This window comes from Desulfitobacterium sp. PCE1 (assembly GCF_000384015.1).
In the GTDB taxonomy this organism is placed as follows: domain Bacteria; phylum Bacillota; class Desulfitobacteriia; order Desulfitobacteriales; family Desulfitobacteriaceae; genus Desulfitobacterium; species Desulfitobacterium dehalogenans.
Genome location: NZ_KB913023.1, coordinates 2,204,339 through 2,262,009, shown reverse-complemented (window position 1 = coordinate 2,262,009; position 57,671 = coordinate 2,204,339). Strand labels below are relative to the sequence as shown.

Genomic DNA, 57,671 nt, shown 5'->3' with positions numbered 1-57,671 from the left:
GTTCTAATTGATCCTTAATGGGATTCATATCCGTAGTTCCGGATATATTGCCGCCGGGTTTATTCATGCTGTCCACCAGCTTGGCTTCCACCGGATCGGTAACGGCTGTAATCAAAATGGGGATCTCATCTGTGGCACTGGCCATAGCTTGTGCTGAAGGAGTGGCAATAGCCAGAATGAGATCGAGATCACTGGTGGCAAATTTTTGAGCGATCGAATTGAGAAGAGACTGATCGTTTTGAGCGTTTTTATTGTCTATGGTTAAGTTCTTGCCTTCTTCATAGCCATTAGCTTTAAAGGTTTCCAAAAAGCCCTCCCGAGCGGCATCTAAGGCAGGATGTTCCACAATTTGGATAATCCCAATCTTCACTTGTTTCTCTTCAGAAGAACCTTGCGCTGCCCCCTGAGGGGTTTCCTTAGTGCTTGGCGCAGTACTGCCGCATCCGGCCAGGCCCAGTGCCAAGACAAGACTTAAACTAATTCCCAACATTCTTTTTAAACTACCTTTTTTCATTTTCCTACAAACCTCCTCTTATTTAGGCAATAAAAAATACACCTCCGCAGGGGTGCACTTATGCCTCACACCTACTGTACTACTATTCTACAACTATTCTATTTTTTATTATCTTATAGTTTTATTGTATGAATGTCAATCCTCTTTTATAGAATTGTTTTCAAAAAACTGAAGTTGTTATATACACCCTAAAAGTCTCATTTTTTATTACTATATTATGGTAGATCGATCTCTTAAGAGGCATGTTTTATATAAAAATAAAAAATTGAAGGTACATACTCATTATTCCTGCAATTCCATATATTGCTATTAGGAAAACGCCAGAAAGAATGGGTTTGAATAGAATCCAGGTAAGTATGTGTTTGAATGCTTGTATAAATTGAGGAGGAAATCTTATGAACCATCCGATGAACATGCAAAATAGATATATTGCTCAGGGTCTATGTTTTCATCCTGGTCAGGTGACTATGGATATGGGAAATCCTTATCAATCCTGCTATGGTCATGAAAGTATGCATGGTATGCATAGTATGCATCATAGCCATCATGATCTTTGTTGCCCTCAGCCATGCCCCCCGCCATGTCCTCCGCCTTGCCCCCCGCCTGCACCGGAACCGGTCACCTATGTTGTGAGAAGAGGGGACAGCGTCTATAAAATAGCTCAGAAATTCGGTACAACGATGCAAGCTATTATCCTTGCCAACAATCTCAGTAATCCCGATCTGATTTTTCCCGGTCAAGTTCTCATTATTCCTTGTGTATGATCTAAATTAATGAATTTTTAAGGTGGAATAAATTTGAACCAAACAGTTTCTAAGCCCAAGAGGCTGGGAACCGTTTGGTTTTCGCTATTACTCTATATTATTTGCTTTATTCTTCGCTGGTTACTTCCAAATTCCGGACATTGGGATTTTGGACGATCTGGCAAAATGTATGATAAGAAAAAGGGCTGTTTAAACCATGAACAGCCCTTAAATAGATTAACGAACGGGTGGCTCTCCCTTGAAGGATTGGATATGGGACAGTGCTCTCTCTATTTCAGAAGCTTCACCGTCGATAACCAGTGTAACCGCCCCTTCAGAACCAGAAACACCACCGGCACCAATGCATTTGGCGGTAACGTTATAAAGGGTTTCGAGAGCTGTGATTTCAGTAACGACTGTCGCCCCAAGCATTGGGACGAGACCGACTTTAGCACCAAGAGCTGTGTCCGCAGGAGCTGAGGCCATAAATTCAACGGCTTCACGAACATCAGGAATCAACTTCTCAAGTCCAATGGGAACAACCAGTTGAACACCTCTGGCATAGAGCGGCCCTGAAGCTGCACCAATAGTACCTGCCATGGAATTAGAGACCAACACTGCCGCCAATCCTGTAGAATCCAAGGCGTTTCCGCCTTTGATGAACACATCTCCTGGTTCTAATTGAGGAAGGAATTCTTTCCAATGAACGGATTTATCAAGGGCCTTGCCTTTTGAAATAATGAAGGGATGGATGCGATTCTCTTCTTTACTTTCTCCAGTTTTTCCATCTGCAATCATGCCTAAAGTGTAACGAGTTTTTTCTTCAATCGTTTCATTGAGTAATTCTTCTACAAGAAATCCGTTGGTCGTTCCTCCGGCAAGAATGACCGTATGACTTTTAAGTGCTTTCTGAATGGTAGGCAAAGCCATTACTCCTTTAGCGATGAGCCGTTTTGACTCACTAGGGGTTAAGGTGAATTGTGCTCTCATTATGATTCCTCCAATGAATTATTTTATGGTCTTTCCAGATATTCCACTATTTACATAGTTCCAGGTATTGACTTTTGCCGTTGATCCTTCTATTATAAAAGTGTAGAAACGATTCAGTCAAGTTTCTCGCAGAGCTCCTCCAAGTCAGTTTAAGAGTTTACAGGTTACCCATTTCGAGTATCTATCCTTGTGGTGTTAAAGAACTTGAATACCCTAACCTTAATTTCTAGCTTTTTGGACGTTTCGCTTTGTGGGAATTCGAAGAACCTTTCCAGAGTAACAGACCCATGTGTCAATCCTTATTTAGTTTCCCAACACCGTTTAGGTTCAATGTCTTAGCTAATGTTATTTACCCAGGGAAATCTTCTTCGTTGGAGGAGCTTTGCGGGATTAAGATTTACTTGAAAACCTTTGATCAACTCGATCAAAGGTTTTTTGTTGCTTTCTTAGACAACCTTTTTGTGAGTTGCCAATAGTAACCATTGATGGGAAAACACAGTAACACCTTATCGCTCTTTAACATAATTTAGACCAGGAAAAACATTCCAAAGGCCTAAAAGATACTGGAGGGAAATGATATGGCATTAGGTGCAGGTTTAGACGGTTGCGGAGGACCAAGTCATCTTGCTGGAATCGCTATTGTTGTCGTAATTATTCTACTGCTCATTGCTATGGGCATCGTATTCTAAGCTTAACTAAATCAAATAATTAGAAGGAGGTAATATCATGTACGGAATGGGTTATGGTGGCATGGGTGGAGCATGTTGCCCTGGCGGCGGATTTGGCAGTTTTGTCGGCGTTGGGATCATCGCTATTGCAATTCTTATCCTAATTGCTCTTGGCGTAATCTTCTAAATAAACGAGTCTCCTGAGCGTCCCCACTGGGGACGCTCTTTGATTTTGATATTGATTATGGTAATCTAAAATAATAGAAATCGAAAAATATGGCGAATTGAGGGATAGACTTTGAAACCAAAAATTTTTATTACTCGTAAAATTCCAGAGGATATTCTCGCATTGATGGAAGAAGCTTGTGAGGTTAAGATCTGGCCTGAGGAGGATACGACCGTTCCACGATCTATTTTGGAGCAGGAAATCCGTGAGGTAGATGGATTATACTGCCTGTTAACAGAGTCTATAGATGATTCTTTGTTGGCTTTGGGTAAAAACCTTAAAATAGTCAGCAATATGGCAGTGGGGTACAATAACATAGATATCGAGGCCGCAACAGCGCGCAATATTTTAGTTACGAACACCCCAGGAGTTCTAACCGAAACAACAGCAGACTTAACATTTGCTTTACTTATGATGACCGCTCGCCGTATGGAGGAGGCTTCTCAATATCTTCGCCAAGGCAAATGGAAAACATGGTCTCCTATGCTTTTAGCCGGTCAGGATATTTTTGGTGCAACTTTAGGAATAGTTGGTATGGGAAGAATCGGGGAGGCTTTAGCCAAGAGGGCTAAGGGCTTTGATATGAAGATCATCTATTATAATCGGACACCAAAGCCGGAAGTAGAAAAGAAACTAGGGGTTCTATACAGTTCATTAGAAGAATTATTGAAGGAATCGGATTTTGTCTGTATATTAACACCCTATACTACAGAGACCCGGAATTTGATAGGAAAAAAGGAACTGGAGCTCATGAAGCCCACTTCCATACTGATCAATACATCACGAGGGGGCATAGTGAATGAGGAAGATCTCTATGAGGCTCTAGTTCATCACAAGATCTACGCTGCTGGTCTTGATGTATTTGATAAGGAACCCTTATCTACGAATCATCCCTTGCTTACCCTTACGAATTGTGTGGCACTTCCTCATATTGGCAGCGCAACAATTAAAACACGTCGGGAAATGGCACGTTTGGCTGCTCAAAATTTAATCACATTTCTGCAAGGTCAACAACCCCCTCACTGTGTGAATCCATCTGTTCTAGCAGCTAAGCAGTAGTTTATAAAAAGATTTAGATATTAAGAAATATAGCATAAGGAGTTTCTATTTAATGTTTTACTATTCACATCTAGGAGACGTTGGTCTTGAAGAACTTACACTTGCCTGGAATCGTTGCTGGCAGGGATATTATTACGAAATGCACTACACTGTACCACAAATGCAAGCGTGGTTAGAGAAGTGTCGGATCGATTTATTACATTCCGTAGCATTGAGAAGCTCCCACCAACTCATTGGCTTTTCTCTTTTAGCAGTAGAAAACCATATGGGTTGGATTGCGGGGACTTGTATCGATCCGGAGTTTAGGGGGCAACAACTTTTTCACCCCCTTTTAGAGAATCAAATAGTAAGAGCGGAGTCACTTCAATTAAAAGGAATTCAACTTGAAGTATTGAGTCATAATCATGCTGGTAAGATATATGAACGAGTTGGCTTTCAAAAAAAACGTGACCTTTATGTTTATCGCTACCATAATGGTATTCCTTTAACTTGCGCTAACTTAGACCGTGGGTGTTCTTTACGGAAAGCAAATCTATCCGATTACTTTCAAGCAAGAAATGAGGCCGGTTTTCATCCTCCTTGGCAGAGACAGGAAGAATACCTTAAGCGCTATACATCACTGAGAGCTTGGCTCAATTCAGAAGGAACTTCCGGAATACTTATGCCACAGGAAAGCCTTGTGATATTGGATGCATGGACCATGGCTTGGGAACAGGTGGAGAAACTCATAAGCTCTATTCTAAACATTACTCAAGGCGAATTTGTATTGACGAATCAACCTAAGGATTGGCTGACAGCCTATTTAAGCCGACACGGAGTAAATCCCAAGGATATACAATATGAAATGGTTTATACTATGCACCCATCAAGTATTGAAACATAAAATAAAAGTAGAATTCTTATTCGATGACATATTTAAAGAATGATCGCATACACTAAAAAAGTGAGGGTGAAGAATTAGTTAAGGAAGATCCTATTTTTACCTATTGCCATAAATTGATAAATTTGTTATAGTTGAGAAATACAATATGAAGGGGGGAGTTCAATGAGCGATAATGATAAGCTTGTAATTGAAGCGATACTAGCTTCTATTGGATTAGAATCGATTAAGATTCCTAACTCAAAGATTAGCTGTAAACAGCAGTAATCAGCTACAAGGCCAATCGAATCCATAGAAAGGATCTGGTAATTTGTCGGTCACCCAACAAACGATGTGTAACCTAGATATTTTCTGTGCACCCAGGTAATGCGAGTTCCTATTAGAATAGGTAACTCGCTTTTACTATTAATGACATTTCATGTATAATAGAGACACGATAGTGTGAATAATGGGGTGACTTTATTGAAACCACATATTTTGGGTATAGCTGGGAGTCCACGCCGTAACGGTAATACGGATCGGTTATTAAGAGAAGCTATTAAAGCACTGGCTGAAACCGGCTATTCCACCGAAATCATCAATATTCGCGATCTTCAATTCTCACCATGTCTAGGGTGCAATGCTTGTTCGAAAACAGGCCAGTGTGTTCAAAAAGATGATATTCAATATCTTCAAGAACGACTTGTGGCCGCTGACCGTATCATTGTGGCGGCACCTGTGTTTTTTATGGGGATTAACGCTCAAACTAAAGCAGTAATTGATCGTATGCAGACTTTTTGGGCTTTAAAATATGTCTTTAAACAACCCGTAATCACAGAATCAGAACGATTGCCTCGTTACGGGCTTTTTCTTTCGGCAGCAGGGACTCGATTCCCGGATGTCTTTACTTGCGCCGAGCGGGCCGTAAAGAATCTTTATCATGTTTTAGATATCAAATATTATGGAAGTTGTGCCTATAAAGGAATAGATCAGGCCGGGGATATCGATCTTCACCACTCAGCCTTCAGCGAAGTACATGCAAAAGCCTTAGCCCTTGCTCAGCTATAAAATGAGGATCGGTTGGTATTTACTAATTCACTTAAAAATGTGATTAAATTGTGAAAATTCCTCTAAAAATAATATTAGGACTATGCTATACTAGCCTTAGGTTTTATTAGCTTACCCTATCCCGTAAAAAATAGAGTATGGAAAGGATAGTTGCATATGGCAGAGCCTATCAATCCTCAAGAAACCAAAATTGCTATCGTCACAGATAGTGCTTGTGATTTGGAACCGGAGATTATTAGAGAATATGGCATTGAAGTCGTACCTTTACATATAATTTATCATGACCGTGAGTATCGAGATCGTGTAGATATCTCACCGCAAGAAGTCTATGATGCTTTGGAGCAGGAGGTTCCCAAAACATCCTTGCCGTCTCCCGCTGAGATTCAAGCGGTTTTTAATCGTTTACGTGAACAAAAGGTAACCCATATTTTGGCGTTGCATCTATCCAGTGGACTCAGTGGTACATATCAAGCTGTTTCACTTATAGCCCAGGAATTTAAAGATATGATTATTGAGGTTGTTGATACAAAGACTCTTTCCATGGGCCTAGGAATGACTGTCATTGAGGCTGCTCGGGAGAGCCGGCGTACCTTGGATTTCGAACAAGTAGTAGCTTCAGCTAAGAAGGCTGTTGAGCAAATCAAGGGCTATTATGTCCTCTCTACATTAGAATATTTGAAAAAGGGCGGAAGAATCGGATATGTTGCCGGTACAATTGGGGAATTGCTTAATCTTAAGCCGATTATTTCTATTAATGAAGAGGGCAAATATTTTACTTTTGCTAAAGTTCGCGGACGGGAGCAGTCTTTAAAACGCTTAAAACAAGTTCTCTTGGACCATTTGAAGGAGAGCATTGCCAGTGTAGCTATCGTCCATGGTGGTTCGGAAGCTGAAGCCCGTAATTTGGAAAAAATAGCTCGCGAGCACCCTAACACAAAAGAAGTATTTTTCGGTCAAGTCAGTCCTGCCTTGGGTGTTCATACAGGGCCGGGTCTCGTTGGGCTTTTGGTCTATCCTTCACTTCAAAAGTAGTGTTAAAGATGAAAGATATGTACTATTAAGAAGATAAGATATGCAAGCAATACCTGGTTGGCTCCACTCGCCATAAGCTTACAGATTACTCTGTGAGCTTCTTTGCACTATGAGAGAGTCTTTCGCCGAAAGAGAGTATCTGATTGACTGTGGTATATGTGGTTATATGGAAGGAGAAGAAATCGATGATTCAAGAGCGTTACCAATTTTGGCTGACCAGTCCCTATTTCGATAATGATACCCGCTCTGAAGTCGCAGGCATTAAGGATAAGAAAGAGATAGAGGACCGGTTTTATATGGATTTGGAATTTGGCACCGGGGGACTACGAGGTGTACTGGGTGCCGGTACCAATCGTATGAATATCTATGTCATTCGCAAAGCAACTCAAGGCTTGGCTGACTTAATCCTTGAAGAAGGAGAAGAGGGGAAGAAGCGGGGGGTAGTTATTGCCTATGATTCCCGTCGTCTTTCTGATCGTTTTGCGAAAGAGGCTGCTTTAGTGCTTGCCGGCAACGGAATTAAGGCCTATATATTTGAGGATCTGCGCCCGACTCCAGAGCTTTCTTTCACAGTTCGCCACCTTAAGGCTCAAGCAGGAATTGTGATTACTGCCAGCCACAACCCTAAGGAATATAATGGCTATAAGGTGTATTGGGAGGATGGAGGTCAGGTCCCGCCAGGCCGTGCAGACCAAATTTTGGCCTATATAAAGGGTCATCAACGTTGGGATGATATCTTCCCCCTTGGGGAGGCGGAAGCTCGGGACAAGGGACTCTTGGTGGAGATTGGTGAAGAGATTGATTCAGTTTATTTGAGCAAGGTCAAAGAATTGGCTTTATATCCGGAACTTTCCCGGACAAAGGGAAGCAATCTATCCGTTGTCTATACTCCTTTGCATGGAGCAGGGAATATGTTGGTGAGAAGAATCTTAACCGACATGGGCTATTCTGTATTTACTGTTCCCGAACAAGAGGAGCCGGATCCGGAATTTACAACGGTTCCTTATCCTAATCCTGAAATTCCCACCACTTTTGATTTGGCTAAAAAATATGGTGAAGCTGTAAATGCCCATATGTTAATCGCTACAGACCCCGATGCAGACCGTCTGGGAATGGCATTTCGAACACCTCAAGGGGATTATCAGCAGCTCACGGGGAATCAAGTAGGAACCCTTTTGAGCTATTATCTTCTCAGCCAAAAGAAGAAACTTGGTATTTTACCTGATAATGCCGTCGTCATTAAAACGATTGCCTCTACGGATCTTGCCGATCTCATGGTCAAGGATTTAGGAGTTCAAATTGAAAATGTTCTCACCGGGTTTAAATTCATTGCCGAGAAAGAGCAGGAAATGGAAGCCCAAGGAAATGGAGATTTTCAATTCGGTTTTGAAGAGAGTTATGGGTATTTAGCCGGACATTTTGTACGAGATAAGGACGCAGTGATCGCTTCTCTCTTACTTGCGGAAGCGGCTCTTTACTATCAGGAAGTAGAAGGCCGTTCATTACTGCAAGTCTTAGAGGATATCTATGAGAAGTATGGTTATTTTATTGATGATCAGATCTCCATTACCTTGGAAGGCAAAGAAGGTAGGGAGAAAATGGTGAAGATGATGGCTAAACTCCGTGAGACCGATGTAAAGTTCTTCGGGGGTATTCCCATCGAATGCATTGACGATTATGAGTTGAGGAAAGGAAGAAGGATGATTTCCCCCCTCCATAGTTATACTCTTTCTCTTCCCCAATCCAATGTCATCCGCTATTCTTTCCAGGGCGGGGGGTTTGTCATGGCCCGTCCTTCAGGAACAGAGCCTAAAATTAAATTTTACTTCAATATTAGAGAATCTGATCCGGAACAGCTCCCCAACACCTTAGAACGTGTTAAAAAGGATTTGCTTGAGCTCATCGAAGATTAGTGCACCTTGAGTTAAGACCGAAATACAGATTGCTTCGCCTGGAAATGCCTTCTCCATCAGTTTTTTTGAGTGGAGATGGCATTTTCGTTTTGCATGCCCAATTTCTTCCATAAGCCTTAAAATTAATTGTAATGTTATCAGAGATATATTACCGCTTTATATCGAAAATGTGGTAAGTGCTGATACGAGAAACTTTGTTGAGAAACACTTGTCAGAATGCGAAAGTTGCAAAGAAGAATTGAAAATACTGCAGGCCCCAATAGAATTAGCGATAGATAATGATACAAGGGCTTTTAAGAACATCAAAAAGAAGTGGAACCGTAAAAAGCTTTGGGTTTCTATCATAACTACTGTCATTGTAACCGTTTTATTTTTATCAGGTCTTTTTCTATATCACCTCGAACTTCCGGTAAACTATTCAGAAACACAGATCTGGACAGAAGAAGTGACTATGCAGGGAGGCCTTAAATCTTTTCAAGTAAATATTATGGGATACAATATTGAAATGGTTGAAGTGTCGCCTCAAGATTTCAGCGTTCAAAGCCATCCGACATTTCATTACAGGGTTTTCCGGACAACATTTCTCCGGAACATAGTTACCTCCGCCGACCGCATGGTCGCAGTGGGTGTTCCCGAATATTGGCATGAAATTGACAACTTCGAAAGCACTCTTGTCATTGAGTTTGCAGATAAGAGCCTCATCTATAGAAATGGACAGCTTATGGAGTAGCTGCGCGTTAACCCTCAGGTGCCGAGCCTGGGGGTTTTGTTTTGGGCGGGAGTTCATGGTGCTAAGCTGCGCTGGTATATCACCTTTGTGGTCGAGGGAGTATCGGCAGATGGATGAAAAAGCGGCTCGAGTCAGGTAGCTTTCTGCTTAAGCCCGAAAGACAGCCCAAGGATTTTGATTTCCGGCAGGGAACGGATTTAAGCGAGCAGGAAAGCAATCTTCGCGAAAAGACAGCAGCGGAGTCGGGTTGGAAACAGGACGTTTCCAACCGCCCATTGAGAACAAGTGCGAAAGCAGTGCTTTCGAGGAGCGATTTGGGCGGAGTCCCGACGGAGCGGAGGTTTTGAGCGATTAGATTGCTCCGCGCAGCTTATAGAGTGAACGCCGAAAGCCAAAATCCTGGAGATTGAACTTTCGGGGTTTTTTCAGGATAGAAAGAAGGTCAAAAATAATCAAACTTTTTCTGACCAATATTGACCTTTATTAGTAAAGGGATTTATAATAGAATTATAAAATTTTACCAAAGCTAGTTTAGGCATTGATCAAGGAGGGATTGCCATGTCTTTTGATACAAACCGCTTTACCCAAAAATCTCAGGAAGCCATTATTCAAGCTCAAACTATGGCGGAGCGCAATAGCAATAGTCAAGTGGAGCCTGAGCATTTGCTCTTATCTCTCCTGGAACAAGGAGAGGGTGTCGTTCCTCAAGTTTTAACAAAGCTCAATATTCCAGTGGGGGCTTTAGCTCAAAAAGTGCGCCAAGAGATTAATCGTTTCCCACGCATGATGGGGTCCAATGTTCAATTGACCATTTCCTCCCGTCTGCGGACTGTATTGGTCTCGGCTCACGATGAAATGGAGATCTTCAAGGATGACTATGTAAGTACCGAACATCTTTTGCTGGCGATTCTCAGTCAAGCTGGAGGAGCAGCGGAAAAAGTTCTTAAACAAGAAGGTTTAAATCGCGAGAAGCTCCTTCAGGCTCTGCGCGAGGTTAGAGGGACCCAACGGGTTACGAGCCAGACACCGGAAGGCACCTATCGCGCCCTTGAACAATATGGACGCAATCTCGTGGAACAAGCACGCCGGGGAAAATTGGATCCGGTAATAGGCCGTGATGAGGAAATTCGCCGCGTCATCCAAATTCTCTCCCGCAAGACCAAAAACAACCCCGTTCTCATCGGGGAGCCCGGTGTTGGAAAAACTGCCATTGTCGAAGGCTTGGCTCAACGGATCGTCCGTGGTGATGTTCCAGAATCAGTGAAAGATAAGAAGATCATTGCTCTGGATATGGGGTCATTGATTGCCGGAGCGAAATACCGGGGAGAATTTGAGGAACGACTTAAAGCCGTTCTTAAGGAAGTTCAGGAACGAGAGGATATTATTCTCTTTATCGATGAACTGCATACGGTGGTAGGAGCAGGGGCTGCGGAAGGGGCAATGGATGCGGGTAATATGCTCAAACCCATGCTTGCCCGGGGTGAGCTTCACATGGTAGGCGCCACAACATTGGATGAATATCGCAAATATATTGAAAAGGATGCCGCCCTTGAACGGCGTTTTCAACCGGTTATGGTAGGGGCTCCCAGTGTTGAGGATACTATCTCTATATTGCGGGGTCTCAAAGAACGCTATGAAACTCATCATGGAGTGCGAATTACCGATGGAGCCATTATCGCAGCGGCAGTTCTTTCTGATCGCTATATCAGCGATCGTTTCCTGCCGGATAAAGCCATCGACCTTATCGATGAAGCAGCTGCCCGCATGCGTATGGAAATCACCAGTGACCCCTATGAACTGGATCAAATCAAACGTAGAATTCTGCAACTGGAAATTGAACGAGAGGCCTTAAAGAAGGAAAAAGACGAGGGTAGTAAAGAACGTCTTGAAAAAATAGAAGAGGACCTGGCTAACCATAAAGAAGAACGTAGTGCCCTGGAAGCTCAGCTCCAAGGTGAAAGAGAAGTTCTGGCAACAATCAATTCACTAAAGGAAAACATTGATCAGACCCGTCTTAAAATGGAACAAGCACAGCAAGCTTTTGATTATAACAAAGCGGCTGAGCTTCAATATGGAGTATTGCCAAAGCTGGAGAAGGATCTCAATGCTTTAGAAGAGCAGCTTCGTAATCGTAAGAATACTTTGCTCAAGCAAGAAGTAGGGGAAGAGGACATTGCTGAAGTGGTGGCTAAATGGACTCAAGTTCCTGTTGCCAGACTTTTGGAAAGTGAAATGGAAAAACTAGTTCATATGGAAGAGCGTATCCATCAACGGGTGATAGGACAAGAAGAGGCTGTGAAGGCAGTAGCCGATGCTGTGCGCAGATCGAGAGCAGGCCTGCAAGACCCCAACCGGCCCTTAGGTTCTTTCTTGTTCCTTGGTCCCACAGGGGTAGGAAAGACGGAGTTGGCTAAGGCTCTGGCTGAATTTCTCTTTGATGATGAACAAGGGATAGTTCGAATCGACATGTCGGAATATATGGAAAAGCACACCGTTTCTCGCCTGATCGGTGCTCCTCCAGGGTATGTAGGCTATGAAGAGGGTGGCCAATTGACTGAAGCAGTGAGGCGTAAACCTTATAGTGTGGTGCTCTTTGATGAAGTGGAAAAAGCTCATGGGGACGTCTTTAATGTTTTGCTTCAGCTTCTCGATGACGGTCGCTTAACAGATGGACAAGGACGAGTGGTTAATTTTAAGAATACAGTGGTCATTCTTACCAGTAATATCGCCAGTCCTTTGATTCAAGAATTGACTGCCTCGGGGGCTTCACAAGAAGCTCTGCGTTCCCGGGTTACAGAGGAACTCAAAGTTTATTTTCGACCGGAATTTTTAAATCGTTTGGATGAAATTATTGTCTTTCATCCTCTTGGTCAGGAGCATATTGGTTCAATCGTTCAAATTCAGATAAACAGGTTGCGCGACTATCTGGCTCCTCGCAAGATTACCTTGGAGCTTTCCGATGCAGCATTAAATAAGATCATTCAACAGGGGTATGACCCGGTCTATGGAGCGAGACCCCTGAAAAGGGTCATCCAGCAGAATCTCCAAAATCCTTTGGCCATGAAAATTCTTCAGGGAGTCATACATGAAGGAGATCATGTCGTGGTCAAGCTTGATCCTCAAGGCGAGCTTCTGTTTGAAAGGTCGGAATAGCAGCTTGCATCCTGCCAAAGAACACTATAAACTAGAGTTGGAATAATTTTGTGAATGTTCAACTAGGGTACAGCACAAAATGGCAGGATATTATTGCAAGAGGAAGTGTCGCATGAAGCATTCAAAAACAGAACTCATTATATTTGCTATAGCCATGATTTTTATCTTCTTTTCCGGGCGGCTTGAACCGAACATTCGTTTAATCATCACAGGTTTACTGATCGTCGTTATCTTGATTAACAGAGGATTCTCTCCCAAAAAAGGAGATAAGAAGGAAGTTAAGAAAGAATGAATAGGTGGGTTTTTCTGACCAATGTCACGACAGAAGTTGAGGCGGACATTATCATCGGCCTCCTTGAGCAAGAGGGAATTCTTGCTCAAAAGGCTTACCCAGGGGCGGGAAACCTCAAAGTGACATATGGCTTGATCAATGGGGTAGAGATCTATGTTCCTGAGGAACGGGCTAAGCAAGCCAAGGAGATATTAAGTGCCGAGAGCGCGAGGAATGCTGCAGATGATGTCCCAGACCTTGATAATGAAAGCGGACATTAGCAACAAAACTGAAAAGGGAGTGTCACCAAACTACTTTTTGTAGTCAGTGATACTCCCTTTTCCCTTCTTAATTATCCGGCTACTTCACGGTCGCGATAGGCCATTACTTTGCGCCGTATTCTTTGAATGGCATTATCCAGAGACTTTGAGCTTACGCCAAGATGTTGAGTGATTTCTCGCTGTTTCATTCCTATAAGGTAATGATAGCGAAAAACTTTGAGCTCTAAATCAGAGAACCCATTCATGAGCTCCTGTAGAAAAACACGGGTCTCATCTAGAGCAATAACCTTTTTTTCAGGATCATCATGGGTCGTCACAAAGTTTATAAAGCAATCCGCCTTATCATCAGCCAATACATTATTCAATGAATAAGCTTCATTGAGATTGAGATGTTTTTGTCTATTATGAGCACGTAAACTATCAATGAGCTTTCTCTTAATAACCATGCGGAGAAAGTGAAGGAAAGGAATCTCCGAGGTGGGATTATAGGATACGATTGCTTTGTATATGGCAATCCGGCCTTCTTGAAGCAAGTCGTCATACTCGGCCCGATGGAGAAAATACTTGTAGGCGATTTTGCGGATTTCGGGTTCATAGTATTCAATAAGCCAATTCAATGAATCCTGATTACCAGAGCGCGCTGCTTCAAGTTGCGCATCGATGTCTGTCAAAAGAGTGCCATGTGAAGCCATGCGCTCATCTCCTTATCAAAGATATAGACTCAGTCTTTAGTCTAAGAAAATAATAGTTCTTTGACAAGGCACATGTTTTGGATAACTAACCAATTTTATCTAATTATCAAAGACTATTACTGAATCATTTTTAACAGATTGACCGTTTCGATAGCGGTGATTGCAGAATCAAAGCCTTTATTACCGGCTTTTGTTCCGGCCCGTTCAATGGCTTGTTCAATGGTATCTGTGGTTAATACACCGAAAATAACAGGAAGCTTGGTTTCTAAACCGACATGGGCGACACCTTTGCTCACTTCGGCACTGACAAAGTCAAAATGGGGTGTAGCTCCGCGAATAACGGCTCCTAAGCAGATAACGGCATCATATTTTTGGGTTTCGGCCATTTTTTGAGCAACTAAAGGAATTTCAAAGGCTCCGGGAACCCAGGCGATTTCAATATCGCTTTCAGCGACACCATGGCGGCGCAGAGCGTCAAGGGCTCCTCCTACCAGCTTATTCGTAATAAATTCGTTGAAACGAGCAGCGACAATACCAAATTTTAATCCTTCAGCAATCAGTTTACCTTCATAAGTCATCATAGTTTTTCATCCTTTCTAAAATCATGAATTGATCTATTGAATATTAACGAACGCTGGATAGATAGTGCCCCATTTTAGTTTTCTTAGTATGCATATAATACTCGTTCTCGGGCTTAACAGGCATTTCCATAGGGACACGATCTTGAATCTCCAGACCATAGCCTTCTAATCCGACGATCTTCCGGGGATTATTGGTCATCAGTCGTACCTTGCGAATGCCTAAGTCGACAAGAATTTGAGCACCTACTCCGTAATCCCTAAGGTCTGCAGGGAAACCTAAAGCAAGATTGGCCTCGACAGTATCTTTTCCTTCTTCTTGGAGTTTATAGGCTCTCATTTTATTGAGCAACCCAATTCCACGGCCTTCCTGGCGCATATAGAGCAATACCCCTCGGCCTTCTTTTTGGATACTTTCCAGAGCTGCGGCCAGCTGATCGCCACAGTCACAGCGACGGGAATGGAAAACATCCCCGGTCAGGCATTCTGAGTGAACCCGTACCAGTACCGGTTCACCATCGTCCACATCTCCTTTAACCAAAGCCACATGTTCCTGTCCATCCAATAAACTCCGGTAACCCACTGCTTTGAAGTCCCCAAAGTCTGTGGGGAGTTGAATACCGACAATGCGTTCGACCAATTTTTCTTTTTGGCGCCGGAAATGAATGAGCTCTTTGATGGTAACGATTTTGAGATCGTGTTTTTTAACAAATTCCATAAGATCGGGAACACGGGCCATCGTTCCATCGTCTTTTAAGATCTCGCAAATGACACCTGCCGGCTGAAAACCTGCTAATCGAGCAAGATCCACAGCGCCTTCTGTATGTCCTGCACGAACAAGAACTCCTCCTTCCCGGGCCTTAAGAGGGAAGATATGTCCTGGGCGGCGGAGATCTTCAGGGCGGCTCTGCGGGTCCAGCAAGACGTTTACAGTATCTGCCCGTTCGAAAGCAGAGATTCCCGTTGTGGTATTGTATCCATCCACACTCACGGTAAAGGCGGTTCCATGGGGATCCGTATTGTGGGTCACCATGGGATCAAGATTCAAGGCTTGAATGCGTTCTGCTATCATGGGGACGCAGATTAAGCCGCGGCCATAGGTGGCCATAAAATTGATAGCCTCAGGAGTTACTTTCTCTGCAGCCATCAGCAGATCGCCTTCGTTTTCCCGTTCTTCGTCATCAACGACGACAATCATTTTACCTTCGCGAATGTCTGCGATGGCTTCTTCAATGGTGTTAAATTGAAATTCCATTTTAATCACTCCTCCGTATACTTTTAGACTAGATGAATCCGTTCTCGGATAAGAAACTCATAGATAGATCTTTTTTAGGGGCTTCTTTTTTCTCCATGAATCGTGCCACATACTTTCCGATAATGTCGGTCTCGAGATTAACCATGTCTCCAACACCCTTAAAGCCTAGAGTGGTTTCCTGGCGAGTATGGGGGATTAGGGATACGGTAAAAGCTTGAGGAAGCACATCCACTACGGTAAGTGAAATTCCATCAATGGCAATAGAGCCTTTGGGTAAAACATAGTTTAAAAGTTCAGAGGAAGCTTTGATTTCAAAGACCCGAGCAATTCCCACCGGGGTAATCTTTTGAATGGTGCCAATTCCGTCCACATGACCGCTCACCAGATGGCCGCCCAATCGAGTGGAAAGCTGTAGGGCTCGTTCTAAGTTTACCCGTGTTCCTCGACTGCATTCTTTAAGATTGGTCTTATTCAAAGTTTCAGCCATGACGTCCACGGTAAATAAATTTCCCTGCATCTTCACCACAGTGAGACATATACCGTTAACGGCGATACTATCCCCGATTTGGGTTCCTTGGAGGACTTTAGTGCCTTCCAGGGTTAACTGAGCGGAATCGGGAAGAGTCTTTAGGTCGGTTACCTTACCTAACTCCTCGATGATACCAGTAAACAAGTTTACTCACCTCTCTTAACTTCTTAATCTGAATAATTTACCTTAGCTCGAACCCGAAGATCTCCGGTTCCTCCATCGATCTCTAAGAATTCTAAAGGAATAGCCTGTGCCATCAAAGGAAGATTCAGTCCGGTCAGAGGGGAAGGACCCTTGCCTCCTATGAGCTTTGGTGCATAGATAAACTCTACTTCATCGATAAGTTGGTCGTGGAGAAGGGAGCCCGCCAGCCCACCACCGCCCTCTAACAACACAGAGTTCCAACCTCGTTTCACTAAATCCCCGAGCAGGTGCCTTAAAGGGACATAACGGGGTGAGTCATATTTCCAAACCTCTACATTCTCTATACTTTGCAATGCATTCAGTTTAGCCAACGGGGCAGAGGCATTGGTTGCGATAATACAAGGTGCCGAGCAGGAGGAAGTAAGTACTGTAGATTGAAGAGGAATTTTCAATTCTCCATCCACTATCAAGCGTACCGGGTCACGGCCTTCATCAACCCGGCAATTCAAAGCAGGATCATCATGCAGCACGGTTTCACTGCCCACCATAATCACATCGAACCGATTGCGCAACTGGTGGACATAAGCACGGGATGCTTCATTGGTGATCCATTTTGAGTCTCCAGATTCCGTTGCTATTTTGCCATCAAGAGTTAAAGCCGATTTGTAGAGGAGAAAAGGAAGTCCGGTTTGAATTGCTTTAAGAAATCCCTTGTTTAAAGACTTGGCTTCTTTTTCTTTAAGTCCCACATCAACCTGGATACCGGCTTCCCGCAAACGGGCGACCCCTTGCCCGCCTACTAAGGGATTAGGATCCACCATAGATACAACCACCCGTTCTATTCCGGCCTTAATCAGTGCGTCGGCACAGGGAGGGGTTTTCCCGAAATGAGAACAAGGCTCTAAAGTGACATATGCCGTGGCTCCTTGGGCATGTTTCCCGGCTGCTTTTAGAGCGTGGACTTCTGCATGGGGAGTGCCGGCTTTTTGATGATACCCTTCTCCTACGATAGCACCATCTTTAACGATGACACATCCGACGAGGGGATTAGGACTGGTCCTCCCCATGGCCAGGGCTGCTAATTCCAGAGCCCGAGACATGTAATGATTATCTAGTTCCATGTGATCGCCACCGTTTCTCATCCTTGAGTTGGTTTTGTTTAGTTTTTCCATAAAACCATATGAAAAAACCCCAGAGTTCATCCTCTGGGGCATCGAAAATCACAGCAAATAAAAAGCGCAATAAGCACTTAAATTTCCTCTTCTCATCCAGACTTTACTGTCGGCTCTGGAATTACACCAGATCTGCCATAGTGGCTCGCGGGCTTGACCGCCGGTATGGAGTTTCACCAATCCCCAGAGGTATTCAATTACTGAATCTATAATACTCCAAGTTATTAATGAATTCAACCCCCAGAGGAAATTTAGACCGTTTCAGGGGGGTGAGGTGGATGGTGCTGTACATATTCATCCCGCAGCAACCCCATGAGGATGGCATCGTGATACTCACCTAATACAAATCGTGCTTCTCTTAACCTTCCCTCAACCTTAAAACCGAGTTTCTCATAAGCCTTCAAAGCACGCAGATTTCCGTCCCATAAATCAAGACTCAAGCGATGAAAATTCCATTGATAAAAAAGATAGTTTATAAGCACCTTTAAAGCGTCCGTACCATAGCCCCGACTCCAATAGTCACGTTCTCCAATGATTATGAACAGGACTGCTGAGCGGGCTGGAATGTTAACCTCCCGATAGCCTATAGTCCCGATGGGTTCTTGCTCTTCATTGAGAATGATATAGCGGCCGCAATCTTTATTCGGAGTAAAAAAGCGTTCTTCGATGTCTTCTTCACTAAGCATTGTGCTTAAAGGCCAGGCGGCGTTTGCCCAATAATTAACGTTTTGGTCATTATACCATTTATGATAAATAGGGATATCATCGGGCTCAAGTGGACGGAGAAAGGTCTTTTTTCCCTGCAACATAGTTTAGCCTCCAAGTGACATTGATGGGATAATCTATTATGATAATTATTTCTAAAAAAAGCGTGTCCTAATCCTATGAGGGATAGTACACGCTCTAAGCTCTATTCAATGGTCGGGGTAGCGGGACTTGAACCCACGGCCTCCTGCTCCCGAAGCAGGCGCGCTACCAAACTGCGCTATACCCCGTTTTATCGAACATTTTATAATATAACAAAATGCTCACAAGCTGTCAAGCTATCAAGGTTTTTTTCATATTATACTATAGAATAGGGACGAGTCAGAGGCTTTTAACCAAGATGCTAAGTATTCATGTCACTATTTTGATCTATGCTTGAGTTGATAGGATGTCCGTTTTCCGATATACTTAAATTTGTATATTGGAAAATAAAGATGAGTTTCCGAAATGAAACAGATAAAAGAGCGGGGGAGAAAAATTGAAAAAAACCGCAATAATTATGGATTCTACGGGATATTTAACCAGTGATATTATTAAGGAATATGATATTCGTGTTGTCACATTGAATGTGAATATTGGCGACGAAACTTTTCAAGAAATCGACTTAACCAATAGGTCATTCTTTGGAAAGCTAGAGAAAATATCCGGTTCCTCAACCACTTCACAACCTGCGGTAGGTGCTTTCCTGGAAACTTATAAATCGGTGTTGTCTGAAGGCTATGACGAAATTATAAGTATTCATCTATCTCAAAAGATCAGCGGCACTTATGCCTCAGCCGTCATGGCAAAGGATTTGTTGGAAAATGCCAATATCCACATTTTTGATTCGGGTTCTTCAGCTTTAGGCTTAGGTTTATTGACCTGGGCAGCTGCAGATTGGGCAAGGGAAGGGTTTAATGCTCAAGAGATTTTGGGAAAGCTGGACACATTACGACCATTATGCGAACTTTATTTCATCGTCGACACATTAGAATTTCTTCACCGGGGCGGGAGAATTGGTGGAGCTTCGGCTCTTTTCGGAACTTTGCTCCAAATTAAGCCTATTCTCTACTTTAACAGTGAAGGGATTATTGATGTTTTTGAAAAAGTGCGCTCAAAAAATCGAGCATTGCAAAGAACCTATAAAGAGCTTGAACGAGCCTTATCCTCTAATAAGCCCCATCGGATCGCGGTGATTCATGTTGGAGCTGAGACTGAAGCGATCAGTATAGCTGAGGAACTCTCGCAAAAATACCAGGGTCAGGATATTCGAATTTTCGAGGCGGGTCCTGTCATCGCTACTCACGTGGGTCCGGGGGCACTTGGCCTTGCTTTCCATCCCTGGCCTCATTGACAGTAAAGGATGAAGTTATTTAGTCCGAGAAGGAATTGACAGTATATTTTTAATACTTTAAGTGAAGTATAGGCAAGATAAATAGTGGGATGATAGAGGCAGAGCCTTTTGTGGAGGTGTTAGCCCATGTTTAAAATCCCACGCCGATTGTTTTTCAAGGTTCAATATCCGACACTAAGACCTGGTGAACCCCTTGAATCTGCACAACTTGGCGATTTTTCCGATGAAGATATGCTTTTGACATCTTTAGATGATATTGAATGGGTAACTAATATTTTAGAACCGGAGCAGCAACGGGGGCCATCGGAAAATCCTTGATTCATTGTCTTGATTCTTAACTTTAGTGGACAGATAAAAAGTCTCAACCCTGTCATACGGGGCTGAGGCTTTTTGTGCATTATTCTGAAGATTTAAATTTTAATTGTACTCATATTTTAGAAGGAGTTACTGGAAATATAGGGAATACTATAATTAAAACTTTATTTCACAATTTAAAACTATTTGGTAAAAAAATAACTAGTTCATTTAATAAAATTTTCTGAATTTTTGAAGGAATTCAGTAAATTATGAAGAATACACTATACATTGTTTTGTCATAAGAAAATCGACAATGATCATATAGTGTGAATATGTAGAAGAAAAAATTATTGTGAAATTATACACAGTTTGAGATGAAATAGGAGATGAAGTCGATGAAAATTGCAGTTTCAGGTAAAGGTGGAGTCGGCAAGACGACATTTGCAGCTAATTTGGCTTATTACTTATCTGAACGGGGAATGAGAGTCCTGGCAGTCGATGCTGATCCGGATGCAAGCTTAGGAACAGTTCTAGGTATCTCGGAGGATGTTTTGAACCAGTTACGTCCCATCGTTGATATGAAAGAACTCATCGAACAACGCATGGGCGGAAGCGGTGCCTTTTATCCCTTGAATCCCCAGGTGGATGATATTTTGGATGATTACTCCGTGCAAGTGGGTGCTATACGATTTTTTCGTATGGGTAATGTCAAAGGGGGAGGTACAGCCTGCTATTGCAAGGAGAACAGCTTTTTGCATGCTTTGGTCAATTCCTTGATTCTTTCTGAACAGGATACCGTCATTTTAGATATGGGTGCCGGCATCGAACAGCTTACACGAGGAACTGCCCAAGGAGTTGATGTCTTAGTCATCGTAACGGAAGCCAGTACGGTAAGTGCTCATACTGTTCGAGTCATTCAGAAGCTTGCTCAAGAACTGGGGATCCCGAAAGTAGCTGTGATTGGCAACAAAATCCGCTCCACCAAAGACGAAGATTTTCTCAAAGCACAATTCACGGAAGATGAGTTACTCGGTTTGATTCCTTTTAGTGAAGAGCTGCTTGATATGTCTGTCCATACAGATGCTCCTTCTTTTCCAAAGGGTGCTCCAGGTTCCCAATTAGAATCTATCTATAGAAAATTAATAGAGAGGAGAGATACATAAAGCATAGGAGAGCACAATTGCATGGTGGAAAAATCTATAGGTCAAAAAGAGGAGGTTAAACAATGCCAAGATATCGGGACTTGACGCACACCTCACGGCCTTCCAACGCGCCCCGTGTGGTGGAACCCAAAAATCCATTGCGCACGACAGACCCAGGGACCATCGAGATGATGAAGGTTGCGCAGGAAAACAAACTTGAGACAGTATTTGATCGCTTTGTCGCCCAGCAGCCCCAATGTGGCTTCGGGTACAAAGGAATTTGCTGTCGTATTTGTCTTGCCGGACCCTGCCGGGTTAAAGCAGATGATGGACCGGCGAGCAAAGGTATTTGCGGTGCAACCGCCTATACCATAGTATCAAGAAATCTTGTCCGCATGATTGCAGGAGGAGCAGCGTCTCACTCCGAGCACGCAAGGCATGTACTTCACACGGCGCATGAGCTCGCCGAAGGAAAGACTAAAGACTATGAAATTAAGTCCCCGGAAAAACTTCATAAACTGGCCGAAAAACTGGGAATAGAGACGTTAAACAGAGATGATATGGAGATTCTTGGTGACGTAGCCGAATTAGCTTATGAAGATTTCGGCAGATATAAAGATCGTCCGGCAGCATTCCTTGACTCCTTCTTAATTGAGCAGCGCCGCAACAAGTTTAGAAATACCAATATCATGCCCCGTTCCATCGACGGTACGGTAACGGAACTTATGGCGCAAACTGCTCAAGGGGTTGATGCTGACCCTGTAAATATAATTTTCGGCGGATTAAAAGGTGCCCTCTCCGACTTAGTAGGGGAATATATCGGCACCAATCTCAGTGACGTCTTGTTTGGAATTCCTGAACCCATTGTTTCCGAAGCGAACCTGGGAGTTATCGATGAGAAAATGGTCAATATCGCCGTTCATGGCCATAACCCCGTCCTTTCAGAAATGGTTGTAGGGGCTGCCCGTGAGTTAAAGGCAGAAGCTCAAAAAGTAGGAGCAGAAGGGGTCAATATTGTCGGTATCTGTTGTACCGGTAATGAGCTGCTCATGCGTGAGGGGGTCTATCTGGCCACATCATCCGCTTCTCAGGAAATGGCTATTTTGACCGGTGTTCTCGATGCCATGGTCGTTGATATTCAATGTATTTACCCATCTGTTCAACAGTTGGCGGATTGCTATCACACCAAAATCATCACCACCGAGGCCATTATGAAAATTCCGAGTGCCCAGCACTTAGCCTTTAATTCCGAGACAGCGATGGAGGATGCTAAAAAGCTGGTAAGAACGGCTATTGAAGCTTACAAGAGAAGAGATCCCAAAAAGATTTCTCTCTCCAGTGAGCGTAATTCTCTCGTAGCCGGGTTCAGCATTGAAGCCTTAACCGATATTTTTGGCAAGATCAATCCTGAGCGTCCCTTCTCAGTCCTCACGGATGCTATACTGAGCGGACAGATCAAGGGTGTTGTTCAGATGGCCGGATGTAACAACCTCAAGCGTCAGCAGGACGAGTCCCATGTTGCCATTCTTAAAGAACTGGTGAAGAATGACGTCTTTGTTGTAGCTACAGGCTGCTCCGCCGGGGCCTTTGCCAAGATGGGCTTAATGAATTCGGAAGCTGTGGACCAATATGCCGGGGAAGGCCTGAAGAGCTTTATCAGACAACTCGAAGAAGCCAATCCCCAATTAGCCACTAAATTACCCTTGGTATTCCACATTGGATCTTGTGTGGATAATAGCCGTGGTATGGATTTACTTCAGCTTATGGCCAAAGAACTGGGTGTTGATACACCTAAGGTTCCTTTTGCTGCATCTGCTCCCGAAGCAATGCATGAAAAGGCTGTAGCTATCGGCTCATATTGTGTCTCTATGGGCATTCCTACCCATGTAGGCACCATGCCTTATCTGGAAGGCAGCGATCTCATCTATGGAATTGCGACCCAAATTGCTCACGATGTCTTTGGCGGCAACTTCATCTTCGAAGTGGATGAAAAGATTGCTGCACAAAAACTCTTAAATGCCCTTGAATATAGAAGCTGGAAACTTAGAATTCATAAGCAAACTGCTGAAAAATTCAATACAGCCATTGCCCAAGGGTGGTAAGGAAAGGAGGAAGTGATTATGTCCATGGAGCAAATTTACGCTGATGCGATCAAGGATCCCTCGAAAGAACCCAAAAAATTACTCCGTAAAGCCTACGATGGAACGATTACGGCCATGAGTTATGCAGAGATTCTTTTGAATCGTGCCCTTAAAGACTATGGCCCCGAACAGACGGTTGGCTATCCGGACACCGCTTACCACCTTCCGGTTATTACCTGTCTCTCCGGAGAAAAGGTGACCACACTGGGTGAGCTTGTACCTATTCTTAACCGCCTGCGGAATCAGGTCAAAACAGAATTAACCTTTGAGAACGCCCGCCTTTGGGGTGAATCCGTTCTCTATGCAGCGGAAGTGATTGAAATTCTTCACTATCTGCGCAACGATGAGCCCAAAGTAGCCCCCTGGACCGGCTTCCTGGGTGACCCCATTGTGCGTAAGCATGGGATCAAAATGGTGGACTGGACCATCCCCGGTGTTGCTGTTATTTTAGGCCGTGCAAAAGACTCCCCGTCAGCGAAGAAAATTGTCGACAACCTGATGGGTAAAGGCTTCATGATCTTCCTGTGCGATGAAATTATCGAGCAGCTTTTGGAAGAGAATGTTAAGATCGGTGAAGATTATATTGCTTTCCCCTTAGGAAATTTCACTCAGGTTATTCATGCCGTGAACTATGCCTTCCGGGCAGGATTGGCCTTCGGCGGTATTCCTGCCGGACAAAGGGAGCAGCATCGTGATTATCAGCATCGCCGGGTACGGGCTTTCGTACTCCACCTCGGTGAACTGGACGATGTAAAAGTGGCCGCTGAAATGGGAGCTATTTTCATGGGCTTCCCTGTTCTGACGGACCAGGAGTTAGGCGAAGAGATGCAGATTCCCGACTGGTATCTCTCCGAGCCTGATTATGAAAAAATTGTGCCTCTGGCACTTGAAGTACGAGGAATTAAGCTGACTAATATCGAGATTCCCATTCCGGTCAACTTCGGACCTGCCTTTGAGGGGGAAACCATCCGCAAAGGGGATACCTATGTGGAGTTCGGCGGCGGCAGAACCACTGCCTTCGAGCTGGTAAGCATGGTTGGAGCCGATGAGGTTGTGGACGGTCAGGTAACCGTTATTGGACCGGAGATCGATACGGTACCGGAAGGAAGTCGGCTACCGCTGGGAATTAAGGTGGATATCTATGGCCGTAAAATGCAGGAGGACTTTGAAGGGGTTCTGGAACGCCGAATTCACTACTTTACCAACTATGGTGAAGGAGTCTGGCACGTCGCTCAGCGTGATCTTTGCTGGGTGCGTATTTCCAAGGATGCTCGGGCCAAAGGCTTCCTAATGAAGCATATCGGCGAATTGCTGCTCGCTAAATTCAAGCAGGAATTCCCGGCTATTGTCGACCGGGTACAGGTTACCATCTATACGGATCAACAGGCCGTCGAGGAAAATCTTGTCAAGGCCCGGGAGCGTTATCGTGCACGGGATGCTCGCTTGAAGAGCCTGACCGACGAGAATGTGGAAGAATTCTATTCTTGCCTCCTCTGTCAGTCCTTTGCTCCCAACCATGTCTGTATCGTCAGTCCGGAACGGGTTGGTCTCTGCGGTGCTGTCAGCTGGCTTGATGCCAAAGCAGCCTTCGAAATTACCCCAACCGGTCCGAACCAGCCTATTCCTAAGGGTTTGGCTATTGATGAAGTCAAGGGAATGTGGCAGAGTGTCAATGACTATTTGCGGCCTTCTTCCAATAATACCCTTGAAGAGGTCAATCTTTATACCTTGATGGATCGCCCCATGACATCCTGCGGTTGCTTCGAGGCGATTATGGCCATTGTTCCCGAGGCCAATGGCTTGATGATCACCACCCGTGAGCATAGTGGCATGACACCTTGCGGCATGACCTTCTCCACACTAGCCGGAACGGTTGGCGGTGGTTTGCAGACACCAGGGTTTATGGGAATCGGACGCAGCTATCTTATTAGTAGGAAGTTTATCCCGGCGGATGGCGGCATCGCGCGGATTGTCTGGATGCCCAAAGAGCTGAAGGACTTCTTACGTGAAGACTTCGTTGCCCGTTCGGTGGAAGAAGGTTTAGGTGAAGACTTTATCGATAAGATTGCGGATGAGACCGTTGGTACGACGGTGGATGAGATCATTCCGTTCCTCGAAGAAAATGGACACCCATGCTTCAGCCTAGACCCATTAATGTAATAAGATAAAAAATAGGAGACAGAGCATCCTGCTCTGTCTCCGGTAAGAAAAAGTTATTTTGGAAAGGGGTCACTGTTATGGCTTTAACAGGCTTAGAAATTTATAAACAACTCCCCAAAAAGAACTGCGGTGAGTGCGGTACGCCTACCTGTCTCGCCTTTGCGATGGCATTGGCTTCCGGTAAAGGATCCTTAGATGCTTGCCCTTATGTCACCGACGAAGCTCGGGAAGCCTTGGATTCGGCATCGGCACCACCGATTAAGGCTATCAAATTCGGCAACGGATCGGTTATGGGAGATGAAACGGTTCTCTTCCGTCATGATAAAACTTTTTATCATCCTACCACATTGCTGATTGAGATTGCAGATACTTTATCCGCTGAAGAAGTTCAAGCTAAGCTTGATGAAATCAAGGGCTTGGAATTTGATCGGGTGGGGCTTCACTACACCATCGATGGAGTAGCTGTGGTCGATGCCTCCGGCTCTCCGGAACAATTTGCTAAAGCAGTAGCTCAAGTGGCTGCAGGAACAGAGCGTTCATTGCTTCTTTTAAGTGACAATGCGGATGCTCTTCAAGCGGCCTTGCCAGGAGTTGCTGATCGCAAACCCCTCATAGGCTCGGCTACCGAAGCCAATTATGAGGCGGTTGTCAACTTAGCTAAAGAACATAATGTTCCTGTTATTATCAAGGCTGAAGGCTTAGATGCCTTGGCCGACTTAGTGGAAAAAGCTCAAAAGCTTGGATATAAAGAGTTTGTCCTGGATCCGGGTGCCAGAACACCGAGCCAAACTCTTGCCAGCCTGACTCATTGCCGCCGTCTGGCGATTAAAAAGAAATTCAGACCCTTTGGCTATCCCGTTATCGCTTTCACCAGCAAAGCGGAGCCTTTAGCTGAGATTACCGAAGCCTCAACTTATGTGGCCAAATATGCCAGTGCCATTGTCTTGAAGGCATCGGCTAAGGCGCATATTCTGCCTCTGATGGCACTTCGTCAGAATCTGTATACAGACCCGCAAAAGCCCATTCAAGTGGAGCCTGTCTTGCATACAGTGGGTGAAGTCAATGAGAATTCCCCCATTTATATTACCACGAATTTCTCATTAACTTATTACAGCGTTGAGGGAGAAGTAGAAGCCAGCAAGATTCCCAGCTATATTCTTCCTGTTGATACTGATGGCACGTCTGTACTTACAGCCTATGCAGCCGGCAAGTTTGAGCCTGAAAAAATTGCCGACGTATTGGCGAAGAGCGGTGTAGCCGATAAAGTAAACCATCGTAATTTGATTATTCCCGGCTATGTAGCTGTTATCTCTGGAAAATTACAGGAAATTTCCGGCTGGAAAGTCATCGTTGGGCCTCGTGAATCCAGCGGTATTGTTTCCTTTACCCGGGCAATGTAAAGATACAACGGCAAGGAGGGGGGAGGAACACCATGGGAAAATTTCAAGTTACATTTATGCCAGATAATCGAGTGATTGAGGTGGAACAAGGAACCTCCCTGCTCAAGGCAGCTACTCAGGCAGGTATTTTTATAAAATCCAGTTGTGGTGGCAAAGGTACCTGCGGTGCCTGTAAAGTTACTGTGATATCTGGTGAAGCCAAGAGTGAAAGAACGGGAAATCTATCTCCGGAACAATTGAGCCGTGGAGTACGCTTAAGCTGCCACACTTTCGTTGAAGGAGACCTTACCGTTGAAGTCCCACCGGAATCGCGCCTGCAAGCACATCAGGTTCTCCTTGAGAATGCCAATTCAGCGCTGCTCAACGAAACCAGTAAAGATTTGTTAGCTTCTTATGGGTATCATCCTCTTGCTCGCAAGGTTAACATCCGTTGCGCTGAACCCACCCTAACGGATAATGCCAGCGACTGGGCCCGTTTGTCCATTGAGTTAAAGCGAGTACTTCAATCCGATAAACCTTTGACGATTCCCTTATCTGTATTGCAAACCTTACCAGAAACTTTGCGTCAAGCTCATTGGGACCTATCCGTTACTTTAACGGATTGTGAGTCAGGATACACGGTGATCCATGTGGAGCCTGCCAATGACCGGCCATGCTATGGGTTAGCAATCGATGTGGGTACCACAACAGTGGTCGTCTACCTGGTCAACCTGGATAGTGGCGAAATCGTGGATAAGCAGGGATCCTACAATAAGCAAGCCCAATTTGGGGATGATGTCATTTCTAGAATTGTCTATGCGGTTGAGAGTCAGGAGAGCCTGGCCGAAATTCAAAGGGCCGTAGTGGATACTGTCAATGTACTCATCGATGAGATGCTTAAGCGACAAAGCCTTACGGGCCAGGATATAGCCAGTGCGGTGATTGCCGGCAATACGACCATGTCGCAGCTTTTCCTGGGCATCAATCCGCGTTATATTCGCTTAGAACCCTATATCCCCACCGTCAATGCAACGCCTGAGGTATTAGCAAAAGAAATAGGGCTTAGACTTCTACCCGATGCACTTATTCACACCTATCCTTCGGTGGCCAGTTATGTAGGAGGGGATATCGTTTCCGGTGCCCTAGCCACAGATATGGCCAACTCCGACGAGATCATTTTGTTTATCGATATCGGAACTAACGGAGAGATCGTGCTTGGGAATAAGGATTGGCTTGTTTCTTGTGCATGCTCTGCCGGGCCATGTTTTGAAGGAGGAGGAATTCTTTTTGGCATGAGAGCTATGCCTGGTGCAATTGAACGAGTGGACATTGATCCTGAAACCCTTGATGTCAAGCTGAAAGTGGTTGGACAGATGGCGCCTGTTGGTATATGTGGCTCAGGATTAGTGGATTGCTTGGCCAAGCTGCGCAAGGCCGGAATTATCGATCGTGCCGGGAATTTCCAATTGGAACACTCTTCTCAATCGGCTCGGATCCGTGCCACAGAGGATGATAAAGAGTTTGTTTTAGCATGGGCCCATCAAGCAGGGGGAGACAAGGATGTAGTCATTTCCGAAAATGATGTGAAGAATCTCATTCGGGCTAAAGGAGCGATCTATGCCGGGATTCGTTCATTACTCCAAGCGGTAGCTTTGGAAATTGATATGATCGATCGAATCGTTATTGGTGGTGGATTCGGTAATTACCTCAATGTTCATGATTCGGTAGAAATAGGCTTACTTCCTGACTTGCCTCAAGAAAAGTTTGAGTTCATAGGAAATTCTTCTGTTAAAGGGGCACGCCTTGCCTTACTTTCACAGAAGGCTTGGAATGAGGCCTCTGATCTTGCACGCAAGATGACTTATATTGAACTGTCCATCGGGACGACCTTTATGGACGAGTTTGTATCGGCCTTGTTCTTACCCCATACTGATTTATCTCTATTTCCTTCTGTGGAAGGAACAATTTAAGAAGCATTGGAGGGAAGAATCATGACAAAATATGTTGCAGTTGCAGGTAAGGGCGGAGTGGGTAAAACAACCTTTACAGCTCTTTTACTGCGTCAAATGGTCAAAGGATTGCAGAGTAACTCCATTCTAGCGGTGGATGCAGACCCCAATGCCAACTTAAATGAAGCTCTTGGTCTCGAGGTCACAGCAACGATTTCCGAACTTCTCGAAGATACGAAAAACCCCAAAGCCATTCCAACAGGAATGCCCAAGGATGTTTTTGTGGAGTACAAACTCCAACAAAGTCTTATTGAGTCTCAAGATATTGATTTACTGGTTATGGGAGGGCCACAGGGTCCCGGTTGTTATTGCTATCCCAATGACCTGCTCAGAAAGTATCTCGAGACACTGGGGGACAATTATGATTATGTGACAGTGGATACGGAGGCGGGTCTTGAGCATATCAGCAGGAGAACCATTCCCCGTATCGACATGATGTTCGTCATTAGTGATTCTTCTGCACGGGGAATTCGCTCTGCGGGAAGAGTCCATGAACTGATTAAAGGACTGCGTTCCGCAGTGGACGAGGTCTACTTGGTGGTGACAAAAACCACAGAGGGAAGCCTGGATTCTTTGTCTGAAGAAATTGATAAGACTGGTCTTCAATTGATTGGGGATATTCCCCTTGATCCTATGGTCGTAACCCATGATTTGGAAGGGCGTCCGCTCTACACTTTGCCGGATGAGTCCCTTGCCGTACAAGCAGTGGAAAAGATTATGAGAAAAGCCTTTAAATGAAACTAGAGAGGAGAGAGGTTCAAATGGCCGTAGCCCTCGTCAAAGAAAGATATCAAAGTAAAGTTGGAGAAGTGGTCATCGGTGCAACCGCTGCTGAAGGCGGCACCCGCACTTCTGTTATTAAAGTAGGTGGAGACTCCACCCTCCCATTTCTTCATTTTGAAGGAAAGGTGGAGAATCGCGCTGCCATTGCCATGGAAGTCACCGATGTTCCACCCGCATGGAACGATGTTGTAAAGAGTCACTTTGGTGATGTCATCAATGATCCCGTAGCTTGGGCAAAGAAATGCGTTGAAGAATACAATGCCGATATGATCTATCTCAAACTGATCGGAGCTAATCCGGAGGGAGAAAATCGCAGCCCTGAAGAGTGCGCTAAAGTCGTGAAAGATGTCTTGGCCGCTGTTGGTGTTCCCTTAATCGTCATTGGGTGCGAAGATCCGGAAAAGGATAATGAAGTATTAGCTGCTGTTGCAGAAGCTACTTCAGGTGAAAATCTTTTAATCGGTATCGCTGAACAAGATAATTACAAATCCATTACCGCAGCTGCCATGGTGCACAAGCATAATCTTATCGCCCGTTCACCACTGGACATTAACATTTGTAAGCAGCTGAATATCTTGATCTCAGAAATGGGCTTGCCCCTGAACCGTATCGTGATTGACCCGATGATCGGAGGTCTGGGGTATGGTATTGAGTACGCTTACTCGATCATGGAACGGGCTCGGTTAGGATCCTTAGCCAATGATAAGATGCTGTCCATGCCGATGATTTGTACAGTGGGTTATGAAGCAAACCGTGCTAAAGAGGCCAATGCCTCTGCTGAAGAGTTCCCAGGCTGGGGAGATCTGAACGACAGGGCAATTCTCTGGGAAGTTTTAACAGCGACAGGTCTTTTGCAAGCCGGTGCCAGTATTCTCTTAATGAGAAATCCTGAAGCCGTTAAACTTGTCCAACAGAATATAGCCGATCTCATGGAGATGAACGCCTAATCGGATGGTTGATCTATCCAGTCGATACTGGTTATCGCTTAAATATGAAAGGACGTGGATCAATTGATTATTATTGGTGAACGGATTAATGGAATGTTTAAGGATATCGGAGACGCTCTTCGGAATAAAGATGCCAAGCCCCTCCAAGAATGGGCATTGAAACAGGAAGAAGGCGGAGCCCATTACCTTGACGTTAACTCCGGTCCGGCAGTTCCTAAAGAGGAGCGTCCTGAAGCCTATGAGTGGATGGTTAAGGTTATTCAAGAAGTCTCCAATTTGCCTCTGTGCCTGGATTCCACTAACTATGATGCTATTGAAGCCGGTTTAAAGTTTCTCAAACGCCCTGGCATGATTAATTCAGTTCCTGCCGAGCGTGACAAGATTGAACGGGTCTTCCCCATGGCGGTTCAATATAATGCAGCGTTAATTGGTTTAACCATGGATAAGGTAGGGATTCCCAAAGATGCAGAAAACCGCATTGCTTTTGCCATGGAATTGGTGGCTGCAGCGGATGAATTCGGGTTACCTACCGATGAACTCTATATTGACCCCCTGATCTTGCCTTGTAATGTTGCCCAAGAGCACGCACCTGAGGTTTTGGAAGCCATCAGAATGGTCAAAACTCTATCCAATCCAGCCCCTAAAACCGTTCTGGGCCTTTCCAACGTGTCACAGAAATCCCCGGATCGCCATCTGATCAATCGCACCTATTTAGCGATGGCTATGGCTGCCGGCCTCGATGCGGCGATTATGGATGCTAATGATGATGATTTGGTTGACGTTGCTGCAACCGGTCAAATTCTCTTAAATAAGAGCATCTATGCTGATTCTTATTTGAAGGTTTTCCGCCAGCGGTAAGGAAGTTCTCTTTTCCTTCGTTAATGGTGCCGTCAGCGGCATGCTTGGGAGAGCCCCTCACTCTTTTAGGGTGAGCTGGGCTCTCCTTTGTGTGCGCTATCGGGCTATCGGGCTATCGGGCTTTCAGGCAGACTAGGCGGCATTATTGATGGATGAAAAAGCTTGTCCGGGCGTGTAGCTTTACGCACAACGCTCACTCAATAGCTCCTGGGCTGGTCACTCGCTTTCTTAACAGCTTCACCAAACCTCAGGGTAATACCTGATGTTAACCATGGCTTCGCTACGTTAAGAAAGCTTCGTTGACCCGGCCGCCCTTCCGCTTAAAGAAAGCTTGGCTTATGGTGAGTGAAGCGAAGCAGAAGCCTTAGCAGCCTTATACACAGTGAAAATCCTTCGCTCTTGTGCGTAAAGCTACGCTTGCGGGTCTTTTTCAAGATAGCCGCCATGCCGCCGCTGCAGCGCCAGCGAAGGATGAAAAACTACTCGGGGTCGCGTAGCTGCACTGCTTAAGCCCGAAAGAGAACCCAAGGATTTTTCTTTAAGGCAGTGAACGGATTTAGGCGAGCAGGTAAGCAATCTTCGCGAAAGACTGCAGCGGAGTCGGGTTGGAAACAGGACGTTTCCAACCGGCTATGAGAACAAGTGCGAAAGCAGTGCTTTCGAGGAGCCGATTTAGCCGGGAACCCGACGCAGCGGAGGTCTTGAGCGATTAGATTGCTCCGCGCAGCTTATGAAGTGAACGCCGAAAGCAAAATCATGGAGACCCCGCTTTCAAACCATTTTCAGAACAGAAATAGACATACTCTGAAACCAAACCGCATAGCTATCATGGAAAAGATGTATGCGGAGGTGGACAGCCTTGGAAGCCTTTTTCAGAGATGATCAAGAAATCCGGGAATGGATCGATGTATTTGTTGAAAAATTACTCACTGTGAACCTGTTATCAGGAAATGAAGCTGATGGGGAATTTTATCAAGGCAAGCAAGCCATTGAAAAAATTGCGGCGGCATTTCAGGAGATGTTCGATTTACCGAAAGAACTACTTATGGATGGGATTCGCCAATTAGTAGAGCAAAGATTGCCGGACCATCGAGTTATAGATAATTTTCCTGATTTTTATCGGCTCATGAACGATATGATTAATGCAGGACTACAAAACATAGAAACACAGGAACCTGAGTATTTCCCTCAACAGATTGCTAATTTAAGAACCCTAGGGAATCAGGGGGAGGGTATTGCTACACCTAGTTCTAAAGTAGCTCTCAATGGGGGAGGCGTACAAACTAAGGAATTGGATTCTATCTTTTCATTAAGAGAGCATTTATTAAAAACCATGGATTCAGCACAAGCCATGGACCCGATAGAGTCCTTTGATGAAGCGCCTGTGATGGATTTGACTCAAGCCTCAGATTACGCCGAGAGTAATGAGGAGAAAGAAATTACTGATAGAATAGTATCTGAGGACATTCAAACTGACTCAAGCCTCAATGAGCCTTGTCCAAGTCAGATAAATAAAGGTGTCGACGATATAATCGACGAAGTAATGAACGAACCTCTATCAGATCCTATTTCTAAATCCCTTCATGAGCTTATAGATGAGTCCTTAAAACAACTCTTATTGGAATCTCATAGTGTCATTGATGAATATACCTTAGCCTATACCCAATCCGAAAATCTTAATCCTGATACACAAGATGAGCTTCTTGAAGAGACCGTGCCAGCTCTAAGCGTCTTGACAGGTATGCCACAAGAAAAGGAATCGGAGAAGAGCAATAGTGTTCTTCTTTCAAGGGATCCTTTTCGTTTTAATTCAAATAAAAGAAAAGATAATAAAGTTGTGGCTGATTCTGCGGCTAAACCTACAGCTAAACCTGCAGCAACACCTCAGCAAATTCCCCAGGGTGGTAAAGCCCTTGCTCAAGTCTTAAAATTTCTCTGTGGTGACTCATTCATTCAATGGAATGTCTCGGTTGATGAATATAGCTTCTTGGCTAAGGTGAATACCTTATTAATTCAGGTGATACCTGAGGATTCGATTTCTTTGGATGAGAGTCTTATAAAAGAGATTACTTTAAAAATGAAAAAACAAGGTTATAAGGTTTTTACCTGCAGTCACGAGGATTTACTTTATCCACGACGTTTAGAACGGGGAATTCGACGCATAATACGGTAAAATATTGAATTTTCAGCACCCCTTTTGCTTTAAATTAGTAGGAGATTATAGAAATCATGTCGAATACTATAAAGAGCAAATGGTAGTGGTGAAAAGAGGGACGAGAGTGACAGACCGATTGGGTCTCATAATGAGCAATACTTTAAAAGCTATTGAGACAAGTAAAGAAGAAATTTTTTACATAGCAGAATCTACACATGCAGAAACCCAGCGGCTTATTCAAGAGCTTGAACAGCTCAAAGATGAAATTACCCATACCATAACAGAGGTGGATAAATATCAAAAATTAGAACGTCAGCTTCGCCAACGTTTAATGGAAGTAAGTAGAGATTTTGGCAATCACTCTGAGAAAGAGATGATGGACATCTATACGAAAACGAAAGATGTCCAAGTTCAACTACAACTCACGCAATCAAAAGAAATACAATTGCGTGCCCGTCGGGATGAAATTGAACGTTCTCTAAAGCAGATGGAAAAGACTATTGAACGAGCCGAGAATTTACTCAATCAAGTAACCATGGCTATTAATCTTTTACATGGTGGAATTTCCGAATTAAGTCAAAATAATAATCCAGAGAACATGCAAGAAATAGCCCAAAAGATTATTCGTGCACAAGATGAAGAGAGACGACGGGTTGCCCGAGAGATCCATGATGGGCCGGCTCAAAATCTTGCCAATATTGTTTTGCGATTAGAAATAGCTGAAAAACTGCTCGCATTGGATCCAGATCGAGTGCGAGCAGAAATAGCGGACCTTAAAGGATTAGTCCGTTCAAACTTGCGTGATATTCGACGCATTATCTTTGACTTGCGCCCCATTGCTCTAGATAATCACGGGTTTATTTCTGCTCTCGAAAAGTATTTAATGAATTTCCAAGAAACCTACCACATAACCTGTGATTTTAAGATTTTCGGTAAAGAAAAGCACTTATTACCTGCAGTGGAGGTAGCTCTTTTTCGTTCGCTTCAAGAAGGAATGACGAATATTGCGAAGCATGCCCATGCAGATTGGGCCAGGGTCCTTATAGAGTATGAGGAATCTCAAATTATAGTTCAAATAACTGATCGCGGGATCGGATTTGATGTGGAGGAGGCACTTTCCAATCCGGGCGATCATTTTGGGCTGGTGGGGATGAAAGAGAGAATTGAGATGTTCAATGGCCAAATGATTCTTTCGTCATCTCCCAAAAAAGGAACTACAGTGAAGATCATTATGCCGAATTATGAGGAGGGATGGGAATGATAAGAGTAGTTATAGCAGATGATCATCCACTCCTTCGCGAGGGATTAAGACGAATTCTTGAATTTGAAGAAGGAATCCAAGTTGTCTGCGAAGTAGGGGATGGCCAAGGTGCGATTAATATTACACGCACCTTGGATTTTGATATTTTGTTAATGGACTTAAATATGCCCGGCGTTAATGGCTTGGAAGCCTGTCGTGTCATTCGTCGTGAGAATGAGAAGATTGGAATTCTTGTCCTGACTGTAGATGATTCTGATGAAAAAGTATTTCAAGTTCTTCAATTAGGAGTCGCCGGCTACTTATTGAAAGATGTGGATCCCAAGACTTTGATCGATTCCATTCGCAAAGTTTATGCAGGTCAGCCGATTCTTTCTCCTGCAGTGACTGGTAAATTACTGGGTCAACTTGTTCATCCGTCCCAGAGCAGGGATACCTGTGGATTAAGTGATAGGGAATTACAAATCCTAACCTATGTCGTTAAGGGAGCATCTAATCGCGAGATTGGACATGCCTTGTTTATCAGCGAAAAAACAGTCAAAAATCATCTGTCAAGTATTTTTCGCAAATTAGAGGTGGACGATCGTACCCAAGCTGCCCTTAAAGCAGTAAGACTTAAGCTGGTTCAACTGGATTAAGAGATGGGTTAAAAGGAAAAAAAAACGAAATTTTAGCTCTGTACTTAATGGGTTTAATTATTGCTTTGAAATAGGAGGATTTCATGAAAATATATTTCTTTGGTGCCGCTCAAGTGGTAACCGGATCATCTTATCTGGTTGAATCCGAAGATTATCGAGTTCTGATTGATTGCGGACTTTTTCAAGGCTCAAAAGCGTTAAAAGAGCTGAATTATGGCGATTTCCCCTATAACCCTGCAGAACTTAACGCCGTTATATTAACCCATGCCCATACGGATCATTCAGGCTTGATTCCTAAGCTCATTAAGCATGGTTTTCATGGAAAAATTTATGCTACCCCAGAAACAATTAAATTGTGCTCGGTCATGCTTCCGGACAGCGGTCATATTCAAGAGATGGAAGTTGAGCGCAAAAACCGTAAGTTAACACGAGCAAGCAAGAATTTATTAACACCCATTTATACTGCCCAAGACGCACTGGATTCCATTAAATTCTTTACACCAGTTGAATACAATCAAAGTACCCAACTTTCTCCCGAGATAAGTTTTACTTTTCATAATGCTGGCCATATCTTAGGTTCGGCCTATGTTCAAATGACGGTTAAAGAAGGGGGCCTTCATAAGACTCTCGTATTCTCCGGGGATGTGGGGAATTCTGAACAACCTTTTATCGAGAATCCCAGTATTATTTGCGGCGGGGATATTGTCATTGTTGAAACAACCTATGGAAATCGCCAACATGAAAATAAGAGCAATCGCATCCAGCATTTGGCTGAAATCATTCGAGAAGCTCATCAGGCAGGAGGTAACCTTGTCATTCCAGCCTTTGCTATCGAGCGTACTCAAGACCTTTTGTATTATATACGTAAATTGCAGACCCAAAACGAGATTCCGGTAATGCCCATTTATGTTGACAGCCCATTAGCCATTGCAGCCACAAAGATTTTTCAGGAAAATCCTCAGAATTTTGATCAAGAGACTCTGGATATGATCCAAAGGGGTGAGCACCCCTTATTAATGCCCAATGTCCATTATAGCTTATCTGCAGAGGATTCTATGGCGATAAACTCTATTGAGGGCGGTGCAATTATCATTGCAGCCAGCGGAATGGCTGATGCGGGACGGATTAAGCATCATCTCAAGCATAATTTATGGCGGGAAAATGCCACCGTTTTATTTGTAGGCTATCAAGCCCAGGGAACTTTGGGACGAAGAATTATCGAGGGAGTCAAAGAAGTGACCATTCATGGGGAAAAGGTGGCTGTACATGCAAATATCCGTCGCATGGAGGGTTTATCCGCCCATGCGGATCAGCCCCAGCTCTTGGAATGGTTGTCTTGCTTAGGTGAACAGGCCGAAAACATCATCTTGGTCCACGGTGAACCTGATGTCCAAAGAGCTTTTGCTCAAAAAATCCAAGAAAAGTTTGGAAAAATCCCGTGGATCCCTCAACTGGGCGAAGCATTAGAAATCAAGGATAGGGAAATCATCCCCTATCCACCCTCAAAACCTTGGCTGAAAGTCATCGAGGAGGAAGCCCAGCTGTCCTCAGAAACCAGAGAATCCACAGCTAAGACCAGAGTGGATATGACACAGCTTCCTCCTTTAAGCAGAGGAAAATCCAGTCAGTCTAAGATTACTCAAGCACAGATTAATAAGGCAATGCAGCGACTTCGACATCGCTTAAAGGTCCTGGTGGATAACGGAAAGCGGTCGAATAATCTTGAGCATACATTATGTGTTATCGATGCGATCTCCCGTTGGCTTGATGATATGGACAATAGGAAAAAGAAATAGCAGGATGAACAATTTATAAATTCGCAAATTCAGCGGTTTGTTTCTTTATACCTGAGAGGAATCTTAAGATTTCCTCACGGCGTTTTACTGCCAATCGCTTCCCTGTTTTCGTATAGACCTTATTGGGTAGGGCTTCGGCGAATGTTCTGGCCCGCTCCAATGCGTCTTCAGGGGTACGGATCAGCTCGTCTTGTCCAATCAAACTGAATAAACGAGTGATACCGATATTGCCCAGGTTGTCCAATATATCCGAATCTCTTAGATAAACGGCTTCATCACTTCGGCCCGGCTCGGAATAATACATGTGATATTCTATAGCTTCCAGGACGATGGGGAGTTTATCGCTGGGAAAGGCCATCCGTTGTAGTATATTGGCTGCAACCCCTTTTGAACGAAGGGAATGGTCCACATTGGGTAAGGCATAGGCTGAATATCTTCCTGTATCATGAAGCATGGCAGAAAAAAAGAGTATGTCATCATCGAGATCTAAATGCTGAGATAATTCTTTGGCTAGAAGATAGACCCGATTGCAGTGCTTTAACCCCCAGGCAGGATGAGCGCCGGATTGATTGATGATCTGAACAAGTTCTTCCCTTTGCCCCATATTGATATCGACCTCCTAAAAATTGTATAATTAGATATACGCCAAAGAGTCAGAGGAGTCCTTCTATTTTTGTAAATTATGGTATTTTTTTACCTGATATTTTTTCGCGGCCATAGTATCTATTACCCTAAAAAAAACAAATATAATAAAGAACTTTCTATAATTCGTATTTATGCATTATAATAACCCTTTAAGGAGTGAACTTCGTGTATAGGTCAAATGTTTATGGGAGCTTTGTACAAGCTCTTTTCTTTTCTGGTACGGTAGGAGTGCCTAAGTATTTTCTAAATCATTACTCAGAGCTTGATATCAGCCATATAGAGGCGTTATTGATTATTCAAATTATGGGAGAAATCGAGAATAACCCCTATCCCACATCCCAGCTTTTAGCCCAGCGCATGAATCTTGATGTCATTCGGGTGGAGGAGATGATATCTCATTTAATGGCGCGCAATTATCTTTCCCTTGAAAAACACTGGGACCCTGTAGAGCAAAAATCTATCTTATCCTACAGCTTTGTAGGTCTCATCGATGAATTATCAGAACGATGGGCTATTGAGCAAGTTAAGCGTTATGAAGCCGAACAAAATCTAGAGAAAGAGCGTCTTGAGCACCAGGGAAATCCATCCCCTTCAAGCCCCATCGGACAAATCATAAAAACATTCGAACAAGAATTAGGCCGCCCTTTGACCTCCATAGAATGCGAGGTAATAGAGACCTGGATCTCATCTAAGTTTTCTGAAGAACTCATCCTGGCAGCCTTTAAGCGTGGTGTAATGGCGGGCATTCGAAATTTCCGCTATATTGACTCCATTTTAAGAGAATGGGAAAAGAAAGGATTAAGAACCTTACATGAAGTTGAGGCTGATGATGCCTATTTCCAATCAAAGCATGAGAAATCCCGAGGGAAAAAAACTCCACAACAGCAGCCGACTCGAAAAGTACCTCAAGGTAAATATGAAGATTTTTACCTTTCATAACTTTTTTCTATTATTGAGTAATGAAGTGGGGGAGTGAGGAAATGAAATCCATAAAGAATATTATGCAAGATAGTTATCTCGACGAACTTAAAAATAAACGTGAGCAATCTGAGCTGCCACCTAATGGCCAATTATTCAAGCCGACTATGAATTGCCCCCTCTGTGAAGATCGGGGGATAATTTTCGATGGGGAATCGGCGCGTCCCTGTACTTGTATGCGGCAAAAACGTATGGAGAATCTGTTCCGCCATGCACGTATGGCACGTGGATTGCTTAATTGCCGTTTTGACACCTTTAAACAGGACTATTATCTGAGCCAAGTTAATCCCAAAGATCGGAGTTACCTTGAAGGCGCTTTAACGGCCTTTAATGCATCAAGGGAGTTTGTCGCCCGTTCTCAAAATGATTATCATGGCTTAGGTTTGATCCTTATAGGTCCGGTCGGGGCAGGCAAGACCTTTCTTGCGGCAGCCATTGCCAATGCTTTAATGGAACAGGAACAGCAAGTCCTCTTTCTAGTCGTTCCGGATCTTTTGGATCAACTGCGTGCCACCTATAAGTCCGATGAGAGTGAACTGGATCTCTTGGATACGGCTCGGGAAATTCCTATACTCATTCTGGATGATCTAGGTGCCCATAACTACACTGACTGGACTCGTAATCGTCTTTATTCCATTATTAATTATCGCTTAAACCAACAATTGCCGACGGTTATAACCTCCAATTTGTCTTTGGAAGAGATGGAAGAGTATTTAGGCGCACGAACCACCTCGCGGCTCATTCAATCCTGCCGGATCTTTAGAATGAATGTTGAACAGGATATTAGGCTTCGTCAATATCAAGATAGAGAAAAAGAACGAAAAAAACAGTAAATAAGTTTGAAAAAGTATGCATGTCTTCTTCAGGACATGCATACTTTTTCATAGAGAAGAATCCGAATGGAGGTGCCTGAAATGGCCAAAATTATTGCGATTAATCGCAAATACTTTACCCTAATTTTAAGTGCGTTCTTAGTCTGCTTGATTGGAATTGCTGGAGTAACCCTCTGGAAAACGGCACAAGCAAGTGCGAATGGACCCGTCCCTGAAGTAAAAATGTTGGGAGTTGCCGTAGAACCCAGTTCTTTTACTCAAGATTTAACGTATGGAACAGTTACAATTAAATCCAGTCAAGTTATCAATGCTAACAAATTTGACCTCATTGCCACGGTTCAAAATACGACAGGTGGAAAAATGTCGAATATACCTGTTGAGCTGGAAGTCTCATTAGTAGGGGATAACGCACAAAAAGTCAGCAAAATTGGTACCTTGCCATCTCTTGATCCTGGTGCTACGGCAAGAGTAGCCTTCCGTGATATTAAAGCCTTAGGTGATGCAGCAGGTAAAAGCGCAACAGCCGGGCAACATAAAATTACCCTGAGAATTAAGCCCAATGCGGAAGGTGGCATAACCCAAGCCACTGAGGCGAGCTTTTTCTTTAATGTAGATTCCACTGTAAAAGCGCCCAACGCAGCTAAATAAATAACAATATCAAAAATGATAATTATACCAAGAGTGATAAATATATCATTAAAGATAATTATATCATTAATTGAAAAATTCTAAGGACGATAAAAATATACAATTATACCTATTTTTGATGCTTAACAATCCAGCTGATCTTTGAGACCGTTGAGGTGCAAAAAAAATTGTACCTCTTTTTTCTATTTCTTCACTATTGGGACATAATAGGTTTAGACGCAGAGAAAAACACCCTCCGATAGTTTAATTTTCAGAACAGGACAAAAACCATTACCATATATTGCTAAAAGAAGGAGAGGGTGAGCATAATGAATCTCCATGAATATATAATTGCAAACCAGAGCAATAATTCGCAAAATAAGGACACTCAGATTATTAATGTGGGGTTCTCACTTCTTTCCCGCGTCAGTTCTGTTCCAGGGAGTCCCGTCTTTACATTTCTTCAACCCCTTATTAATAGTCGTTTATTCTTAGCCCCTTGGATTTTATTAGGCTCTCAAATTCTATTGCTTTTGGCGAAACATGTTTTTCACCTTGAAAAATTAACCGTTCTCGATATAGCTAGAGGACAAAGACTCCAGATACCTATCGAGGAATTACAGAATTTAATTCGCTATTTGTGCTCTCGGCAAACCCAGGCGACATCCAATCAAGATTCCAATTTTGATACCGCCCAAAACGGTACCGACCCTATTCCCTTCCCGACAGAACTACCACCCGGTAGTCCAGGATATTTAGCTATTTTTGTATCTGTAGATTATACGGATGAATTGTACACTCCAACTCTTTTTTTCTTTGTACCGATATTGAGCTTTCCTGGCTTAAGAGGAGCTTTACCATTTCTTATCTTGGCCATATTGGCTATAATCTTTGTACGTTGCGTCGTCCCGCCGGAGACGACAGGGGCAAAACCAGAACCAAAACCGAGAATGGAGCAGAATCAATCCTTTAATCTACGCTCAGAAGACGTGACGGCAATTCTAAGGCGTTTTGGCAGGTTTTTTAACTCTCCCTAATTTGTTCCTTCTCCGAAATTAGTGTAGAATTGAGCCTGTAATGGCTATCTTAAATATATTAAAGGAAGTGTATTACTTCATGGAACAGGATAATAAGCTCGGACGGGAACGTCTATCTAGCTTAGTCATACTTTTTTGCCTAACCCTTACGATTCTAACTTCAATAGGAGTAAATTACCTGGATGTAAAAGTACTCAATATTGAGCTCATAGATCGTGAACTCTATTCCATCATAACGGAAAAAGGGAATGTAAATATCCACCCGGATGATATTCTTCGTATTGAACGAACCTATACCAAAGAAGCCTTTACCGGCGAACCTGTAGAGCTGGACAAAATTTATACCGATAAAGGATTTGTTTTCCTTTCCTCACAAGCACGCTATGCTGAAAGTGGTAAGAAATTAATGAATTCAGTGGATTATTATGGGCTTCCTTTGTGGGAGCGTTCAGGCGTGGATTGGAAGTCTTTAAAAAAATACAGTTATGCAGTGGGAACTCCTGCTCAGCAGGTTCCTATTCTCTTTTTTCTTATTTCTCTTCAATACGCTGCCTTATCTATAGGTGGAATAGCTTTACTTATTCTCATTTTTCCCCTTCGCTTAGAGGAAGAGGATTGGGAGAATTCCTCATCTTTTGTTCAGGAAGAGCAGGAACTAATCCAGGAAGAACAGGATGAACCTCAGAAGGAAGTACTTAAATCCTTTGCGAAGTAATCCCCGAGGAAATAACAAAAAGAGCCAATTGGCTCTTTTTGCGCATTATCAGATGAGATTATAATTCACGACTGACATATTCGACAAGGTCGGCTACACGGCAGGAATAACCCCATTCATTATCATACCAAGAGATTACTTTAATAAGGTTGTCCTCCATAACCATAGTGGATAGGCCATCAACGATGGATGAGGCGGAGTTACCATTAAAATCACTTGAAACTAGGGGAAGCTCGGTGTAATCTAGAATTCCCTTCAGCTTATTTTCGCTGGAGTTGCGTAAGACTCCGTTGAGTTCTTCAATCGTTGTGCTTTTTTCAATTTCTGCCACTAAATCAATAACAGATACATTGGGGGTGGGGACACGCATAGCAAAACCGTTGAGCTTTCCGTTAAGTTCAGGTAAAACAAGTGCTACAGCCTTTGCCGCTCCTGTAGTGGTAGGAATGATGGAAAGTCCTGCTGCCCGGGCTCGGCGTAAATCCTTATGGGATTGATCCAAAATTTGCTGGTCGTTGGTGTAAGAATGAACAGTGGTCATTAACCCCCGCTTGATTCCGAAATTCTCGTGAATCACCTTGGCTACAGGAGCCAGACAATTGGTCGTGCAGGATGCATTGGATATGATATGGTGTTTTTGGGGATCATATAGTTCTTCATTTACGCCCATGACAAGGGTAACATCTTCCTCCTTGGCAGGAGCAGAAATAACGACTTTGCGCGCGCCATTTTTGAGGTGCTTTTGACAAGCCGGCCCATTATTGAACTTTCCGCTGGACTCAATAACAACATCCACGCCTAATTCACCCCAAGGAATATCTCCGGGATCTGTGTGGGAAACTACCTTAATCAATTGTCCATCTACAGTGAAACCATCCTCAGTGTGCTGGACATGGGCAGGGAAAATACCATGTACGGAATCGTATTTTAAGAGATGAGGTAAAATCTCACCTGTTGATCGATTATTGACGGCAACGATTTCAATGTTTTCTCTTCCGTAAGCAGCCCGAAAAACGTTCCGCCCAATTCGACCAAATCCATTAATCCCAATTCGAATTGTCAACTTACCGCACTCCTTTAATCTAAATTCGTTACATCCATTTGATAGTTTAACATCTTTTTCAGTATGACACAATTACTTTTAAGACGTAAATGTGACATACTTGTATGGCTCCATTTGTCAGCCCTAGCCCAGTCGAAGCTTAGTTGCCCATGATTTTAAAACGATAAAGTTTTATGCTTTTTAATACGACTAAAAAGGAGGCCGTTCAATGCAAGTCACTGTGACGCATATTAAAGGAATGCACTTTGAAGGAGAAGGTCAATCTAAGCTGAGAACACAAATTGACAGCAGCGTTACCACAGGGGGATCAGGATATGGCTCCAGTCCTATGGAGCTTGTGCTCATGGCTGTGGCAGGCTGCAGTGGAATGGATAGTGTCATGATCTTAGAAAAAATGCAGATTACCTATGAACGATTTGAAATCTCAGTAATGGGGGAGAGAGCAGCAGAACACCCTCGTATTTTTACCGATATTGAACTAACCTTTAAGTTCTGGGGAAGCAATCTTCCTAAAGAAAAACTTCTCCGGGCTATTCAATTATCCATGGAGAAATATTGCAGTGTGGCCAATATGATAGATAAGGTTGCCAATCTTACATACAAATTGGAAACTTATCCAAATTAAATGGCATCGTTAATAAATAATTAATATTGAGAGAGTTGAACCCATAGTTGGCATTTGTTATACTGGTCGTGTTTAGATTAACATTAGGATAAGCATTTATACTAAGCCGCATTTTAAATGCGGCTTGTTTTTAGCTGTTCAAAATGTAATTTCATGATATAATTTCATGGTGCACAAGGGCAACCAACGACTTGTCCTTGTTACTAGGGTGGAGAAAAAATAAAAGTGCTATTCTGATTCTTGTGAGTAAAGCTACGCTTACAGGTCTTCTCTGGGCTATTTGCAAGAGCAACAGTATCTTAAGCTTTAATTTTTTATGAAAATTATAATGAAAAAGAACACGATAGAGGAGTGATCAAGGCACATGATGAAGAAAAAGCGCAGAGTTCGTTGGAAAATGATTGTTACTTTCTTGGTTTTTAATATAATCTTTGCCGGTTGTCTCGTTCCCTTTGTGCTATTTTGGGGACCATTTGAAGCATTAAAAGTTATGGCAGTAGGTGCAGTAGAAACATCACGTCACCCCCAGGTGGTTCGCTTCTTTCTTTCCGAGGAAAGGATCAGTGAAATTATGCACACTTATGATGGTTATGGTACACAAGTAGGGGGAAATATTGACAGACAAACCAATGTTGAAGATACTTCGTCCGGTATCGTTATTGAAGATATACAAGGTCAGAATTTCAAGGGAAAAGTTATGCTCATAAGCGATCCCAAGCGTGTAAAATTAGCTGTTACCCAGGAAATTGGAGTAGCCGGGGAGAGACTCTCGGATATGGTGAAACACTCAAGTGCTATTGCCGGTATCAACGCCGGAGGCTTCTATGATCCTAATGGTGAAGGCAATGGAGCATTTCCTGATGGTATTACAGTACAGAACGGGGAAATCGTTCACAATAATGTAGGGAATAAAGTGGTTGATTTTATTGGTCTTGATGCAGAGGGTAAATTGATTATTGAACCTATGAATGTTGATCAAGTTAAAGAAAAGAATATTCGGGAAGGTGTCAGTTTTTATCCTCCCTTGGTTAAGAAGGGTAAGCCTGCCGTCTCCGGGGATGGCGGTTGGGGTATTGCTCCCCGTACCGGAATAGGTCAACGTGCGGATGGGACCATTATTTTTGTAGTGATCGATGGACGTCAGCCTACCTGGAGTATTGGAGCAACTTTAAGAGATATGATGAATGTCTTTTTAGAGTATGATGCTGTAGAAGCGGTTAATCTGGATGGCGGATCCTCTTCCGAGATGGTTTATAATGGCAAGATCATAAATAAGCTCTGGAATATTTTTGGCGAACGATATATCCCCACCGGGTTTGTAGTTATGCCTTAATTTGGGGAAGAATGAAGGGGGTGTATTCTTGAAAAGAAAGACTCGTACTCTTATCAGAACAATGACCAGTTGGGTTATGGTTTCATTAATGCTTCAATTTGCTTTTTACTATTTCCTCAATCATAAAATCGAAGGCGTCATGGCACCGGTTATAGCTCAACCTATTGTAGTTGAGAGCTTGGAAGCTGAGATACCGGGTACCAATCTGGAGAACCTGCAACTCTCTTTTGGGAAAGATTATTTAGCTTATCAAGAGAACGGCATGCTCAAGGTTTACAATCTGAAACAAGAAAAAGTCGTTTTTGAGAAATCTCCCCAGGGGGATAGCAAATATGATATGGGAGCAATCTATTATCAATGGCTCCCGGATCGGGACACTCTTGTCTATTTCTATGCCCGCAAGAACCCTAATCCTACGACCACCGTGCAGGTTCCTATAGAAGAGCCGGCGGAAAATAATGTTACACCTCCGGCGACAACTGAGCCCGATGCTGTGGAGGATCCCAATCAGGCACCGGGTACCGGATCCCAGACTCAGCAAGAGCCAGTAAAGAAGACCCCAAAGACTCGTACGGAAATCCGCTACAACAATCCACAAATTACCGAAGTCTATACTTTAGAGCTGCCTCCCAGTGATGAAGAGGGGACGGCACCGGATGATCGGTATAACCGCAGTATTGATAGCTTCCCTGCGGTCGGGGATATCAAGCAGATGGTGGTATCCACCTTTACCAATTTGCTCTATCTTGCTATTGAAAATGACGGGAAGTTTCAGCTTATGGAAATAGATATTATGAAAAATGTCCGCACATTGAACCAAGCGGGGGAAGTCATTACCCAGATGGCAGCTTCGGATAAGTTTGGAACCCTGTATGCAAAAAGCATTTCCGGAAAATCAGAGAGAATCATTGCTTTGCAAGGTTGGAACAGGGAAGTGGTATCTGAGGACTCTGATGATGTGATTTTAGGAAATAGGGGAGGCACTCTTTACCTGGGGCATGTTAAAGATAACAAATTAGTGAGTATCCGCAGTGGAGAAGAGAATTCCGAAGAAAAAAGCCTGAAATTCAAAACGATTTGGGAAGGCTCCATACCTTACGATGATCCCAAAGGTGTTATCATCGGGGCTAATCGTGAAATTATTGTCTATGATGATTTGACGGCCTATATTATCAGTGAAGGTAAGGACAAAGAAGTAAAACTCAGTGGAGAAGAAAATTATATCTCTTCTGATGGGGTTGAAGTCATTCAAGTCACACGAGAAGGTATGTCCACCAAAGTAAAACTACATCCTCTGGAATAAGTCAAAGGCGGAAGAGTAATATCTTCCGCCTTTTGAATCATGGTTTTGTTTTTTGATTTTCTAAGTCCGCGGAGTCCTCAGAATCAGATTTATCATAATCAGAATCTGAATCCTTATTGTCCCCTAAACCACTAGAGTCTCCGGTTATTTTTTTAAATTGCAGCTCCAACTGATTGAGCATCTCCCGTATCTGTTCGATTTGCTTCAAGAGGGCTTGGGTCTCATCTTCTGCGTCGATCGTCGGTTCCTGATCCTCTTCGGAGTCTAAGGACGCAGGCGCGAAAGCAGATACATTAGCTTGAGGAGGAGGAGAGAGCTTCAGTCTAACCCCAAAAAGTTGAGCAAGAGCCTCTTCGAAGGTCTCACTCATAACAATTTTATCCCCATAGGCCACGACGACCCGTTTCATTTCAGGAGTGCTGCCTCCTTTTTCGGATTGTAAATAAATCGGCTCAACATATAGAAAACTATTGGCTATCGGAAGTACTAATAAATTGCCGCGAATGACACTGGAGCCTCTTTGACCCCATAAGGCCAGCTGCTTTGAGATTTCGGGATCCTGGTCGATCCGTAATTCAACTTGGAGAGGACCATCCACTTCACTGTTTTTGGGAATTTTATAGAGTCTTAACTCCCCGTAATATTCACCATCCATACGGGCAGCCAACCAAGCCACCATATTATTTCTAATATTGCTTGAACTGGATGAAGGAGTGAAGGGAATCATCAAAATCAACTCAGGATGATCACTGCCGGGGAGTTGCATAACACTGTAATAAGGGGCAATGTTCTGAGGCTCAGAAGCAAAGAGTTCCTTGGCAATATCCCAAGCGTCTTCCTTATTATAAAATACAGTAGGATCTGTCATATGAAAATTCTTGAGCATAGTGCTCTGAATCGTAAACAGGGTCTCGGGATAGCGAAGATGTGACTTGAGAGTGTCAGACATTGCGGATAAATCTTTAAAGACTCCAGGAAATATTTTGCGATAGGTCTGCAAGATGGGATCCTTGGCATCCACTGCAAAGAATTCAACTGTTCCATCATAAGCATCCACTACGACTTTCACAGAGTTACGAATATAATTGATTTCCCGTTCGGGGGTCATACTGGAATAAGGAAAAGTGTCAGACACAGTATAGGCATCTATAATCCATTTGAGCCGTCCTTCATCAACAACTAAATAGGGATCATCATCGTATTGGAGGAAGGGCACAAGCTTCTCTACACGATCCATGATATTGCGATGCAAGAGGATACGGCTTTGGGAATTGATTTCGTTAGCTAAATAAAAGCGCAAAGTTCCATGCTTTATAGAAAGCATAAGCCGGTTGAAGGGAGTCAGTTGAATGCCCGATTTGCCCCCATAGCGTGTTTCCGCATTGGAGCCACCTGCCGGATAATCAAATTCCTTTAAATCCGTATTGACAACAACCCAGTCATGGGTTAATTCTCCGAAATAAATGCGAGGCTGGCTTAGTTGAAACTCTTGATAATCGGTAGCCGGTGGCACATCTTTAATGGCAAAGGCGGGGAGTCCTTCAGGTGTGACGGCATTGGCAAAAGAAGCAACCACTCCAAAACCATGAGTGTATTTGAACCGTAAATTAACAAAGGTTTGAGCGGTCCTTTCTAAATCCTGATAGGAGAACTCACGGGGGGCAAGCATAACTTGCCGATACTCCCCATTGACCCTATAGCGGTCAATATCAATATCATGGAATTTATAATATGGACGTATACCCTGTTTTTGGGTATAGGTTTGGAGCATAGGGTGAGGGTCATTGAGGCGGACATTATTCAAGGTCGGCAGCTCTTTTTGGATAGTCTCAGAAGTCAAAGGCTGGTTGGCCTGATAGTTTTCTTCCATAATTTGATCAAGGCCATAGGCAAAACGGGTTAAAGCGATTTCATTTTGAATGTATGGTATTTCTTTTTCCAATTCATTGGGGATCACTACCATGGATTGAAGAACCATTGGCCAAAGACCGGAAAGAAGAGGTATGCTGATAAAGATGGTCAAAATAGGGAGTGTTAGCAAACGCACCTCGTTCTTAAAGAAGGATAGGCCTCCCCCGATAAAGCCCAAAGCACATAGAATCATCAATGCTTTTAAGGCCGGCAAGGCAGCATGAATGTCTGCGTATCCTGAACCTAAGACTAATCCGTGTTGAGAATAAAGCAATCGGAAGGTATCAAAATAACAGCCAAATCCTTTGAAGAGAAAAAGTACCGTAATAAGTATGGCAAGATGGCGCCGGGCAGCAGGATTAATCTCGACAGCTTCTTTCCTCCAAATAAGAAAGGATTGAAAATGGATAACACCGGTAAAACTATAGAATAATACCGTAAAAAATGTGAGTAAGAAAAGCGGTCCGAAAAAAGCATTATAAATGGTATAGAAAAAAGGTAATTGAAAAACATAGAAGCCTAAGTCTTTAAAAAAGATGGGATCCCCTTGCCCAAAGGGAGTGGAGTTTAGAAAGGTCAGAACTTCAAGCCAACCGGTAAAGCCTGTAACGAAGCTGACCCCAAAACTGATCAGGACTGAAACGATAATGAGCCAAATTGTCATTTTACGCTGGCTTAAGTGATAAAGTGGACGGTCCATTTCATGAACTAAGCGTAAACGTTTCCTTAGTCGTTCATTGACGAAAGTTAAGATGGCGTGACGTATAGAAAATAGGGTACCTGCGATAAAGGTGAAGAGAATGGTCCCGTTGACAATTTGAATGAGTCCTTTACTTATTAATGGAGTCCAAAAAAGCTGGCTGTATCCCAGGTCGGAATACCATAAATAATCTTCGAAAAGTCCGCTGAGTGTAATTAGAAGCGATAATCCTATCCCTAGAAGGACCAATAAGAAACGTGCTGTTCGTCTCAATCCCATACCCCCTTTACTCGTGAAGTTGTTGCCTATAGGTATTCTGCCCAATCCTAGAAAAACCCTGCACTCCTATCTTCTTATATTCAAAAATTGCTAAAAATAGTTAGGGTTTTGAGTTAAATTGTGATATAATTATCTTTGTTTTTTATTGCCAATATTTTTTGTTGTAACAATTAAGTAAATTTTTATTATATTCTGTAAATTAAATGACTTGTCTTTTTTCTCTTGTTGTACTATGCTGTACATGTGAGATTATGTATCTTTTATAAGCAAAAAGGGTTAGAGGAGGGAGTTTTTTGCATTTCGTAGTTTGTCTAAAACAAGTTCCGGACTCGTCTGAAGTTCGGATTGACCCCAAAACGAACACGCTAATGCGTGAAGGGGTACCATCGATTATTAATCCATATGATGCCCATGCCCTTGAAGAGGCAATCCGTCTTAAGGAGAAAATGGGCGGGAAAGTTACTATCGTCACAATGGGTCCTCCACAAGCAAAAGAAGCACTCCGGAAGGCTATGTCCTTTGGGGCGGATCGCGCTATTCTTTTAAGCGATCGGGCATTCGGTGGCTCAGATTCTTTGGCAACAGCTTACATTATAACCCAAGCCATTTTAAAGATTCATGAAACAGAACCTGTAGATTTAGTATTGGCCGGCAAGGAAGCTATCGATGGGGATACTGCTCAGACAGGTCCCGGAATTGCTTGCCGCTTAGGCTTTCCGCAATTGACTTATGTTATTAAAGTTACTGATATTAATAAGGATACCATAACCGTTCAGCGTAAGCTTGAAACAGGTAAAGAAGTGGTACAAGCTAAATTACCGGCACTTCTGACCGTTGAAAAGGAGCTTAATGATTTGCGTTATGCTTCCTTACCCAATATGATGAAGGCTGCTTCCTATGAACCTGAAGTCATCGACTCCAAGTCCTTTGAGTTCGATGTGACTCAAATGGGACTTAAGGGGTCGCCCACCAGTGTGAATAAGATTTTTGCCCCGCCTGCCCGTTCAGGTGGAGAAACCTTTGATGGCACGAAAGATCCACAAGGCGTAGCCGCCCAAGTGGTGGAGAAAATGTTCCAGCATAATATTATCATGGTTAATCCCGCTGCGAAGGGAGGCAATCGGTAATGGCAGTTATCATAGGTCCTGGCTGTATTAGTTGTGGAATTTGTGTCGGGGAATGCCCCGTCGAAGCCTTGGAATTAGGGGGTAGCGGCGTAGTCGTCGATGCCGGAAAATGTACCGAATGTGGGGACTGCGTAAGTTCTTGTCCCAGCAATATTCTCTCTTTACCTGAAGGAGCCGGAAAAAGTGCTGAGGAAACAAAAGAAACCTCCCCTGAGCCATCTCAAGGAAGTGCACCTGCAGCAAAGGTAGAGAAGAAAGCAGCACCTGTCCCTGGTGGAGATGTTTGGAGTGGGGTATGGGTCGTCATAGAATATAACCGCGGCGAAGTGGCTCCTGTTTCCTGGGAACTTCTGGGTGAAGGACGTAAGCTGGCTAATGATATTGGTTGTGAATTAGCCGGTGTCCTTGTAGGTCATGATGTGGAAGCCGTTATTCCGGAAGCTTTTGCCCACGGAGCAGAAAAAGTCTATGTGGTGGATGATCCTGTTCTCAAGGATTATCGGACACAGCCTTATGCCGAAGCGATCACCGATCTCGTTCGCAGGTACCAGCCTGAGATTATCCTCATGGGTGCTACAGCCATGGGACGTGACGTATTCCCTGTTGTTGCGACAAAGATGCAAACAGGCTTAACAGCCGATTGCACCGTGTTGAGTATTGATCCTAATTCCAAGCTTTTGCTGCAGACCCGTCCTGCTTTCGGCGGCAATATCATGGCGACCATTCTCTGTAAAACCCGCCGTCCACAAATGGCCACGGTCCGTCCCAGGGTTATGGCCATGCCTGAACGAGTTGAGGGCCGGACAGGTGAAGTGGTTCGTGAAGAGCTTGGAATGGCAGAAGATGAAATCTTAACAAAAATTGTTGACTTTATTAAAGGCGATGCGAAAAGCATCTTCTTAGACAAAGCTGAGATCCTCGTGGCTGTCGGCTTAGGGCTTGCCTCTAAGAAAAACATGGTTCTAGCAGAGGAATTAGCTGAAGTACTCGGTGCAACCCTTGCGGGAACCCGTGGTGCAGTGGAAGCAGGTTGGATTACCCATGACCGGCAAGTTGGTCAAACAGGTGTAACGGTTCGACCAAAGCTCTATATTGCCATCGGTATCTCTGGAGCTATCCAGCACTTAGTGGGAATGGAAACATCCGACAGCATTATTGCTATCAATAACGATCCCGATGCTGCAATATTCCGTGTTGCAACCTACGGAATCGTGGGAGATCTTAATGAGGTCGTACCAGCTTTAACAGCTGAGTTTAAGAAACGCCTACAGCACGGCTTGGCGAAATAAGGAGGGCCAACATGGAAAAGTTTGATGTAATCGTCGTTGGAGGCGGTCCTGCCGGCCTATCTGCTGCCATTAGTGCCGCACAAGCCGGAATGAAGACTGCTGTTATTGAACGGGGAGACTATCCCGGTACTAAAAATGTTATGGGTGGGGTACTCTATACTCAGGCTACCAATGAAGTGGTACCTGACTTTTGGAAGGAAGCTCCGTTGGAAAGACCGGTTATCGAGCAACGCTACGCTTTCTTAAGCAAAGATGAAATACTCACCGCCGGTTATCGCGATCCGGCCTGGGGACAAACACCTTATAATGCTCACACAGTATTAAGGGTAAAATTTGACCGCTGGCTGGCCGATCAAGCTGTTAAGGCTGGGGCTATGATCATCACTGAGACTCTGGTTGAGGATCTCCTCTATCACGGCGATGATGTGGTCGGTGTTCGCACAGGTCGTGCTGAAGGAGACCTGGGAGCTAAAGTTGTCATCTTAGCGGAAGGGGCTAATAATTTCTTAGCTTGCAAGGCTGGGCTTGCCAAGCCTCTGCGCCCTGAGAATATGGCCGTTGTAGTTAAAGAAATTATTGAACTTCCCCCTGAGAAAATCGAAGATCGCTTCTGCCTGGAGTCTCATGAAGGGGCAACCATCGAACTTTTCGGTGATTCTACGGATGGAATGATGGGAACATCCTTCATCTATACCAACAAAAACTCCCTCTCCATTGGGGTTGGGGCCATGGTTCACTCTATGTCTGAAAAGGGATGGTCACCTAATGATCTCTTGGAAAACTTAAAAGCTAAACCTTATGTAAAAAGATTGCTGCAAGGTGGGGAAACCAAGGAATACTTGGCTCACCTGATCCCGGAAGGCGGTTACAATGCTATACCGAAGCTTTATCGCCAAGGGGTTATGGTAGTTGGTGATACAGCCATGTTCGTTAACGGTTTGAATCGTGAAGGCTCCAACTTAGCTATGGTTTCTGGTAAAATTGCCGGAAAAGTAGCTGCTGAAGCCATTCAATCCGGAGATATCAGTGCGCATGGTATGAGTGTCTATGAGACCCGTCTCCGTGACTCTTTTGTTATCAAAGACCTTTATAAGTTTAGAAAGCTCATGCCTTTCATAGAGTCCAATCCTCATTTGCTGGGCCAATATCCTGAAATCCTTAACCAAGCAGCGCGGATGTACTTCACTGCAGATGGCACACCGAAGGCACAAGTGTTCAGCAATATAATGGATATGATGTTTAAGAAGCGGACCAAGACTGGGCTTGTCAAAGATATGTTTAATGCTTGGAGGGCACTGAAATGAAATTAGATGATAAATTGTATTTGGTGCGCTTTAACACAGACAAATTAAATCACATTAAAATCATCAACGGAGATCTTTGTTTAAAGTGCAAAGACAGGGTATGTACTTTTATTTGCCCTGCCCATGTCTACGACTGGGATGAAGAAGAGAACCGTATTGCCGTTGGGTATGAAGGCTGTCTGGAATGCGGTACCTGCCGTGTAGCTTGCCCTCATGGCAATATTCAATGGGATTATCCACGGGGCGGTTTCGGAGTCTCCTGGAAGAACGGTTGATTTTTGATTCGTAATAATCTATTTTTGTTAAGACAGTAAAGGGGTAGTGGAATTTCCGCTGCCTCTTTACTGTTTTGACAAACCCCCGGTCATCCCTATAGAATAAGATTATCGGAAAACATAGTTAAATTTTTGTAAAGGAGGGCTTGTTATCCTCGAGCGCATTATTCGCGGGCTTCATGAGGATCTTTGGTCCATTGAGAAGGATTCGGATCAGTGGATTATTGCCCGTAAAGAGGAGAATGGACTGCTTTTTGCTTTTTTTAAGAAAGGTTCTCCCTTGGAAGGACCTCAGGCTTCATTCTCGGCATATCCTTCCACAAAGCATTGGGAAGCGATTATCTTATGTCCGGAAGGCTTGTCTTCCCAGGATCTAACCCAACCTTCTTTAAAAGGAATTCAAGCCTGGTTTATTGATCTACAGACAGGGTCCATTTTTGCTTCCCCGGCAACGGCCAAAAGAGAGCATTTAAATAGGGTATTATCCTATCTTGAATCCGATTCTCAAGGCTCCTCCGTGGGGGATTCTTCAGAAGTCATAAGGTCTAAGGAAGCTCAACGACGTCCGTATTTAACCTACACTCTCATCGCCATAAACCTTATTGTCTTCGCCTTGATGACCTTAGCTGGGGGCTCCACTCGAACCGGAGTTCTGATTTTATTTGGCGCTAAAGTCAATGCACTCATTATTCAGGGTGAATATTGGCGGTTATTTACAAGCATGTTCCTGCATATTGGTTTTCTTCATCTAGCTTTTAATCTTTATGCACTATGGGCTTTAGGACCTATTGCCGAAGAATTGCTGGGACGAATTCGTTATATCACGGTTTATATTCTCAGCGGAATCCTGGGTTCGGTTGCCAGTTTTCTTTTTACAGATGCTATTTCCGCCGGGGCTTCAGGGGCGATTTTTGGTATCTTAGGTGCTTTAGTGGTTTATTCCCGCCGTAAGCCCTTTCTTTGGAAATCGGGTTTTGGGAAAAGTCTGGCAGTCGTTATTTTGATTAATTTAAGCCTTGGCTTTTTTCAAACAGGAATCGATGTTTATGCCCATATGGGAGGCCTAGTAAGCGGTATGCTTTTAACTTGGATATTTTCCATGAAATAACACTGAATTGACGGTATGCAATTATCGATAAAGGACAAAATAAGTACAGAGCTCATGGTTTCTTAGCAAGGTGGTACTTACAAGACCATCGATAGTTAAGAAAACATGGGCTTTCTTTAATAAATAATCTCATACTATTGGTAAAGAATGATATAATAGTGTTTGCATGAAAATAGGTTATAAACGGTGGGGAAGGTTTATGAAACGCAACTACTTTTCTCGAGAAAAAATTCTTTATATATTCTTAATTCTATCGGCGGCTATCATCGTCGGTCGGTTATTTATGCTACAGGTTATCGATGCCTCTGAGCTCAAGGCCAAAGGGATCGAAAGAAGAACCAGTAGTGAAAGTCTGCAGCCTGAAAGGGGAAAAATCTTAGATGCTCAAGGCAATGTCTTAGCCCAAAGTATACCTGTCAAAGAGGTCTATGGGGATCCACGGGCTATCAATGATCTCATTGAGAAAGAGCAAACCAATTGGACTAAAGAAGATATAGCCGTGAAACTTAGTGAAGTATTAGGTATAGACAAAGATGCTATCCTGGAAAAACTAAATAAAGACCTGGCTTGGGTAAATATTGCCAACCATGTGAGTCTGGAAAAAACTGAGGAAATCAAGGCACTCAAGCTGCCGGGTATCGGGTTTAGCGACCAACAGAAACGTGTCTATCCAATGGATAGGTTAGCTGCATCCGTGTTAGGGATTGTGACCTTAGATGGGAAAGGGGCCGAAGGGTTGGAATCCTTTTATGATAAGGAACTCTATGGTACCCCAGGCTATTCCTCACAGCAATCTCTCCTTAATCCTTCTCAGCTTAATGAGCCTGCTATGAAAGGGGCAGATCTGCAGCTTACCTTGGAATCAACGATACAGCATCTTATTGAGCAGCAATTAGATCAGCTTTTGGAGACGACCCAAGGAAAACATATAGCCATTTTAGCTATGGATCCCATGACGGGGAGGATTTTGGGAATGGGATCACGACCTTCCTACAATCCCAATGACTATTCATCCACTCAGCCCGAAGAACGCCGCAATTTGACCATCAGTATGTCTTATGAACCCGGTTCCACCTTTAAAATCATCACGGGTGCTGCAGCATTGGAAGAGGGAACTTTGAAGCCGGATGATCTCTTTGAAGACCCGGGCTACATACAAATTGGTCCGCGTTACATAACCAACTGGGACTCCGATTTCCGACCTCATGGAGAAGTGACATTTACCAAAGGAATGATGCTCTCTTCCAATGTGGTTCTGGCTAAAGTAGGGATGAATTTAGGTAAAGAAACCTTTTATACTTACCTAAAAGCTTTTGGCTTCGGAAGCCGGACGGGGATTGATATCACCGGGGAAGAAAGCGGGCTCCTCGTCCCTCAGAATGAGGCTCGGGATATTGATATGGCCACCATGTCCTTCGGGCAGGCTAACCTGGTTACTCCCGTTCAGCTGTTAACAGCAATATCCAGTATTGCCAATGGTGGAACTCTCTACAAACCCTATATCGTTGATAAAATTACTTTTCCAGACGGAACCATTCAACAGAATAATCCGCAACCCATTCGCCAAGTTATCTCTAAATCAACGGCAGAACAGATGACAGCCGTTCTTGAAGCGGTGGTCGATGAGGGTACCGGCGGAAGAGCAAAAATCCCCGGCATTCGGGTAGCCGGCAAGACAGGAACCGCCCAAAAAGTGGATCCGGAAACCGGAGGATATTCCAAAACGGATTTTATCGCTTCTTTCGCAGCCTATGCCCCTACAGATAACCCTAAGATTGCTATTCTGATCCTCATCGATACCCCTCAGGGAGAGAGTCATCAGGGGGGAACCTTAGCAGGACCTGTTGCCAAAACGATTATCGAAGGGACACTCCAATATTATGGTATTCCTGTGTCCAGTGAAACTCAAAGTGCTGTGAGTGAGATACCGGAAATAAGCTTTGAACGCCCCGCACCGGGGGAAGTCATCCCTGAACGGACACCTTTAAAAGGGGAGACCATTGTCCCTGATTTAACGGGGTTAACCATGCGGCAGGCAGGGGAGAAACTGGCAGAAGCAGAGCTTCATTTTCATTTCTCCGGAACAGGTCTTGTTGGGGGACAAAATCCACAGCCCGGAAAGATAGTCAACGCGGGTACAGTGGTTAATGTTGAATTTTCCACCTTGGATGAAATTTTAGAACAAACAGAAGAACCGCCACCCACACCCTAAACCTTACTATAATTTCTTTGTTAAAAGGGGCATCCTATAACAAGACATAAGTTGTATGATCCAACGAAGTGGAGGAAAATTATATGAACCTTGAAATTCTTAACCAACAAATTGACGGTCTTAAAGATGAACTGATCAAAGCAGTCCAGGACTGCATCCAATTCAAAAGTGTCAAAGATATGGACCATGCTTCCCCAGGGGCTCCCTTCGGGCCCGGGATCAGGGATTGTTTGGAGTGGACCTTGAGCCTCGGCGAAAGTTTAGGATTTGATGTCAAAAATATCGATGGATATGCCGGTCAGATAGAGATGGGTGCCGGGGAACTTCTGGGCATCCTAGGGCATTTGGACGTGGTTCCAGAGGGGGATGGCTGGTCTGTCCCTCCTTATAGCGGAGCTGTTATGAATGGTCGAATATATGGTCGAGGAGCAATTGACGATAAAGGACCTACTCTGGCAGCTCTCTTCGCCATGAAAGCCATTAAAGATGCCAAAATCCCACTGAATAAGAAAGTACGCCTGATTCTCGGTACGGATGAAGAATCTGGCTGGGAAGATATGGATTATTACAAACAGAAAGAAGATATACCTGTCATAGGGTTTGCTCCGGATGCTGAATTTCCTTTGATACACGCTGAGAAAGGTATCCTCCACCTGGAATTCAGCAAACAATTCAATCCATTACCTCATCTCAGGGAAATCCAGGGAGGGGAACGGGCCAACGTGGTTCCCGATTCCTGCAGGGTTGTTCTTAATGGGTTTACTCGGGA

General features: G+C 43.8%; 52 protein-coding genes, 1 tRNA gene and 1 riboswitch (2 of these 54 running past the window's edge). Of the genes, 41 read left to right on the top strand and 12 right to left on the bottom strand.

From position 1 onward, the window contains the following. A protein-coding gene (locus DESPCE1_RS0111200) for an ABC transporter substrate-binding protein (RefSeq protein ID WP_014794112.1) crosses the window boundary here: on the bottom strand, positions 1-514 show its 5' portion. The gene continues 512 nt to the left of window position 1, outside the view; only the first 514 of its 1,026 coding nucleotides appear in the window; its start codon is at positions 512-514; its stop codon lies beyond the left edge, outside the window. 395 nt (positions 515-909) lie between these two features. On the opposite strand from DESPCE1_RS0111200, the gene DESPCE1_RS0111195 reads away from it, so the two are divergent. Further along, on the top strand, positions 910-1,278 hold the full coding sequence (locus tag DESPCE1_RS0111195; RefSeq protein ID WP_014794111.1) for a LysM domain-containing protein: 369 nt from the start codon (positions 910-912) through the stop codon (positions 1,276-1,278). Between the two features lie 216 nt (positions 1,279-1,494). On the opposite strand, the gene DESPCE1_RS0111190 is transcribed toward DESPCE1_RS0111195, so the two are convergent. Then, positions 1,495-2,247, bottom strand: a complete 753-nt coding sequence (locus DESPCE1_RS0111190; RefSeq protein WP_014794110.1) for a hypothetical protein — start codon at positions 2,245-2,247, stop codon at positions 1,495-1,497. A gap of 726 nt (positions 2,248-2,973) precedes the next feature. Here DESPCE1_RS0111190 and DESPCE1_RS24010 point away from each other — a divergent pair. From DESPCE1_RS24010 to DESPCE1_RS0111125, 11 genes are all read left to right on the top strand, one after another. Beyond that, entirely contained in the window at positions 2,974-3,102 is a 129-nt protein-coding gene (locus DESPCE1_RS24010) for a hypothetical protein (RefSeq protein WP_014793085.1), read from the top strand. 111 nt (positions 3,103-3,213) lie between these two features. Then, a complete protein-coding gene (locus tag DESPCE1_RS0111175; protein WP_014794108.1) occupies positions 3,214-4,200 on the top strand; it encodes a D-glycerate dehydrogenase in 987 nt (328 codons plus the stop codon). 52 nt (positions 4,201-4,252) lie between these two features. After that, a complete protein-coding gene (locus tag DESPCE1_RS0111170) occupies positions 4,253-5,083 on the top strand; it encodes a GNAT family N-acetyltransferase (protein WP_014794107.1) in 831 nt (276 codons plus the stop codon). Positions 5,084-5,542: 459 nt separating this feature from the next. Continuing rightward, the gene (locus tag DESPCE1_RS0111160) at positions 5,543-6,127 is read left to right on the top strand and encodes a flavodoxin family protein (protein WP_028305539.1); all 585 of its coding nucleotides are present in this window, start codon (positions 5,543-5,545) and stop codon (positions 6,125-6,127) included. A gap of 156 nt (positions 6,128-6,283) precedes the next feature. After that, entirely contained in the window at positions 6,284-7,159 is an 876-nt protein-coding gene (locus DESPCE1_RS0111155; RefSeq protein ID WP_014794104.1) for a DegV family protein, read from the top strand. Positions 7,160-7,344: 185 nt separating this feature from the next. Next, a complete protein-coding gene (locus DESPCE1_RS0111150; RefSeq protein WP_014794103.1) occupies positions 7,345-9,072 on the top strand; it encodes a phospho-sugar mutase in 1,728 nt (575 codons plus the stop codon). Positions 9,073-9,172: 100 nt separating this feature from the next. Further along, positions 9,173-9,802 carry a zf-HC2 domain-containing protein gene (locus DESPCE1_RS0111145; protein ID WP_371200622.1) on the top strand — a complete coding sequence of 210 codons (630 nt, stop codon included), beginning with the start codon at positions 9,173-9,175 and terminating at the stop codon, positions 9,800-9,802. Between the two features lie 113 nt (positions 9,803-9,915). Continuing rightward, positions 9,916-10,149 (top strand): hypothetical protein, encoded by a 234-nt coding sequence (locus DESPCE1_RS0111140; RefSeq protein WP_019850512.1) that lies wholly within the window; start codon positions 9,916-9,918, stop codon positions 10,147-10,149. Between the two features lie 211 nt (positions 10,150-10,360). Beyond that, positions 10,361-12,955: an ATP-dependent chaperone ClpB gene (clpB, locus tag DESPCE1_RS0111135; RefSeq protein WP_019850511.1), complete on the top strand. Its 2,595-nt coding sequence runs from the start codon at positions 10,361-10,363 to the stop codon at positions 12,953-12,955. A 112-nt stretch (positions 12,956-13,067) separates the two neighbouring features. Then, the gene (locus DESPCE1_RS0111130) at positions 13,068-13,247 is read left to right on the top strand and encodes a hypothetical protein (RefSeq protein WP_019850510.1); all 180 of its coding nucleotides are present in this window, start codon (positions 13,068-13,070) and stop codon (positions 13,245-13,247) included. Then, on the top strand, positions 13,244-13,507 hold the full coding sequence (locus DESPCE1_RS0111125) for a putative signal transducing protein (RefSeq protein WP_019850509.1): 264 nt from the start codon (positions 13,244-13,246) through the stop codon (positions 13,505-13,507). The genes DESPCE1_RS0111130 and DESPCE1_RS0111125 overlap by 4 nt, the downstream gene beginning before the upstream one ends. Positions 13,508-13,578: 71 nt before the next feature. Here the strand turns inward: DESPCE1_RS0111125 and DESPCE1_RS0111120 are convergent, their stop codons facing one another. The 7 genes from DESPCE1_RS0111120 to DESPCE1_RS0111090 form a co-directional block, all read right to left on the bottom strand. Beyond that, positions 13,579-14,199: a sigma-70 family RNA polymerase sigma factor gene (locus DESPCE1_RS0111120; protein WP_014794097.1), complete on the bottom strand. Its 621-nt coding sequence runs from the start codon at positions 14,197-14,199 to the stop codon at positions 13,579-13,581. A gap of 116 nt (positions 14,200-14,315) precedes the next feature. Next, positions 14,316-14,780, bottom strand: a complete 465-nt coding sequence (gene ribE / locus DESPCE1_RS0111115; protein ID WP_014794096.1) for a 6,7-dimethyl-8-ribityllumazine synthase — start codon at positions 14,778-14,780, stop codon at positions 14,316-14,318. A gap of 43 nt (positions 14,781-14,823) precedes the next feature. Further along, positions 14,824-16,032, bottom strand: coding sequence for a bifunctional 3,4-dihydroxy-2-butanone-4-phosphate synthase/GTP cyclohydrolase II (locus DESPCE1_RS0111110; RefSeq protein WP_019850508.1), 1,209 nt, complete (start codon positions 16,030-16,032; stop codon positions 14,824-14,826). 28 nt (positions 16,033-16,060) lie between these two features. Beyond that, complete coding sequence (locus DESPCE1_RS0111105) at positions 16,061-16,705, bottom strand: riboflavin synthase (protein ID WP_019850507.1); 645 nt, start codon at positions 16,703-16,705, stop codon at positions 16,061-16,063. Positions 16,706-16,728: 23 nt separating this feature from the next. Beyond that, positions 16,729-17,826: a bifunctional diaminohydroxyphosphoribosylaminopyrimidine deaminase/5-amino-6-(5-phosphoribosylamino)uracil reductase RibD gene (gene ribD / locus DESPCE1_RS0111100; protein ID WP_019850506.1), complete on the bottom strand. Its 1,098-nt coding sequence runs from the start codon at positions 17,824-17,826 to the stop codon at positions 16,729-16,731. 131 nt (positions 17,827-17,957) lie between these two features. Further along, a riboswitch (FMN riboswitch) is annotated at positions 17,958-18,072 on the bottom strand. A 56-nt stretch (positions 18,073-18,128) separates the two neighbouring features. After that, positions 18,129-18,686 carry a GNAT family N-acetyltransferase gene (locus DESPCE1_RS0111095; protein WP_014794092.1) on the bottom strand — a complete coding sequence of 186 codons (558 nt, stop codon included), beginning with the start codon at positions 18,684-18,686 and terminating at the stop codon, positions 18,129-18,131. A 109-nt stretch (positions 18,687-18,795) separates the two neighbouring features. Beyond that, positions 18,796-18,872: transfer RNA gene (locus DESPCE1_RS0111090), tRNA-Pro, on the bottom strand. A gap of 248 nt (positions 18,873-19,120) precedes the next feature. Between DESPCE1_RS0111090 and DESPCE1_RS0111085 the strand changes: the two genes are divergently transcribed. From DESPCE1_RS0111085 to DESPCE1_RS0111020, 14 genes are all read left to right on the top strand, one after another. Next, positions 19,121-19,975, top strand: coding sequence for a DegV family protein (locus DESPCE1_RS0111085; RefSeq protein ID WP_014794091.1), 855 nt, complete (start codon positions 19,121-19,123; stop codon positions 19,973-19,975). Positions 19,976-20,101: 126 nt separating this feature from the next. After that, positions 20,102-20,293, top strand: coding sequence for a hypothetical protein (locus DESPCE1_RS0111080; protein ID WP_014794090.1), 192 nt, complete (start codon positions 20,102-20,104; stop codon positions 20,291-20,293). 374 nt (positions 20,294-20,667) lie between these two features. Continuing rightward, entirely contained in the window at positions 20,668-21,435 is a 768-nt protein-coding gene (locus DESPCE1_RS0111075) for a P-loop NTPase (protein ID WP_014794089.1), read from the top strand. 62 nt (positions 21,436-21,497) lie between these two features. After that, positions 21,498-23,516: an anaerobic carbon-monoxide dehydrogenase catalytic subunit gene (gene cooS, locus DESPCE1_RS0111070; RefSeq protein ID WP_014794088.1), complete on the top strand. Its 2,019-nt coding sequence runs from the start codon at positions 21,498-21,500 to the stop codon at positions 23,514-23,516. An 18-nt stretch (positions 23,517-23,534) separates the two neighbouring features. Next, on the top strand, positions 23,535-25,715 hold the full coding sequence (gene acsB, locus DESPCE1_RS0111065) for an acetyl-CoA decarbonylase/synthase complex subunit alpha/beta (protein WP_014794087.1): 2,181 nt from the start codon (positions 23,535-23,537) through the stop codon (positions 25,713-25,715). Positions 25,716-25,792: 77 nt separating this feature from the next. Beyond that, the gene (gene acsC / locus DESPCE1_RS0111060) at positions 25,793-27,115 is read left to right on the top strand and encodes an acetyl-CoA decarbonylase/synthase complex subunit gamma (protein ID WP_019850505.1); all 1,323 of its coding nucleotides are present in this window, start codon (positions 25,793-25,795) and stop codon (positions 27,113-27,115) included. Positions 27,116-27,147: 32 nt separating this feature from the next. Beyond that, a complete protein-coding gene (locus tag DESPCE1_RS0111055; RefSeq protein WP_014794085.1) occupies positions 27,148-29,064 on the top strand; it encodes an ASKHA domain-containing protein in 1,917 nt (638 codons plus the stop codon). Between the two features lie 21 nt (positions 29,065-29,085). After that, positions 29,086-29,841 carry an AAA family ATPase gene (locus DESPCE1_RS0111050; protein ID WP_014794084.1) on the top strand — a complete coding sequence of 252 codons (756 nt, stop codon included), beginning with the start codon at positions 29,086-29,088 and terminating at the stop codon, positions 29,839-29,841. Between the two features lie 23 nt (positions 29,842-29,864). Then, complete coding sequence (locus DESPCE1_RS0111045; RefSeq protein WP_014794083.1) at positions 29,865-30,833, top strand: acetyl-CoA decarbonylase/synthase complex subunit delta; 969 nt, start codon at positions 29,865-29,867, stop codon at positions 30,831-30,833. 63 nt (positions 30,834-30,896) lie between these two features. After that, positions 30,897-31,691, top strand: a complete 795-nt coding sequence (locus tag DESPCE1_RS0111040) for a methyltetrahydrofolate cobalamin methyltransferase (protein WP_014794082.1) — start codon at positions 30,897-30,899, stop codon at positions 31,689-31,691. 859 nt (positions 31,692-32,550) lie between these two features. Then, on the top strand, positions 32,551-33,864 hold the full coding sequence (locus DESPCE1_RS0111035) for a hypothetical protein (protein WP_014794081.1): 1,314 nt from the start codon (positions 32,551-32,553) through the stop codon (positions 33,862-33,864). Positions 33,865-33,943: 79 nt separating this feature from the next. Beyond that, the gene (locus DESPCE1_RS0111030; protein ID WP_371200515.1) at positions 33,944-35,107 is read left to right on the top strand and encodes a sensor histidine kinase; all 1,164 of its coding nucleotides are present in this window, start codon (positions 33,944-33,946) and stop codon (positions 35,105-35,107) included. Next, positions 35,104-35,742: a response regulator transcription factor gene (locus tag DESPCE1_RS0111025; RefSeq protein WP_014794079.1), complete on the top strand. Its 639-nt coding sequence runs from the start codon at positions 35,104-35,106 to the stop codon at positions 35,740-35,742. Before DESPCE1_RS0111030 ends, DESPCE1_RS0111025 begins: the two co-directional genes overlap by 4 nt. Before the next feature lie 83 nt (positions 35,743-35,825). Continuing rightward, the gene (locus DESPCE1_RS0111020) at positions 35,826-37,538 is read left to right on the top strand and encodes an MBL fold metallo-hydrolase RNA specificity domain-containing protein (RefSeq protein ID WP_014794078.1); all 1,713 of its coding nucleotides are present in this window, start codon (positions 35,826-35,828) and stop codon (positions 37,536-37,538) included. A gap of 13 nt (positions 37,539-37,551) precedes the next feature. Here the strand turns inward: DESPCE1_RS0111020 and DESPCE1_RS0111015 are convergent, their stop codons facing one another. Next, a complete protein-coding gene (locus DESPCE1_RS0111015; RefSeq protein ID WP_014794077.1) occupies positions 37,552-38,142 on the bottom strand; it encodes an HD domain-containing protein in 591 nt (196 codons plus the stop codon). A gap of 206 nt (positions 38,143-38,348) precedes the next feature. On the opposite strand from DESPCE1_RS0111015, the gene DESPCE1_RS0111010 reads away from it, so the two are divergent. From DESPCE1_RS0111010 to DESPCE1_RS0110990, 5 genes are all read left to right on the top strand, one after another. Next, positions 38,349-39,122, top strand: a complete 774-nt coding sequence (locus tag DESPCE1_RS0111010; RefSeq protein WP_014794076.1) for a DnaD domain-containing protein — start codon at positions 38,349-38,351, stop codon at positions 39,120-39,122. Between the two features lie 41 nt (positions 39,123-39,163). Further along, positions 39,164-39,994 (top strand): ATP-binding protein, encoded by an 831-nt coding sequence (locus tag DESPCE1_RS0111005; RefSeq protein ID WP_014794075.1) that lies wholly within the window; start codon positions 39,164-39,166, stop codon positions 39,992-39,994. An 81-nt stretch (positions 39,995-40,075) separates the two neighbouring features. After that, a complete protein-coding gene (locus tag DESPCE1_RS0111000; RefSeq protein ID WP_014794074.1) occupies positions 40,076-40,642 on the top strand; it encodes a hypothetical protein in 567 nt (188 codons plus the stop codon). A gap of 308 nt (positions 40,643-40,950) precedes the next feature. After that, positions 40,951-41,658 carry a hypothetical protein gene (locus DESPCE1_RS0110995; RefSeq protein WP_014794073.1) on the top strand — a complete coding sequence of 236 codons (708 nt, stop codon included), beginning with the start codon at positions 40,951-40,953 and terminating at the stop codon, positions 41,656-41,658. Positions 41,659-41,737: 79 nt separating this feature from the next. Then, positions 41,738-42,373: a hypothetical protein gene (locus tag DESPCE1_RS0110990; RefSeq protein ID WP_019850503.1), complete on the top strand. Its 636-nt coding sequence runs from the start codon at positions 41,738-41,740 to the stop codon at positions 42,371-42,373. Between the two features lie 58 nt (positions 42,374-42,431). Here DESPCE1_RS0110990 and gap read toward each other — a convergent pair whose 3' ends face one another. Further along, on the bottom strand, positions 42,432-43,436 hold the full coding sequence (gene gap, locus DESPCE1_RS0110985) for a type I glyceraldehyde-3-phosphate dehydrogenase (protein ID WP_014794071.1): 1,005 nt from the start codon (positions 43,434-43,436) through the stop codon (positions 42,432-42,434). A gap of 208 nt (positions 43,437-43,644) precedes the next feature. Here gap and DESPCE1_RS0110980 point away from each other — a divergent pair, with 208 nt between their 5' ends. From DESPCE1_RS0110980 to DESPCE1_RS0110970, 3 genes are all read left to right on the top strand, one after another. After that, positions 43,645-44,061 carry an OsmC family protein gene (locus DESPCE1_RS0110980; RefSeq protein ID WP_014794070.1) on the top strand — a complete coding sequence of 139 codons (417 nt, stop codon included), beginning with the start codon at positions 43,645-43,647 and terminating at the stop codon, positions 44,059-44,061. A 364-nt stretch (positions 44,062-44,425) separates the two neighbouring features. Continuing rightward, positions 44,426-45,394, top strand: a complete 969-nt coding sequence (locus DESPCE1_RS0110975; RefSeq protein ID WP_014794069.1) for a phosphodiester glycosidase family protein — start codon at positions 44,426-44,428, stop codon at positions 45,392-45,394. Positions 45,395-45,422: 28 nt separating this feature from the next. Further along, the gene (locus DESPCE1_RS0110970) at positions 45,423-46,697 is read left to right on the top strand and encodes a hypothetical protein (protein ID WP_019850502.1); all 1,275 of its coding nucleotides are present in this window, start codon (positions 45,423-45,425) and stop codon (positions 46,695-46,697) included. Between the two features lie 37 nt (positions 46,698-46,734). Here the strand turns inward: DESPCE1_RS0110970 and DESPCE1_RS0110965 are convergent, their stop codons facing one another. Further along, positions 46,735-49,581 (bottom strand): UPF0182 family protein, encoded by a 2,847-nt coding sequence (locus DESPCE1_RS0110965; RefSeq protein WP_019850501.1) that lies wholly within the window; start codon positions 49,579-49,581, stop codon positions 46,735-46,737. A 299-nt stretch (positions 49,582-49,880) separates the two neighbouring features. On the opposite strand from DESPCE1_RS0110965, the gene DESPCE1_RS0110960 reads away from it, so the two are divergent. The 7 genes from DESPCE1_RS0110960 to pepV all read left to right on the top strand — a co-directional run. Next, a complete protein-coding gene (locus DESPCE1_RS0110960; RefSeq protein ID WP_014794066.1) occupies positions 49,881-50,714 on the top strand; it encodes an electron transfer flavoprotein subunit beta/FixA family protein in 834 nt (277 codons plus the stop codon). After that, positions 50,714-52,003 (top strand): electron transfer flavoprotein subunit alpha, encoded by a 1,290-nt coding sequence (locus DESPCE1_RS0110955; RefSeq protein ID WP_014794065.1) that lies wholly within the window; start codon positions 50,714-50,716, stop codon positions 52,001-52,003. The genes DESPCE1_RS0110960 and DESPCE1_RS0110955 overlap by 1 nt, the downstream gene beginning before the upstream one ends. An 11-nt stretch (positions 52,004-52,014) precedes the next feature. Continuing rightward, positions 52,015-53,307 (top strand): FAD-dependent oxidoreductase, encoded by a 1,293-nt coding sequence (locus tag DESPCE1_RS0110950; RefSeq protein ID WP_014794064.1) that lies wholly within the window; start codon positions 52,015-52,017, stop codon positions 53,305-53,307. After that, entirely contained in the window at positions 53,304-53,582 is a 279-nt protein-coding gene (locus tag DESPCE1_RS0110945) for a ferredoxin family protein (protein WP_014794063.1), read from the top strand. Before DESPCE1_RS0110950 ends, DESPCE1_RS0110945 begins: the two co-directional genes overlap by 4 nt. Before the next feature lie 166 nt (positions 53,583-53,748). After that, positions 53,749-54,690 (top strand): rhomboid family intramembrane serine protease, encoded by a 942-nt coding sequence (locus DESPCE1_RS0110940; RefSeq protein ID WP_172637654.1) that lies wholly within the window; start codon positions 53,749-53,751, stop codon positions 54,688-54,690. Between the two features lie 199 nt (positions 54,691-54,889). After that, a complete protein-coding gene (locus tag DESPCE1_RS0110935) occupies positions 54,890-56,902 on the top strand; it encodes a penicillin-binding protein (protein ID WP_019850500.1) in 2,013 nt (670 codons plus the stop codon). Between the two features lie 83 nt (positions 56,903-56,985). Beyond that, positions 56,986-57,671, top strand: partial view of a dipeptidase PepV gene (pepV, locus tag DESPCE1_RS0110930; protein WP_019850499.1) — the 5' end (the start) only. Its footprint extends 712 nt past the window's final position; 686 of the gene's 1,398 nt are visible here — the first part of the coding sequence; the start codon lies at positions 56,986-56,988; the stop codon falls past the right edge of the window.

Coding starts and splice junctions, on each gene's coding strand:
- DESPCE1_RS0111195 (WP_014794111.1), top strand. CDS start 910: ATGAACCATCCGATGAACATGCAAAATAGATATATTGCTCAGGGTCTA.
- DESPCE1_RS0111190 (WP_014794110.1), bottom strand. CDS start 2,247: ATGAGAGCACAATTCACCTTAACCCCTAGTGAGTCAAAACGGCTCATC.
- DESPCE1_RS24010 (WP_014793085.1), top strand. CDS start 2,974: ATGTACGGAATGGGTTATGGTGGCATGGGTGGAGCATGTTGCCCTGGC.
- DESPCE1_RS0111170 (WP_014794107.1), top strand. CDS start 4,253: ATGTTTTACTATTCACATCTAGGAGACGTTGGTCTTGAAGAACTTACA.
- DESPCE1_RS0111155 (WP_014794104.1), top strand. CDS start 6,284: ATGGCAGAGCCTATCAATCCTCAAGAAACCAAAATTGCTATCGTCACA.
- DESPCE1_RS0111150 (WP_014794103.1), top strand. CDS start 7,345: ATGATTCAAGAGCGTTACCAATTTTGGCTGACCAGTCCCTATTTCGAT.
- DESPCE1_RS0111140 (WP_019850512.1), top strand. CDS start 9,916: ATGAAAAAGCGGCTCGAGTCAGGTAGCTTTCTGCTTAAGCCCGAAAGA.
- clpB (WP_019850511.1), top strand. CDS start 10,361: ATGTCTTTTGATACAAACCGCTTTACCCAAAAATCTCAGGAAGCCATT.
- DESPCE1_RS0111130 (WP_019850510.1), top strand. CDS start 13,068: ATGAAGCATTCAAAAACAGAACTCATTATATTTGCTATAGCCATGATT.
- DESPCE1_RS0111125 (WP_019850509.1), top strand. CDS start 13,244: ATGAATAGGTGGGTTTTTCTGACCAATGTCACGACAGAAGTTGAGGCG.
- DESPCE1_RS0111120 (WP_014794097.1), bottom strand. CDS start 14,199: ATGGCTTCACATGGCACTCTTTTGACAGACATCGATGCGCAACTTGAA.
- ribE (WP_014794096.1), bottom strand. CDS start 14,780: ATGATGACTTATGAAGGTAAACTGATTGCTGAAGGATTAAAATTTGGT.
- DESPCE1_RS0111110 (WP_019850508.1), bottom strand. CDS start 16,032: ATGGAATTTCAATTTAACACCATTGAAGAAGCCATCGCAGACATTCGC.
- ribD (WP_019850506.1), bottom strand. CDS start 17,826: ATGGAACTAGATAATCATTACATGTCTCGGGCTCTGGAATTAGCAGCC.
- DESPCE1_RS0111095 (WP_014794092.1), bottom strand. CDS start 18,686: ATGTTGCAGGGAAAAAAGACCTTTCTCCGTCCACTTGAGCCCGATGAT.
- DESPCE1_RS0111080 (WP_014794090.1), top strand. CDS start 20,102: ATGTTTAAAATCCCACGCCGATTGTTTTTCAAGGTTCAATATCCGACA.
- DESPCE1_RS0111075 (WP_014794089.1), top strand. CDS start 20,668: ATGAAAATTGCAGTTTCAGGTAAAGGTGGAGTCGGCAAGACGACATTT.
- cooS (WP_014794088.1), top strand. CDS start 21,498: ATGCCAAGATATCGGGACTTGACGCACACCTCACGGCCTTCCAACGCG.
- acsB (WP_014794087.1), top strand. CDS start 23,535: ATGTCCATGGAGCAAATTTACGCTGATGCGATCAAGGATCCCTCGAAA.
- acsC (WP_019850505.1), top strand. CDS start 25,793: ATGGCTTTAACAGGCTTAGAAATTTATAAACAACTCCCCAAAAAGAAC.
- DESPCE1_RS0111055 (WP_014794085.1), top strand. CDS start 27,148: ATGGGAAAATTTCAAGTTACATTTATGCCAGATAATCGAGTGATTGAG.
- DESPCE1_RS0111050 (WP_014794084.1), top strand. CDS start 29,086: ATGACAAAATATGTTGCAGTTGCAGGTAAGGGCGGAGTGGGTAAAACA.
- DESPCE1_RS0111045 (WP_014794083.1), top strand. CDS start 29,865: ATGGCCGTAGCCCTCGTCAAAGAAAGATATCAAAGTAAAGTTGGAGAA.
- DESPCE1_RS0111030 (WP_371200515.1), top strand. CDS start 33,944: ATGGTAGTGGTGAAAAGAGGGACGAGAGTGACAGACCGATTGGGTCTC.
- DESPCE1_RS0111025 (WP_014794079.1), top strand. CDS start 35,104: ATGATAAGAGTAGTTATAGCAGATGATCATCCACTCCTTCGCGAGGGA.
- DESPCE1_RS0111020 (WP_014794078.1), top strand. CDS start 35,826: ATGAAAATATATTTCTTTGGTGCCGCTCAAGTGGTAACCGGATCATCT.
- DESPCE1_RS0111015 (WP_014794077.1), bottom strand. CDS start 38,142: ATGGGGCAAAGGGAAGAACTTGTTCAGATCATCAATCAATCCGGCGCT.
- DESPCE1_RS0111005 (WP_014794075.1), top strand. CDS start 39,164: ATGAAATCCATAAAGAATATTATGCAAGATAGTTATCTCGACGAACTT.
- DESPCE1_RS0111000 (WP_014794074.1), top strand. CDS start 40,076: ATGGCCAAAATTATTGCGATTAATCGCAAATACTTTACCCTAATTTTA.
- DESPCE1_RS0110995 (WP_014794073.1), top strand. CDS start 40,951: ATGAATCTCCATGAATATATAATTGCAAACCAGAGCAATAATTCGCAA.
- DESPCE1_RS0110990 (WP_019850503.1), top strand. CDS start 41,738: ATGGAACAGGATAATAAGCTCGGACGGGAACGTCTATCTAGCTTAGTC.
- DESPCE1_RS0110980 (WP_014794070.1), top strand. CDS start 43,645: ATGCAAGTCACTGTGACGCATATTAAAGGAATGCACTTTGAAGGAGAA.
- DESPCE1_RS0110975 (WP_014794069.1), top strand. CDS start 44,426: ATGATGAAGAAAAAGCGCAGAGTTCGTTGGAAAATGATTGTTACTTTC.
- DESPCE1_RS0110955 (WP_014794065.1), top strand. CDS start 50,714: ATGGCAGTTATCATAGGTCCTGGCTGTATTAGTTGTGGAATTTGTGTC.
- DESPCE1_RS0110950 (WP_014794064.1), top strand. CDS start 52,015: ATGGAAAAGTTTGATGTAATCGTCGTTGGAGGCGGTCCTGCCGGCCTA.
- DESPCE1_RS0110945 (WP_014794063.1), top strand. CDS start 53,304: ATGAAATTAGATGATAAATTGTATTTGGTGCGCTTTAACACAGACAAA.
- DESPCE1_RS0110935 (WP_019850500.1), top strand. CDS start 54,890: ATGAAACGCAACTACTTTTCTCGAGAAAAAATTCTTTATATATTCTTA.